A 57,671-nucleotide genomic window follows, 5' to 3' on the forward strand; every position below is an offset into this window, starting at 1 on the left:
ACCAGCAATTGTTAATACACTCATAAATGCTGTTACTAAATATAATATACGTTCTTTAGATGTACGTTCTATTAATAATTGTCCAATAAATACACTCATAAAAATCATCAGTGTCATGACAGTTAATAAATATACGTTACTAAGTAATACGGTTGCGCATAATGCCACTACAACTGTCACAAAAAACGACGGTTTTGATCGATACCAAAGTATTGTTCCAGGTATTGTAATGAACGGTAGTATTACAAATGCTAAAGGTGGTAAAAAGTTAATAATAACCATACTTAACATTAGTAAAACTATTGAAATAATTGTCGCTTTTATATCGACTTTAAAAGACAAAATTTTCACTTCCCAATCTATTTTAAACATCTTTCTCTATTTTACAGATTTTTATACTTTAAAACAATGTAGGTGACTTTTTTAACGACTTAACGTGCTTTAAATTTATGTAATTTTAAGAAATGATAAACATATGGTGCCCAATCTCCAAAGTTTAATAAAAATCCGTCATGCCCAACATTATCTGGCACGAAGAAATGTCTGTGGTACTTGAAGAATCGACCGAGTGATTTTACTTGGTCATCTGGATATAATAAGTCATCAGTGAACCCTAGTGTTAATACTTTTGTATCTATTTGTTTTAATCGTTCTTCAACATCATTTCGTCCTCTAAATATATCGTGGCTATCTAATACATCTAATAAAGTGAGATAACAATCTTTATTGAAGCTATTTTTAAACTTATTACCTTGATATTTTTGATAACTGACAACATCATCTGCTGAGAATCTTGCTTCATAATCTTTACTTGAACGATAAGTTAAAAAGCCTAATTGTCTTGCAATACTTAATCCGTCTTGACCATTCATTTGAATAACTTGTCTTGCAATTTCATTGAAAGCTCTGCTATAAGATGATGTCTTTTCAGTTGCCGCTAAAATAACGGCTTTCTTTACTTCAATTGACCCGTCATATAAAATTTCGAGAGACTGCATGCCACCTAATGAACCACCAATTAGAACATCAATTTTTTCATAACCAAAATGTTTCAAAGCCAATATATTAGCTTTAGTTACATCTCTCATCGTTAAAGTATCTGGAAAATGGGGTGTATTTAATTTTGAACTCGACCCAAATGGGCTACCTATAACGTTAAAAGTTATAAATTGATAATCATTTATAGACAGATAACCACCATCGATAATTTCTCTCCACCAACCTGGATGCTCATCATCTCCATACGTTAAATGGTTACCTGTTAATGCATGACAGATAACAACAAGCGGTTGCCCCTTATAACCGACATGCTCATATTGAAGCTTTAAGTTATCAATCACTTCTCCTGATTCTGTTTCAAATCGACCTAATTCTACTGAACCTGTTTCACGAGAAATCATCTTATCTAACCCCCTCTTATATAATAGAAAAACTTCTTACTCGTTAAAGAAGTAAGAAGTTCTCATCATTCTTATTATGCGAGTAGACTCGTTGGTCGTAGCACCGTATCTAAGGTGACCGGTTGCTGAAGTTTCATCGGGCCAAATCCCTCAACTTCTCTGAATAAGCTTTACTATGTAATTAATATTAAGAATACTAGAAAAGCAATGGTCTTTCAATAACTTATACTTTGTTATTAAAAGACAAATCTTACAATAGCCATAATCAACATCCCTGCTAAAACAGATATTGTTAAACTACGCGTGACAAATGCAATAACGACAGTTGGTACTGCAACAAAAACACTTTCTAAGTTAAGTTGATATCCTGTTGATCCTTCTTGATTTAACATGCCTTCTACAATAAGTGCTGTAAATAAACAAACCGGCACAAATTGTAACCATTTAATGATTCCAGCCGGTAATTCAAATCTTGATAATAGAACAAACGGCGCTACTCTTATAACCCATGTCATAATGAAACACCCAGCTGTAATGAGTAGTAAATACATTGATATCGTCATTTATCAAACACCACCCCTGTAATTGAAGCGACTAATGTTGCTAATATAATAGAAAGAAACGTTGGCATAAATAACGTAAATAACAACATACAAAAAATTGTTAAACATATGAGCCACAAATGATAAATTATTTTATTTTTTTGTATCGTTTCGAATTGAGCAACTAATAGAAAAATAAACATTGCTGACAATGCATAGTCTAATCCGAACATTTCTGGGTTTGGAATTAGATTACCTATTAAACCACCTAATATCGAAGTTGTAACCCATAATATATATGCTGAAATGTTAAGCCCGTGCATCCATGTAGCATTTAAAGATTTTTCTTTTGCATACTTTGTAATAGCTACACCAAATGATTCATCAGTTACAAGAGTTCCAATTCCAATATTTGACCACAAACTATTGTTTTTGAAGGGTGGTACTAAAGCTAAACTTTGTAAGAATAAACGAGAATTCACAAAGAATATTGTTAAGAAAATAGCAGATATAGGAGATTGGATAGCTACAAGCGCACAAATGATAAATTGAGCAGCACCTGCATAAACAAAAATGGATAACAATGCAATTTCTAAAATGGATAAACCTGATGACACACCAACTACTCCAAAAGCTATCGCAACACTAAAATAACCGAGCATTGTTGGTATACAATCTTTAACACCTTGTAAAAACAAGGATTTATGTATGCTTGCAGATTCCTGCACTTATAATACCTCCATTCTCAAGGAGATAGTTTCAAAGGTTAGTCTAACGTTTGTCTAACCTCAGTGTGACTTACCTCTTTTTTGTTTTTAATATGTATTAGTTTTATCATATCAAATTAAGTTTAGCAATATAATTTGACGAAATATTAAGACAATTAATAATCCTTATATAAATAAAAGAATGGCAGCTCAAAGAGCTACCATTCTTTTATTTATATTACTCTCCTAAGCTAAATTCAGCACTTGCTTCGAATTTAACATCTTTACCTATCATTACGCCACCAGTTTCTAATGCTTGGTTAAATGATACGCCATATTTTTCACGATCGATTTTACCATCCACTACAAATCCTGTAACTGTTTCTCCGTTTAATGGGTTTTTACTTACTCCATTAAATTCTAAATCGAATGTTTCTTCATGTGTTGTACCAGCAATTGTTAAATCGCCAGTTACTGAATATTCACTTATAGATTTAGATTCGAAAGTAATATTTGGATTTTCTTCTGCACTAAAGAAATCAGCTGATTTTAAGTGTGCGTCACGATCAGGGTTATTAGTATTAATTGAATGTGCTTTAATTGTTACTTTAGCTTTTAATGATGATAAATCATTTACGTCACCAGTAACTTCTACATCATAATCATCAAAAGTACCTTTAACTCGAGATACCATTAAGTGTTTTACTGTAAATTCTAAACTACTGTGTACTTTGTCGAAATTGAAATTAGTCATGTGTCATAACTCCCTTTATTTATTTTGTATACTAAGTATACCAGATATAAAAATTATATTCAAGTTAAATCTAAAAAAAGAGTAACCATTAATATGATTACCCTTTTTATACTGTTTCACACATTTATAATTCTATTACAGTTTGACCACCCATAAATGGTACTAATACTTCAGGAACAGTAATTGTACCCTCTTCATTTTGATAGTTCTCAACAATAGCAGCAAATGTACGTCCTACTGCTAACCCACTACCATTTAAAGTGTGTACAAATTCTGGTTTAGAATCTTTATCACGTTTAAATCTAATATTTGATCTTCTTGCTTGGAAATCTGTCATATTTGAACATGAACTAATTTCTTTATAATCATTGTAGCTTGGTAACCAAACTTCAATATCATATGTTTTTGCACTTCCAAAGCCAATATCTCCAGTACATAGGTTAACTGTACGATAAGGAAGTTCTAGAGCTTGAAGTACTTTTTCAGCATGGTTAGTTAATTCTTCTAATGCATTGTATGAATCTTCAGGACGCTCGTATCTCACCATTTCTACTTTATTAAATTGATGTAGACGAATGAGACCTCTTGTATCGCGGCCTGCAGAACCCGCTTCACTTCTAAAACAAGCTGATTGTCCTGTGAATTTGATAGGGAACTGTTCATTTTGAAGCACTTCATCACGATAGAAATTCGTTAAAGGAACTTCTGCTGTTGGAATTGTATAAAGTCCTTCTTTTTCAACTTTAAATAAGTCTTCTTCGAATTTAGGCAGTTGCCCTGTTCCAAACATTGAATCAGCATTTACTAATTGAGGAACCATCATTTCTGTATAACCATGTTGTGTCGTATGCATTGTAACCATAAAGTTCATTAATGCTCTTTCAAGTTGTGCTCCTTTACCAGTTAAGAAGACAAAACGTGCACCTGATACTTTAGCTGCTCTATCAAAATCAGCCATTTTTAAATTTTCTACTAAGTCCCAATGTGCTTTAGATTCAAAATCAAATGTTCTTGGTTCGCCCCATTTACGTACTTCAACATTATCATCTTCGTCTTTACCGACAGGTGTTTCATCACTAATTAAATTAGGAATTCTTACTAATTTGTAAGTTACATCATCATTTAATTTGTTTAATGATTGATCAATTTCTTTAATTTGATCTCCGACTTGACGCATTTCTAATATAACGTCGTCAGCATTTTCTTTATTGCGTTTCTTTTGAGCAATTTCTCCACTTACTCTATTACGTCGTGATTTAAGTTCTTCTGTTTTTACAATAAGTTCACGGCGTTCTTTATCTAATTCTAATATTTCATCTACTACTGATGGATCGTCGCCTCTTTTAGCGATTTTTTCTTTTACATATTCAGGTTCAGTTCTAATCATTTTAATATCTAACATAATGTTTCCTCCCTATTTTCTATATTGTTTAAGAAAAAAAGCACCACGTTCCTTGTTATTACACAAGGGACGTGGTGCTTACGCGTTGCCACCCTATTTAACAGTCTGTAATAGACTGCACTCTAAGTCATATAACGGTTTAAACCGATTGTTCTTCTTAAAAAGGATAGATTCATTTAAGTTTCATGTCTTGTTTGCACCAACCACAAGCTCTCTATACATACCCGCTTAAATTACTTATTCCTAAACAATATAGTTATTAAATTAACCTAAATATACCAAATGGCTATGACCTTTTCAAGGAATAATTAAGATTCGGTAATAAGTCCAGTGTTTTCATAGACTTTTTTACCATCAATAATAACTATTTGAGCATGGTTTACGCCATAATGATATGGTAAATATTCATGATTTGGAATATCCCATACAACTATATCAGCTTGATCACCAGCTTCAATTGTACCCGCTTCAGCATCAATTGCTTTTGCAGCATTGACGGTAACAGCATTCCAAATTTCGTTTGGTGTTAATTTTAATTTTAGTGCTGCGATGCTCATTACAAGTTGTAAATTATCGGTTACACAACTACCTGGGTTAAAATCAGTAGCAATAGCAATTGCACCATTATTATCTAGCATACCCCTTGCATCTGCGTATTGGTCTTTTCCTAAGTAGAATGTTGTGCCAGGTAATAACACAGCGATTGTTTGGCTATTATTTAATGATTGTTTATCTTCTTCACTTGAAGCAACTAAATGATCTGCAGAAATCGCACCTTCATCAATTGCTAAGCCTAGACCACCTAACGGATCAATTTCATCAGCGTGAATTTTAACTTTTAATCCTTTATCTTTAGCTGCTTGCATATAGCGTCTTGATTCTTCTACTGTAAATACGCCTGTTTCACAGAATATATCAGCAAAGTCAGCTTTATCTTTCACATCATCTAATAAATCAATCATTTCTTGTAAGAAAGTAGCATTATCTTTTGCATCTTTAGGTACTGCATGAGGTCCTAAGAAAGTATGTTTCATTCTAATTGGTGTATTTTCTTCTAAACGATGTGCAACATCAAGTTGCTTTAATTCAGTCTCTTTATCTAAACCGTAACCACTTTTAGCTTCAACTGTTGTAGTTCCAAATTGAATCATTCTAACAATTTCTTTTTTCGATTTATTATATAATGCTTCTTCTGAAGCGTTTCTTGTAGACTCAACTGTACTTAAGATTCCTCCACCTTGTTTAAGTATATCTAAGTAACTTACACCTTGTTGTTTTAGCGCCATTTCATGTTCTCTAGAGCCACCAAATACTAAATGCGTATGTGCGTCTACTAATCCAGGAGACACGACTTGGTTTGTCGCGTCTATCACTTCTTTCGCTTCATACTCTTCTGTATGTTCTCCTGCATATACGACTTTGCCATCTTTAACGACAACTGTTCCATTGTTAACAATTTTTAAATCATTCAATTCTTTGCCTTTTAGTGGGCCTTCTGTCTTCTTAGGTAAAATTAATTCACCTATGTTTTGAATTAAAATATCATTCATTGTTCTCTGTCTCCTTTAACATTGGAATATCTACGTTTTTATTTTTAGCTGTGTCTATCGCAGTTTCATAACCTGCGTCTGCATGTCTTACTACACCCATACCCGGATCTGTCGTAAGTACTCGTCCTAAACGTCTATCTGCACGTTCACTACCATCTGCTACAACAACCATACCGGCATGTAATGAATAACCCATACCTACTCCGCCGCCATGATGAACTGAAATCCATGAGCCACCTGCTGCTGTATTAACAAGAGCATTTAATATTGCCCAGTCACCTACTGCATCAGAACCATCTTTCATTGATTCAGTTTCTCTATTTGGTGAAGCTACAGAACCTGAGTCTAAATGATCTCGTCCAATTACGATTGGTGCAGATATTTCACCATTTCTAACCAACTCGTTTAATGCTAATCCCATTTTTGCACGTTCACCGTAACCTAACCACGCAATTCTTGAAGGTAATCCTTGGAATGCAATTTTTTCACTTGCCATATCTAACCAACGCATTAACTTTTTATCTTCAGGGAACAACTCTCTCATTAATTGATCTGCTCTTTCGATATCTTTAGGGTCCCCACTGAGCGCCGCAAATCTAAATGGTCCTTTACCTTCACAGAATAATGGTCGAATGTAAGCTGGCACGAAGCCTGGGAAGTTGAAGGCATTCTCTAAACCTTCATCGAAAGCAACTTGTCTAATGTTATTTCCATAATCAAATGCTATTGCACCTTTTTCTTGAAAAGCTAACATAGCTTCAACATGTTTTTTCATAGATGCAGAAGACAATTTAACATATTCTTTAGGATCATTTTCACGTAATTTATCAGCTTCTTCTAAAGAATAACCTTCTGGTACATAGCCATTTAGTGGATCATGTGCTGATGTTTGGTCAGTGACGATATCAATTTTAAATCCTCTATTTAATATTTCGTGATGAACTTCTGCAGCGTTACCTAATAAACCAATAGCTAATGGTTTTCCTGCATTTTTAGCTTCTTCTGCTTTTTCTAATGCTTCGTCTAAAGAATCTGTAATCATATCACAATAGCGTGTTTCAATACGTTTCTCAATTCTTGAAGGGTCTACATCTACACCAATTACAACACCTTCATTCATTGTTACGGCAAGTGGTTGAGCGCCACCCATTCCACCTAATCCAGCAGTTAAAGTAATCGTGCCTTTTAACGTACCTCCAAAGTGTTGATTAGCCAGCTCTGCAAAGGTTTCAAATGTACCTTGAACAATACCTTGTGAACCAATATATATCCAACTACCTGCAGTCATTTGACCATACATCATGAGACCTTTTTTATCTAATTCATGGAAATGTTCCCAATTTGCCCATTTAGGTACAAGTACTGAGTTAGATAAAAGCACACGTGGAGCTTCTTCATGCGTTTTAAATACTGCAACTGGTTTACCAGATTGAACGAGCATTGTTTCATCGCTTTCTAATCTTCTTAGCGTTTCTACAATTGCATCAAAGCTTTCCCAGTTACGTGCTGCTTTACCAATACCACCATATACAACCAATTTTTCAGGATGTTCTGCTACTTCTGGATCGAGATTATTATAAAGCATTCTCAAAACTGCTTCTTGCTCCCAACCTTTACATTCTATTTCTAAACCTTTTTTCGCTTTAATATTTCTAGACATAATTCATTTCCCCTTTATTAAAAGATTAGTAAACTTAATGGAATTGCTATTAATAATGTAAGTGCGACACGAATAAACCAAATCACCACAAGTTTCCAAATTGGAATTTTAATATCTGTAGCTAAAATACAAGGTATTAAAGCTGAGAAGAATATAATTGCTGAAATACTTGTAATAGCTACTACAAATTTCACTTCTATTGCTGCTTTCACCACTAACAATGATGGTAAGAACATCTCTATGATTGATATCATGGATGCTTTTGCTAATAAAGGCTTATCATCAATAGGAAAAATATAAATAAATGGATAGAAAATATAGCTTAACCAATCAATAATAGGTGTGAAATTAGCTAATATTAATCCTAAAAATCCAATCGATAATATAGATGGTAAGATAGCCATCGTCATCTCTACGCCATCTTTAAGATTAAGGCCTATATTTTTAAATAATGTTAATGATTGATATGATTGTTTCTTTGCTTCATCATAAGCAGCTTTCATATAATTCCCTTTAACTTTAGATTCTTTTTGTCCTTCTTGATTATTGTAATATGCCTCTGATTCTCTAGAAATCGGTGGCAAATGAGCAGAAATTGCTGTTACAACAAATGTGATTATTAATGTACTCCAGAAGAATAAATTCCAGTGACCCATTAAGTCTAACGTTCTCGCTACAATAACCATAAATGTAGCAGAAACTGTTGAGAATCCTGTTGCGATTATGACCGCTTCTTTCTTGTTATACATGCCATCTTTATATACTCTGTTTGTGATAAGTAATCCTAAAGAGTAGCTACCTACAAATGATGCCACAGCATCAACAGCAGACTTACCTGGTGTCTTAAATATGGGTCTCATAATCGGTTGCATCAATACCCCAATAAATTCTAGTAATCCATAACCTACTAAAAAGGAAAGTGCAATCGCTCCTACTGGAATTAAAACACTTAGTGGTAACATCAACTTATCAAATAAGAACGGTCCATAATCCTTATCAAATAATAATTTAGGTCCTATCTTAAATACGTACATAATGCCTATCACTGCACCAAGTAGCTTAAAAATAACAAGAACACAATCTGTAAAAGATTTTTTAAAATCCATTCTGATAACAGGTAAAATAGCGCCTATTATAATGATAATTAATGCATAATAAGCAGTTAAATCTCCTAACAATGACCGAATACCTAAGTGAATGTGGTCAACAAGTATCGTATTATCTTTACCTATTTGTATAGGAATAAAGAATAAAATAATACCTATAATGCTAAATACATAGAATTTCCACATATCTTTACCTTTGTCTTGAAACTGTTGATTAATCATCACAACACCCCTTTGTTTCAAAATTCACTATCTTAAATATTCACATACCCTTTCTATATCGTGATGAAAGACTCTATCTTCAGTTATCGAAGGTACAACTTCTCTTAACTCCATATATTTTTCTTTTGTTCTAGGTGAAAGCTTTTCTACCCCTTTAATTTCTACCGCTTGTAGAGCGATGATACATTCTATCGATAATACTCTTCTTACATTTTGGATAATTTGATAAGCATGTCTTGCTCCAATCGTACCCATCGAAACATGATCTTCTTGGTTAGCTGAAGAAGGTATTGAATCGACGCTAGCAGGATGTGCTAAAGTCTTATTTTCTGATACAAGCGAAGCGGCAGCATATTGCATAATCATTGCTCCACTTTGTAAACCTGGTTCAGGACTTAAAAATGCTGGTAATCCACCATTTAATTGTGGATTAACTAACCTTTCTAATCGACGTTCAGAAACATTCGCTAATTCTGCAACTCCGATTTTCAAGAAATCCACAGCAAATGCTATTGGTTGTCCATGGAAGTTTCCACCTGATATAACGAGTGTTTCATCATCTTTATCAAATATTAATGGATTATCGTTTGCAGCATTCATTTCTAATTCTAATTTTTCTTTCACATAATTTAGCACTTGAAAACTTGCTCCATGAATTTGTGGGATACATCTTAATGTATATGCATCTTGCACACGTACTTCCCCTTGACGTGTTGTAAGTTTTGAACCGGCTAACCAATTACGCATTCTTTCAGCCACTTCAATTTGTTCATTAAAGTTTCTTACGATATGCACATGCTCATCATATGCATCCACAATTCCATTTAAAGCTTGATGTGTTAATGAAGCAATCCACTCTGAATTATAAGCAATATTTTCCGCTTCTATATACGCAATAACGCCTTGAGCTGTCATTGCTTGAGTTCCATTTATTAATGCTAAACCTTCTTTAGCTTGTAATGAATGAGGCTCTAATTCCAGTTTGTGCAAGACTGCTTTAGCGTTTAGTGTTTCACCTTTATAATGCACATCGCCTTCCCCAATTAAAGCTAATGCTAGGTGTGATAATGGAGCTAAATCACCTGAAGCTCCTAAAGATCCTTGCTCTGGTATAACCGGTATAATTCTTCTGTTAATAAATTCGACTAACAAGTTTACTAAGTCTTCTGTTACACCTGAGTGGCCTTTTAACATTGTATTTAATCTTAAAATCATCATGACTAATGAAACATTGTCTGGAAAGGCTTTTCCTACGCCACAAGAATGTGAACGAATTAAATTAATTTGTAAGTCATTATATTTTTCTTGCTCAATCAATACATCACTGAATAATCCAAATCCAGTTGTTATGCCGTATACAGTTTCTTTATTATTTATGATTCGTTCAACTGTTTCTCTACTTTTTCTAACATTAATTAAAGCTTCCTCTGAAATAGATATTTGCCCATCTTCTTCTAAAAATGTTTTAATATCTTGAATCGTTAAATCTTTACCTTTTAATATTAAAGTCACAAATAACACTCCTTTGGACACAAAAAAATACAACAAAATTTTATTTGTTGCACCTTTCTCTTATCTAATGTCTAATAGGTGTTCTTATGTCTATATATGATTGATACCTAAACCGATTGTTTCATGTTCTTTTCCTTTAATAGGAGCTCCTATTGTGCCGTATAGACTAACGGCTATCCATTCTCCTTCTTGCTTATCAGAATATGGATATCCTCTCACAACAGAAAATTTTAAACCAACAGTTCTCATAATTTCACCTATAGATAATTCACCTCTCGTAATACCATTTACTGCTTCTAATATCGCATGATACAAAGCGTGTGTTTCTCTATACTGTGTTTCAGATATAAGGTTCTGTCTTCTAGCTGCTGTCTCTATTGAAGAGATAATCTTATTAAGCGACATCGTTCCAATCTTACCAACTATAAATTGCATTTGATCGCAGTCTGGATTCAATTGTTTCGCAGTTTGCTCATCAGTAAGTGTTAATAATGTTGCGTACTTACCAATTGATATTTGTTCAGTCATGTGAAAGCTCCTATCTTATCTAATAACTAATATCTATATTCACATTATATTTTTAGTATACGCTTTCATAATTTTTATGACAATACTTTTTAAGATATCCGTAACACAGTGATTGATTAATACATTAGCTTAGTAAAGTTTTTATTTTTAAGTTTAGTAGAATATACTGTTCATTTCATAATTAAAGTGGCATAATAAATCGTACAATTAATTGAAGGTGGGTTAATCATGAAGACAATTTCGTCTGTTACAATTCCAAAAAGAGAGCAGGAATCTCACAAAGGCGATTATGGTAGGATTTTATTAATCGGTGGAAATGCTAATTTAGGTGGCGCTATTATGTTAGCTGCAAGAGCTTGTGTATTTAGTGGAAGTGGTTTAATTACAGTTTCTACACATTCATCAAACTTTGCTGCTTTACATTCACGTTGTCCTGAAGCAATGGTTTCAGATATAACTGACTTGAAAAAACTCTCTAAATTAATAGAGCAATCAGATTGTATTTTGATTGGACCTGGACTCGGCTTAGATTTTAAAGGCAATAATACTTTAACGTTTTTATTCCAAAATATTCAGCCTCACCAAACGTTAATTATTGATGGTGATGCTATTACGATATTGAGTAAATTAAAGCATACTTTACCAGAATGTGAAATTATCTTTACGCCCCATCAAAAAGAATGGGAAAGACTCAGTAATATACCAATCGAAGAACAAACTTATGAGAGAAATAAAGAAGCAGTCAAAGCATTAAATGCTACTGTCGTCTTGAAACAACATGGTACGGAATTATACTTTAAAGATCATGAATATAAATTATCTATAGGTACACCTGCTATGGCAACTGGTGGTATGGGTGATACTTTAGCAGGGATGATAACAAGTTTTGTAGGACAGTTTGATTTAGAAGAAGCGGTTATCAATGCTACTTATATGCATAGCTATATAGGTGAAAAACTTTCTAAAGATATGTACATCGTCCCACCATCTAAACTTATAGATGAAATTCCTTATGCTATGAAATCATTTGAAACATAATAAAACATATAAAAATACTCCCTCCTAAAACTTCACTATAATAACAGTGACTATTAGGAGGGAGTATTTTATTTATTATTCTTCGTCGTCTTCATCGTCTTCTTTTTCAATATCTTCGTTTACACGATCCATGAAGTCTTCTCTTAGTTCTTCTTTTTCATTTGTATTCTCTGTTGCTGGCGTATCTAAAGTTTCTTCTAGTACACCTTCAATTGGAGATTCTGCTATTTCATTTTCATCTGGTTCAACTTTTGCAACTGTTGCAACTTGTTGGTTTTCACCTAGACGAATTAATCTAACACCTTGAGCGCTACGACCATTTTGAGAAATATCAGCGACATGTAACCTAATAATGACACCTGAATTTGTGACAATCATTAAGTCTTCGTCACCTGTTACAGTCGTAATACATACTAGACTACCGTTTTTCTCTGTTAAAGTGGCAGTCTTAATACCTTTACCACCTCTGTTAGAAATTCGATATTGGTCAGCAGCAGTACGTTTACCATAACCATTTTCAGTGACGATTAAAATCTCATCTTGTTCTTCTTCGTCGGTAACGTCTAATCCAATTACTTCATCATTTTCTCTTAATGAAATACCTCTAACGCCTGCAGCAGTTCTACCTAATGGGCGTAGTTTCGTTTCATCAAATCGGATTAATGAAGCATGTTTCGTTCCGATAATAATCTCTTTCGTACCATCCGTTAGTCTAACCGCAATCAACTCGTCGTCTTCTTTAAAGTTAATCGCAATCTTACCGTTTTTGTTAATACGAGAGAAATTCGATAGTTTAGAACGTTTTACAGTACCTTTTTTCGTAGCAAATACTAGGAAGTCTTCTTCACTAGATAGATCTTTAACTGCTATCATTGTACTGATTTTTTCATCTTTATCAATTTCTAAAGCATTGACAATTGGTAAGCCTTTAGACTGTCTAGACATTTCAGGAATTTCATAGCCTTTTAGCTTGTAGACACGACCTTTATTCGTAAAGAATAATACATTATCATGTGTACTTAAAGTTACTAACTGGCTAACGAAATCATCTTCGATTGTATTCATTCCTTGTACACCACGTCCACCTCTATTTTGAGAGCGATAAGTGGATACAGGTAATCGTTTAATATAGTTGTTATGACTTAATGAAATAACGATCTGTTCTTCAGGTATTAAGTCTTCATCTTCAATTTGATCAAGTCCTGCAGCAGTTATTTCAGTACGTCTTTCATCACCATATTTTTCTTTAATCTCAATGATTTCTTCTCTAATAATTTCTAGTAATTTTTCTTCGTCATTTAAGATTTCTTTAAGTTCTTCGATAAGTTTTAGTAAATCTTGATATTCACTTTCAATCTTACCGCGCTCTAATCCTGTTAATCGACGTAGACGCATATCTAGAATGGCTTGTGCTTGTCGTTCAGATAATTTGAATCGGTTTTGCAAGCCTTCCATTGCTTCTGCATCGCTTTGAGATTCACGAATCAATTTAATAATTTCATCAATATGATCTAATGCAATACGTAAACCTTCTAGAATATGCGCTCTATCTTGAGCTTTTTTCAAGTTATATTTCGTACGTCTAGTTACAACTTCTTTTTGGTGTTCTAAATAATGATATATTACAGAACGTAAGCCTAATAGTTTAGGTTTACCGTTAACAAGCGCAATCATGTTTACACCGAATGAAGTTTGTAATGGTGTTTGTTTATATAAGTTATTTAATATAACATTCGCATTAGCATCTTTTCTAACTTCAATAACAATACGAAGACCAACTTTTAAGCTTGTTTCATCTCTTAATTCTGTAATGCCTTCGATTTTTTTATCGCGTGCTAATTCTGCAATTTTTTCAATCAATCTTGCTTTATTTACTTGGTAAGGAACTTCTGTAACAATAATGCGTTCTTTACCGTTTTTCATTACATCAATTTCAGCACGAGCTCTCATTAAAACTGAGCCACGTCCTGTTTCGTAAGCACGTCTTATTCCGCTTCTACCCATAATTAAACCAGCAGTTGGGAAGTCAGGACCTTGAACGATGTCCATTAATTCATTTGTTGTAATTTCTGGATTATGACTTAGCGCAAGAACGCCGTCTATTACTTCGTTCAAGTTATGCGGTGGAATATTTGTAGCCATACCAACTGCAATACCTGATGTACCATTCACTAACAAGTTAGGGAATCTAGCTGGTAAGACTACCGGCTCTCTCTCATTACCATCATAGTTATCTTGGAAATCAATTGTATCTTTATTAATATCTCTTAATAATTCACTTGTTATTTTAGCCATACGTGCTTCTGTATAACGCATTGCAGCAGCACCGTCGCCGTCCATTGAACCAAAGTTACCTTGACCATCTACTAATGGATAACGATAACTGAAGTCTTGTGCCATACGTACCATCGCTTCATAAATAGATGAGTCACCGTGTGGGTGATATTTACCCATTACGTCACCAACGATACGTGCAGATTTTTTATATGGTTTGTCTGAGGTCATACCTTGATCGTTCATACCATATAATATACGTCTATGAACAGGTTTTAAGCCATCTCTAACATCAGGTAGTGCACGAGATACAATAACACTCATTGCATAATCTAAAAATGACTCTTTCATTTCTCTACTGATGTTACGTTCACTCACTCTTGATTGAGGTGTTTCAGCCATTAATTATATCCTCCTTAAATCGTAAATTGTGCTTTAAATATCTAACGTTGCGTATTCAGCATTTTCTTCAATAAATTGACGACGAAACTCAACAATATCTCCCATAAGCATTTCAAACGTTTCGTCAGCTTCTATCGCATCTGTTAGTGTTACTTGAAGCATTGAACGATTTTCAGGATTCATTGTTGTTTCCCACAATTGATCTGCATTCATTTCTCCAAGACCTTTATAACGTGCTATAGACAGTTTAGGTGTTGAGCTTAACTCTTCTTTTAATTTATCTAATTCTCTATCGTTAAATACGTAATATTTCTTTTTACCTTGTTCTACTTTATATAAAGGTGGTTGTGCAATATAAACATATCCCGCTTCAATTAACGGTCTCATAAATCTATAGAAGAACGTTAATAACAATGTTCTAATATGCGCACCATCTACGTCAGCATCAGTCATGATAACTAATTTATGATATCTAGCTTTACTAATATCAAATTCTCCACCAATACCAGTACCTAGTCCAGTAATCATAGAGCGTATTTCATTATTTCCAAGTATTTTATCAAGACGTGCTTTTTCAACGTTCAAGATTTTACCACGTAAAGGTAAAATAGCTTGTGTTCTAGAGTCACGACCTAATTTAGCAGACCCACCAGCAGAGTCACCCTCAACGATGTATAATTCACATTCATCTGGTTTTTTACTTGAACAGTCTGCAAGTTTACCTGGTAGACTTGAAACTTCTAATGCTGATTTACGTCTTGTTACTTCTCTTGCTTTTTTCGCTGCTAGACGAGCTCTTGACGCCATAGTACCTTTATCTACAATGATTCTAGCTACATTTGGGTTCTCAAGTAAAAATCTTTCAAATAGCTCTGAGAATAGTTTATCAACAATTTGACGCACTTCAGAGTTACCTAGTTTTGTTTTTGTTTGACCTTCGAATTGTGGGTCACTATGCTTGATAGAAACAACAGCAGTAAGACCTTCTCGTACGTCTTCACCCGAGAGTTTTTCTTCGCCATCTTTAAGAAGTTTATTCTTAGTACCATAACTATTAATCACTCTTGTTAATGCTCGTTTAAATCCATCTTCATGCGTACCACCTTCATAAGTGTGGATGTTGTTAGCATAAGTCAGTAAGTTAGTCGCAAAACCGCTATTATATTGAATTGAGATTTCAACTTCTACATCCTCTTTAGTATCATGAATGTAAATTGGATCATCAAATAAAACTTCTTTTGATTTATTTAATAATTCAACGTAAGACTTAATACCACCTTCGTAGTAATAAGAATCTTCGAGTATATTTTCATCGTCTCTTTCGTCTCTAAGCGAAATTTGTATACCTTTATTTAAAAAGGCTAACTCACGAATACGTTTTTGTAGAATGTCGTATTCGTATTCAGTTGTTTCTGTGAAAATTTCTTCATCTGCTTTAAAGCGAATTGCCGTACCAGTATAATCTGTTTCACCAATAACTTTTAAGTCGAATTGAGGAATACCTCTTTTATATGCTTGATGATATATTTTGTTATTAAGGTGTACGTAAACTTCTAGTTGAGAAGATAGTGCGTTTACGACAGATGAACCCACGCCGTGTAGTCCACCAGATACTTTGTATCCGCCACCGCCAAATTTACCACCAGCATGCAATACTGTTAATATAACTTCAACAGCAGGACGTCCCATTTTCTCTTGAATATCTACTGGAATACCTCTACCGTTATCTGTTACTTTAACCCAGTTATCCTTTTCTATTATAAGTTCTATATGATCAGCATAACCTGCTAAAGCTTCGTCGATACTGTTATCAACGATTTCCCATACAAGATGATGTAAACCTCTTGATGCTGTAGAACCAATATACATACCAGGGCGTTTACGGACTGCCTCTAAGCCTTCTAATACTTGTATCTGATCTGCACCATAACTTACTTCGTTATTTTGTTCTGACACGTATTTCCACCTTCACTTTCATCTACTCAATAATATTGCCTTTAGATACATTAAATACCTTGGCATCTTTCATGATTTCATGTTCTATACCATCTACGGACGTAGTCGTTACAAAAGTTTGGACTTTTTCTTGAATCGTACTTAATAAATGCGTTTGTCGTTTATCATCAAGTTCACTCAATACATCGTCTAATAATAAAATTGGATATTCACCAACTACTTGATTAATCAATTCTATTTCAGCTAGCTTGATAGATAATGCTGTCGTACGTTGTTGTCCTTGTGAGCCATAAGTTTGAACATTCATATCGTTAACATGAAAACTGATATCATCTCGATGTGGACCATATCTAGCACTTCCACGCTCTATTTCTTTATCCATAGATTCATTTAATAATTTACAAAAAGCATCTTTCAAATCTTGTTGATTATGATGCGTTTCAGCAAGTTTAATATTAGGTTCATATTGAACCTGTAGTTCTTCGTTTTGACTTGTAATTCCTTTGTGAATTACTGCAGCAATCTTCTCTAACTCACTTATAAAATGCGCCCGCTTCAATGTGACGTTTGCAGCTTCTTCTGAAAATTGTTCGTTAAATACTTCTAGCATTGTACGATCTTTCATTTTGCCAATTTGCAACTGTTTAAGGTAATGGTTTTTCTGTTTAAGTAATCTTTGATAATTTGATAAATGACTTAAATAAACCGCAGACATCTGACCGAGTTCCATATCTATAAAACGCCGTCTAATTTGCGGGCTACCTTTAACTATATTCAAATCTTCTGGTGCAAACAGTACCACATTTAAGTGACCAATATATTGCGTTAATCTACTTTGTTCTAGATGATTGACTTTCGCCTTTTTGCCTTTCTTTGTGATGATTAAAGAAATAGGCATTTTTCCATGACGATAACTAAGTTCACCTTCTATTTTACCATACTCTTCCCCAAACTGTATGAGTTCTTTATCATTCGATGTTCTATGGCTTTTTGCTAACGCTAAAGTATAGATTGATTCTAATAAATTTGTCTTACCTTGGGCATTTTCGCCAATCAAAATATTAACATTTGGATTAAATTGAAGTGTACACTTGTTATAATTTCTATAATGGGTTAAATTAAGTTCTCTTAATATCATATCTATTCACTTAGATGATTGATGCGAAATTGACCTTCAGAAGGAATTTCAATTAAGTCACCATCATGTAATTTCTTTCCACGACGTGTCTCACGTTCGCCATTAATCAGTACTTCTTCATCTTGGAGGAACCATTTAGCTTGACCACCCGTTCCAATGACGCCTTCATTTTTTAGGAATTGCCCTAAAGTAATTTCGTCTTCAACTGAGATATCTTGTACCATTATCTTCACTCCAATCTTAATTAGTCATCTCTATATTATACCTTTTTTTCACTAAAAAATCATGTTTTTAGGTACAATTCATTAAATCAAAAATAAATCTATAAAAAATTAAAATATAAAAGAAAAAACAATACGCTAATATTTAAAATAAAAAGGCTATCCACAAAGTCAAAAGACAATGGGACAGCCTTAGTATTATATTATTTTATCTTTTTTAGTAAAAATTAATATCAAACTAACCAATAAAAATGCAAGTCCTGCTAAAAATGGAATTGTAATAAATCCAAAGACATTTATATATTCAGATGAGCAAGGCACACCTTGGGTACATGGTTTGATTTCTGCAAAGCCAGGTACTTTTTGTTCTAAATAATGCCATGTCGAAATACATAGTCCAATTAAAGAAATTGGTAATGCAATTTTTTTAACAGAATAATCATTTTGAAATGAGCCAATACCTGTAATTAACACCAATGGGTACATGCATATACGTTGATACCAGCATAGCGTACAAGGTATAAAACCACGTATTTCACTGAAATATAAGCTACCTAAAGTTGCAACTAAAGCTATTACCCAGGAAATAAAAAGTCCGTATTGTTGTTTCAAATTGACCACCTAATTTGATTTATTTTTCTTTTCGATAGCTTTATCTATAGCTTCAGAAATTTTGTCATAATCCATTGGATCTGATAATACTTTACCATCAACAACAACTGTCGGTGTTATGTCGACATCATATTTTTTCGTTAAATCAGCATCGCTATTCATTTGTTTGTATGATTCTGAATTACGATCTTTAACTAATTTCATAATTTGTTCTTTTTTATCTTTATCAACATCTAATCCATTGACGGCTTTTTTCACTACAGATTGTGTTAACCATTCATCATCACCTTGCATATCGTGATCGTCAGGTTGCGCTTCAAATAAAGCTCTGTGGTAGTTCCAGTATGCATCAGGTGCAACTTTATTCACAGCATGTGCTGAAGCTGCGCCAAGTTCAGAACCTTCACCATGGAACGGTGCATTAACAAATCTATATTCTACTTCGCCTTTATCAATATAATCTTTTTCAATTTTATCCATGAAATTTGTTTCAAATGCTTTACATGCTGGACATTTGTAATCTCCAAACTCTACAATTTGCACTTTAGCATCACCCTTTTTATGGGTTGGATTATTCTTTGTATCTTTAGATAAATCTTTAGCTTTAACTGTTCTTTCGAAGAGACTATCTTTTTCTTTGTCATCTCCGCTTCCACCGAACACGACAAGCATAACAATACCCGCAACTATAATTAGAATTGCAATCATAAGAAATATAATATTGCTATTACTATTTTTGTTTGCCATTTTAATCCCTCAATCTCTTTAGTGATAATATAAATTTTATACTATCGCTTACATAAATTCTACACGCTTCTGTAAAAAAACATTAAGGTTTTGTGACAAATGTATAGCACTTTTTATAATGAATTAATTTTTAGTCATGTTTAATGCATTTTTAAAGTTTTTAATAAGTCCTTTATCATAAGTTAACACACTGCCTCGATAAGTTTTTGCAGCGAATATTAATAAAAGGATACAAGTTACAATTGAAATAAGAATACCTAATAATATATGCCACTCTGGCGTAGTGTCAGAAATTGTTCTAAGCAACATAACCATTGGCGATAACAGTGGTACGAAGCTTGTTATCTTAACAAGCATAGTATCTGGAGTTCCAATACTAAACATAGCAATATAGAAACCAGCTAAAGAAATAAATGTTACTGGCATCATCGATTGTGCTAAATCTTCTATACGGCTCGTTAAAGCCCCTAGAATAGCCGCTAAAGTAATATAGGTAATTACCCCTATAATTAAGAAAACAAGCCCATATATGATGATTCTTGTAGTCTCAGAACCAAATTCAACACCGACTGCATCAAATAAGCCTTTTAAATCAAAAGCAAATATGCTAATTACAATGGCTAAAATAATAAAGAATATTTGTGTAAAAGCTACTGCTATTACAGATAATATTTTAGCTGCGACATGAATAGATGGTTTAACGCTCGTCACAATCATCTCGATAACTCTAGTAGTCTTCTCAGTAGCAATTTCTGTACCGATTTGATTCGCATAATTCAACGTAATGAAAAATGATAAGAATAGGATGATGTAAACGATAGCTATATTTAAAGCTTGTACTTTCGGTTTAACATCACTTGATTGTTTTTCGTCATCTTTTGACTTAATTTCTTTAGTTTGTACATCACTTGGCGTATTAAGTGCCTGTAAGTCTTTCTCTGATAAATCTAATTTTTGAGCAGTTAACGATGATTGCATTTGACTTAATGTTGTTTGTAAAGTCATTTTCTCATTTTCATTAACTAAACCTTTTTCATAAATTGTGCCATTTAATTTTTCATTTTTTATTTCAACTTGAATAAGGCGGTCGTATTTATCATCTTCCACACCTTTTTTTCCTTTTTCCAGTGATACTTTTTCAACTTTTTCTACATCATCATCTTGTTTATATTGTTTTTCTAACCCTTTATAAATCATTTCGTTATCTGTTTGAATTGCAACTGTTTTGGAACTATTATCAAAGAAATCGACAATTTTATCCACATTACTTAATGCAAAGATTAATAGCATAAATAATGCAGTCATAATAATAAATGATTTACTTTTTACTTTTTGTAAGTACGTTAAATTAAATGTAGGCCAAAACTTATTCATGTTGATCACCAACCTTAGCTATAAAGATATCATTCAGAGATGGCTCAGCAACTTGGAATCGTTTAAGATAACCAAGTTTAATTGCTTGATTATATATTTCTTCAGCATATCTTTCATCAGTAATTCTGATTTTAACGCCTTTTTTCGTATTCTCAAATGCTTCAATTCCCTCGAAATCTTTTAAGAATGAAAAATCATGATTCCCCTCAATGTATATATCTTTTTTGCCAAAGTCATCTTTCACTTTATCAAGAGAACCAGAAACAACTGCTTTTCCTTTACTCATAATACATATATAATCACAAAGTTCTTCAACATGTTCCATTCTGTGTGAGCTGAATATAATCGTTGTGCCCCGTTCTTTTAATTCTTTAACAGCTGATTTTAATAATTCAACGTTTACTGGGTCTAAACCACTAAATGGTTCGTCTAATATAAGCAACTCAGGTTTATGTATGATAGCTGCTATAAGTTGTACTTTTTGTTGATTACCTTTAGATAGAGCATCTATTTTTTTATCTTTATTTTCAAATGCATCGAATCGTTTTAGCCAATAATCAAGTTCTTGATCAATGTCTTTTTTATTCATGCCTTTTAATTCTGCTAAATATCTAATTTCTTCAAATACTTTTAATTTTGGATGCAAGCCTCTTTCTTCTGGTAAATAGCCGATTTTATTAGTCATTTTGTAATCAATCGGTTTATCATTAAATTTCACAACGCCGGTTGTTTTAGGTAGTAAGCCTAAAATCATGCGGAAAGTAGTTGTTTTACCAGCACCATTCCCTCCTAAAAAGCCATACATTGTTCCTTTCGGTACTTCTAAACTGACATCTTTCACTGCATTAAAGTCATTAAACTTCTTAGATACATTTTCGATAATTAATGTCATAAGTTTACTCCTTTTTACTAGATTGAATATCCGCTTGTGAGATATTCTCGTCATCTTCAAAGATGAATAATTCATCAATCGTTACGTTAAACACTTGTGAAAGTTTATGTGCCAACACTAAAGTTGGATTGAATTTATAACGTTCAATTGAATTAATTGTTTGTCTCGACACATTGACTAATCGAGATAATTCACTTTGAGTCATTTTTCTTTCAGATCTAAATTCATAAACCCTGTTTTTCAATTAATCACTTCCTGTCAAGTTAACTTTACAATAAATCAATTTTTTTAGTGTGTCAAGTGCACTTGACATCTATTATAAAAAAAATGAGGAACCCCTATTAATAAAGGATTCCTCAAGCTATAACTAAATATAATTAATATGTTCTAATTGGTAAAATCAATTGAATAACTGACTCGTCATCTTTTGGTTTAAGTATGAATGGTCTCATTGTTCCAAAGAATTCTACGTGTACATCATCGTTATCAATTGCTTTTAATGCATCCATCATATATTTAGAGTTAAAGGAAATTTTTAAAGATTCCCCTTCAACTTCTTCAGTAGTAACTTCTTCTTTTACAGTACCAATTTCTGGAGATGTAGAAGATAATTCTAATTTGTTAACGTCTGTAGATAGTTTAATAACATTGTTTCCACCTTCACGTGCTAATAGTGATGCACGATCAATTGCATGATAGAATTCGCTATTATTCACACCTAATTTTGTTTCATAATTTTCAGGGAATAATCTTGTTGTATCAGGATAGTTACCTTCTAGTAATCTTGAAATAAAGTTAATGTGTCCAACTTTAAATAACACTTGGTTACTAGCAAAGAATATGTTGATATCATCTTCTGAATCCGAAACAATCTTGTTCAATTCAGATAATGCTTTACCTGGAATGATTACATTTTTATCTTCTATGTCTTCATCTTCTAGTTTAAGCTTTCTTAATGCAAGTCTGTGTGAATCTGTTGCAGTACAGATAAGTTCTTTGTCTTGTATCAACCAGTTTACACCTGTCAACACTGGACGTGTTTCTGACGTGGACACAGCAAAGTTTGTTTGAGCAATAATATTTTTTAGTACTTTAATTGGTAATTTAATAGCATCATCTTCTGATACTTGTGGTAATAACGGGTATTGATCTGGGTCTAATCCACTAACATTAAATTCAGAATGACCTGAAGTGATTAATGTTTTGAATTGATCATTTGTTGATAGATTTACTGTTTTACCTGGTAATTTCTTAACGATATCAACAAAGAAACGTCCTGGAAGTACTACAGAACCTTTTTCTTCTATGTCTACTATTTTTTCACCATCAATATTTTCTTGAATTGTAATTTCAATTGATATTTCAGAATCTGATCCTGTTAATATAATACCTTTATCTGTTGCATCAATTTTAATTCCTGTAAGTATTGGTAATGTAGTTCTTGGTGAAATGGCTTTTAATGTATCATTCAATTGATTAAGAAAGTAATCTCGTTGAATTGTAAATTTCATAACTTATAAACTCCTTCCAGTCGTTATATATTAATTATATATCTTTTAAATTCGTAGTAATAGTAATAGGGGCTGTGGATTGGTGGATAACCTGCTTTAAAATGCGATATAAAAGTTATTCACATGTTGATAAACTGTGTATGGATGTGCACAACTTATCCACATTATCCACGTATTTGTTTTTCTAGTTGTTCTAAATCAGTCTTTAGTTCTGGATTATTTTCTATATCATTTCTAATTTTTTCATGAGCATGAATCACTGTAGTGTGATCTCTTCCTCCGAATTCTTCACCAATTTTAGGTAATGAGAAATCAGTAAGCTCTCTTGAAAGATACATTGCAATTTGTCTAGGATATGCGATAGATTTAGTACGTTTTTTCGCTGAAAAGTCTTCGATACGCACGTTATACATTTTTCCGACAACTTGTTGAATATCTTGAATCGTAATCTTAGTAGATCTAGGTGTCGAGATGATGTCTTTTAGTGCTTCAGCAACTAAATCAGTATTAATCGGTTTGTTTCTTAATTTAGAATAAGCCAAGACTCTTGTTAAAGCACCTTCTAATTCACGAATGTTCGATTGAATAGAATTCGCTATATAAGTAAGAGCTTCAACTGGTAAATCAAGGTTTTCTTCTTCAATTTTCTTCTGTAAAATTGCCATTCTCGTTTCAAAGTCAGGCGGTGTGATATCTACAATTAAACCCCATTCAAATCGAGTTCTTAAGCGATCTTCTAATGTTGGAATTTCTTTTGGTGGTCTATCACTAGAAATAACAATTTGCTTTTTGTTTTGATGTAAATCATTAAAAGTATGGAAAAATTCTTCTTGTGTTTGTTCTTTCTTTTGAATGAATTGAATATCGTCTATTAATAGTACATCGATATTACGATATTTATCTCTGAAGCTTTCTGTATCATTTTTTCTGATAGATTTGATAAATTCATTTGTGAATTTTTCACTAGATGTATAAAGAACATTAGCGTTTGGATTTTGTTCTAATACATAGTGACCAATAGCGTGCATTAAATGCGTTTTGCCTAGGCCAACACCACCATATATAAATAGAGGGTTATAGGCGTTTGCAGGTTCCTCAGCTACAGCTAATGAAGCGGCGTGTGGAAATTGATTTCCTGGACCGATAACAAATGTATCAAAAGTGTTATTACTATTTAATTGGCTATTTGTTACTTCTTCATTTTCTTCAATTGTCTTACTTTTTGCAGGTTGTTCAGTAAAATCTTCACTTTCAAGATCGTCTTCTGATATAAATTTAACTTGAACTCTGTCGCCTATGACATTATAGATAAAATCTATGACATGTTCATGATATTTATTGGTTAACCACTCAGCTACAAAAGGACTTTGTGCTACAACTATTGCACGATTACTATCAATTTGATGTAGGTAAGTTCCTTTAAACCAAGTATTATAACCAGCAGAAGCGATTTGATCTTCGGCAATTGCTAATACCTGTTCCCAAATTTCTTCTTTTGAATTCATAAAAGTCCTCTTTCTAAAATTTTTATTGAGTTATACACATAAAATTGAATTGTTAATAAAGAAATACACAAGTTGTGAATAATTATCCACAACTTACTCACAAACGGTGGATAACTATTTATTCTAATTCCCTTGTCCACAATCTTTACATGCAAGAATCCAACTAAGAATGATAGTAATATCAACGGTTTGTATAACTTATCCACACAATTATACTTTTAAACAAAAGGAGTTGTCAAATGCCTGTGAATATGTGAGGAATTGTTAGATTATGTTGTGAATAAAAAATAAATTTAAATAATTATCCACAAAATGATTAATATTCACTGTGGATAAGTGGATAACTATTATTTTTCACATTCTAAAATTCTTCTTGATTTTTAAAAATCATTTTGTTATAGTTTAGTAGTTATTGAAATTGTGACATTTCACGTGTATGGTATAAATAATTTTGAAATTAATCTTCTGATATATATAAATGAATATCATACAAGCAATTAACTACTATTTAATTAGATGTTAAGAATAAATAATGGAGGTGTTCTTAAATGGTAAAACGTACGTATCAACCAAATAAACGTAAACACAGTAAAGTTCATGGCTTCCGCGCTCGCATGAGCTCAAAAAACGGCCGTAAAGTATTAGCTCGCCGTCGTCGTAAAGGTAGAAAAGTATTATCAGCTTAAGATCACTGAAGAGCAGTGGTCTTTTTTTTGTTTTAATTGATGAAATTGTTTTGTATAATAAACAATAATTAAGTGATGTATTGTGGAGTGGATGTTTGTGGAAAAGGCTTATCGTATAAAGAAAAATAGTGATTTTCAAAGAATATATAAAAAAGGTAAGTCAGTTGCTAATCGTCAGTTTGTTATTTATACTTCAGAAAATGATTGCGAACACTTTAGACTTGGCATCAGCGTCTCAAAAAAATTAGGTAATGCTGTTACTAGAAATAGAATAAAAAGGTCAATTAGAGAGTGTTTTAAAGTTCATAAAGAAAATATCATTCCGAAAGACATCATTGTTATTGCTCGTAACCAGGCAGTAGACTTGGAAGTACTCGAAACAAAGAAGAGTTTAGAGCACGTGTTGAAGATTGCTAAAGTTTTTAATAAACGTATTCCCTAAGTATTTTAATAATTACTAGGAGGTTGCAGTATGCTTAAATCAAACTATGAAGGACAATCAGTAGAACAAGCACTACAACAAGGTTTAAAAGATTTAAATGTTCAAGAGCAACAAGTAAGAATCGATGTAATAAATGAAGGTAAAAAAGGCATTTTTGGTTTTATGAAGCAAGATGCTCGTATTGAATTAACGATTATTGATCCAGAATTAAAAGAGTTTAATTCAATAGAAGATTTAAGAAATCGAAATCAACAAAATGAACAACAAACGCAAGATCTAGATGAAGATACAGAAAGCAACAATATAACAGAAGATAATGAAAATACCGTATCAGAAGATAATTCCAATCATTCTCAGAATGAGAAGAAAAACTCGTTAAATGACATCGCAGACCAAACATTAGAGTATATATTGAATATCATTAAAGAAATGAATATTAATGTAGAAGGGTCTTATAAAATTAAATCTAATACATTGTATATCGATATGTCGTCTGATCAAGCTTCCTATATAATAGGTAAAAGAGGGCAAGTGTTAAATGCCTTACAAACTGTCGGACAAAATTATATGCATCAATATATTAAAGGATATTACACGTTAATATTAGATATTGAATCTTATCGAGCGAAACGTAAAGAAACATTAGAGCAGCTAGCTATAAATATGGCTAAAAAAGCTAAACAAACGAAGAGACCAGTTAAGTTAGAACCAATGTATAACTTCGAAAGAAAGATAATGCATCAGGCATTAAGTAAAGTTGAAGATATCGAAACATACTCTGAAGGAAGAGAACCTCATCGATATTTAGTCATCAAGAATAAATGATAATGGTCGGAGTGAGTTATCTCGCTCCGCATTTTTTCGAACAATATATTCGAAAATTGTTACAAAACCATTTACAATCAAAAGAATGAATAGCATGAATGGTGGAGGAGAAAAATAATGGAACTAGATACAATTACAAGTATCTCTACGCCTATGGGTGAAGGCGCAATCGCAATTGTACGTTTAAGTGGTCCGGATGCGATAAGTATCGCTGATAGTATATATAAAGGGAAAAAACAATTATCAGAAGTCGATTCACATACGATTAATTACGGACATATTTTGGATCCTGACAGTGGCGAAATTGTTGAAGAAGTAATGGCGGCTGTTATGAGAGCGCCTAAGACTTTTACAAGAGAAGATATCGTAGAAATTAATTGTCACGGTGGTCTAGTAACTGTTAATCGTGTACTTGAATTAACGTTATCAAATGGAGCAAGAATGGCGGATCCGGGTGAATTTACAAAGAGAGCTTTCTTACATGGTCGTATTGACTTATCACAAGCAGAAGCAGTGATGGATTTCATACGTTCTAAGACGGAACGCGCATCCAAGGTAGCCTTAGGGCAGATGGAAGGGCGTCTAAGTGAACTCATAAAAGGGCTAAGGCAATCTATACTAGAAATACTAGCACAAGTTGAAGTTAATATAGACTACCCTGAGTATGATGACGTAGAAGAAGCAACATCTCAATTTCTATTAAAAGAAGCTGCTAACATAGAGCAAGAAATCGATAAATTATTGAAGACAGGTCAACAAGGGAAAATTATGAGAGAAGGCTTGTCTACAGTAATAGTAGGTAAACCAAACGTTGGTAAGAGTTCAATGCTTAATAATTTAATTCAAGATAATAAAGCAATCGTTACAGAAGTAGCAGGGACGACTAGAGACGTATTAGAAGAATATGTTAATGTTCGTGGTGTGCCTTTACGATTAGTGGATACAGCAGGTATTAGAGAAACAGAAGATATCGTAGAAAAAATTGGTGTTGAAAGATCAAGGAAAGCTTTGTCAGAAGCAGATTTAATATTGTTCGTATTAAATTATAATGAATCACTGACAGAAAGTGATTACCAATTGTTTGAAGCTATTAAAAATGAAGACTTCATAGTTATTATAAATAAAACAGATTTAGAACAGCACCTTGATATGGATGAGCTGAAAGAGATGATAGGTGACCATCCTATCGTACAGACATCGATGGTAGAACAACAAGGTATTGAAGAGTTAGAACAAAAGATATCAGAATTATTCTTTGGTGGACAAGTTCAGTCACAAGACATGACTTATGTATCTAATTCAAGACATATTGCACTGTTAAAAGACGCGAAGTCTTCAATTAAAGACGCAATTCATTCAGCTGAAGAAGGCATTCCAATAGATATAGTACAAATTGATTTAATCAAAACTTGGGAATTGCTAGGTGAAGTTATAGGTGAAGAAGCAAGTGAATCACTTATTGACCAATTGTTTAGCCAATTCTGTTTAGGAAAATAAAAGGAGGAAAAATTTTGACACAAAAATATGATGTTATTGTTGTCGGAGCAGGGCACGCTGGTGTAGAAGCAGGATTAGCTTCAGCGAGACGTGGCGCAAAAACTTTAATGCTTACAATTAACTTAGATAGTGTAGCGTTTATGCCATGTAACCCATCAGTTGGTGGTCCAGCAAAAGGTATAGTTGTAAGAGAAATTGATGCACTTGGTGGACAAATGGCTAAGACAATTGATAAAACACACATCCAAATGCGTATGTTAAACACTGGTAAAGGTCCAGCAGTACGCGCATTACGTGCTCAAGCAGATAAAGTATTATACCAAGAAGAAATGAAACGTGTATTAGAAGATGAGCCTAACCTTGATATTATGCAAGGTATGGTAGAACGTTTAATTATAGAAGATGATGTAGTAAAAGGCGTGGAAATGGTTATCGGCACTCAATATCTAGCTGATTCTGTTGTATTAACAACTGGTACATTTTTACGTGGTGAAATTATTTTAGGTAACTTAAAATATTCAAGTGGTCCAAACCATCAAATGCCTTCAATCACATTAGCAGACCATTTAAGAGATTTAGGTTTCGACATAGTTCGTTTCAAAACTGGAACACCACCTCGTGTTAATGGTGGCACAATTGATTACAGTAAGACTGAAATTCAACCAGGTGATGATGTAGGTAGAGCATTTAGTTATGAAACGACAGAATATATTTTAGACCAATTACCATGTTGGTTAACTTATACGAACGAACAAACACATAAAGTGATTGATGACAATTTACATCTATCAGCAATGTATTCAGGCATGATAAAAGGTACTGGTCCAAGATATTGTCCTTCAATTGAAGATAAATTCGTAAGATTTAACGATAAACCAAGACACCAATTGTTCTTAGAGCCTGAAGGTCGTAAAACTCAAGAAGTTTATGTACAAGGTTTATCTACAAGCTTACCTGAAGAAGTACAACGTAAAATGTTAGAAACAATACCGGGACTTGAAAAAGCAGATATGATGAGAGTCGGTTATGCTATTGAATATGATGCAATTGTACCTACACAATTGTGGCCGACATTAGAAACTAAATTAGTTAAAAACTTATTTACTGCAGGTCAAATTAACGGAACTTCTGGTTATGAAGAAGCGGCTGGTCAAGGTTTAATGGCTGGTATTAATGCGGCAGGAAAAGTATTAGGTAAAGAAGATGTTGTATTACGTCGTTCTGATGCTTATATCGGTGTATTAATTGATGACTTAATAACAAAAGGCACAAATGAACCATATCGTCTATTAACATCACGTGCTGAACACCGTTTATTATTAAGACATGATAATGCCGATTTAAGATTAACAGATATCGGTTACGAAATTGGTATGATTTCAGAAGAACGTTATGCTAAATTCAATCAAAAACGTGAAAGTATCAAAGCTGAACAAGAGAGATTACAATCTATTCGTATTAAGCCGAATGAACATACACAAAGTGTTATTGAAAGCCGTGGAGGTTCAGCACTTAAAGATGGTATATTAGCTTTAGATTTATTACGTAGACCAGAAATGGATTACAATGCTATCATGGAAATCTTACAAGAAACTTCTCCAGTTAATGAAGACATCCAAGAACAAGTTGAAATTCAAACGAAATATGAAGGTTACATTCAAAAATCATTAGCTCAAGTTGAGAAAGTTAAACGTATGGAAGACAAAAAAATACCTCTGAATATAGACTATGATGCAATCAATAGTTTAGCTTCTGAAGCGAGAGAAAAACTTAAAGAAGTTAACCCGTTAGATATTGCACAAGCATCTCGTATATCAGGTGTTAACCCAGCAGATATATCTATCTTACTTGTTTATATTGAACAAGGTAAAATCCAGAAGGTGGACTAAAATGAACGAACAAACTTTTATCAACTCATTAAAAGATTCAGGTATTACACTTACTAATCAACAATTAAAACAATTTGAGACATATTTTGAAATGTTAGTTGAGTGGAATGAAAAAATTAACTTAACAGCAGTAACAGAAAAAGAAGAAGTGTATTTAAAGCACTTCTTTGATTCTGTGACACCTGCTTTTTATGTAGATTTTAATGAAATCGAATCTATTTGTGATGTAGGAGCTGGAGCCGGTTTTCCAAGTATTCCACTTAAAATTATATATCCACACTTACAAATAACGATTGTAGACAGCTTAAATAAACGTATTAAGTTTTTAAATGAATTAGCTAATAAACTTGAAATAGATAAAGTGAATTTTGTACATGATAGAGCAGAAACGTTTGGCAAAGGACAATACCGTGAAAGCTTTGATTTAGTAACGGCACGCGCTGTAGCAAGATTATCTGTATTGAGTGAGTTGTGTTTACCACTAGTTAAAAAAGGCGGGCAGTTTGTTGCATTAAAAGGTTCTCAAGGCGATGAAGAATTAGATGATGCACAGTTTGCAATTTCAGTGTTAGGTGGAAAATTAAATAAAGTTTATGAATTTAAACTTCCATTAGAAGAAAGCACAAGACAAATAATTGCGATTGATAAATTTAAACAAACACCTAAGAAATATCCAAGAAAACCAGGAACACCTAATAAAGAACCTTTAACAAAATAATTTCCTGGGAAATACGTAAGAATGAAAGTGGGTAGATTGAAATGAAAAAACCTTTTTCTAAATTATTTGGACTTAAAGACAAAGAATTAGAACACATAGAAGAAGCAAGAAATGAAGGCAACGTCGCGATAATTTCAACAGAAAAAATTGTGCCTAACCGTTATCAACCGAGAAAAGTTTTTGATGAATCAAAGATAAAGGAATTAGCGCAGTCTATTAAAGAACATGGATTGTTACAACCAATTGTAGTTCGTCCAATAGAAGAAGGTATGTATGAAATTATTGCAGGTGAACGCAGATTTCGCGCAATTAAACATAACGATCTACCTGAAACTGAAGCCATCATAAAGCCCTTAAATGATAAAGAAACTGCAGCTGTGGCACTTATAGAGAATATTCAACGTGAAAATCTTTCAGCTATAGAAGAAGCAGAGGCTTATAGAAAATTACTTGATTTAGAAGGAATAACACAACAAGACTTAGCTGTAAGCATGGGGAAAAGCCAATCATTCATAGCGAACAAATTAAGATTGTTAAAACTATCAGAGCCCATCGTCATATCATTACAAAAAGGTGAAATTACTGAAAGACATGCAAGAGCTTTGTTGGGATTAGAAGATGAAGAACAACAAGATGTCTTAACGGCTATTCAGTCACAAAATTTAAATGTTAAGCAAACTGAAGATCGTGTGAAAAAAATACGAGGATCTGAAAAAGTAAAAGCTAAACAATTTCAATTTGAACAAGATATAACAGAAGCAATTGATGCACTTGGACAAAGTATTAAAAATGTTGAAAAAGAAGGCATCAAAGTAAAACGTATAGATGAAGAACATAAAGACTTTTATGAAATTACGATTAAAGTTTATAAAAGGAATTCTTAAATATAATATATGAATTATGACTACCACCAAATTATTTATTATTTTGGTGGTAGTTTTTTATTATTACTTATCCAATCGTATAAGTAGTGATTAATTATTTTTAAGTATTGTTTTTTACTAATATATAATTTATACTTTGATTTGAAAGCGTTTGCAAACAAAAGGGGGATTTTGCATGATAACATTTTTAGTATCAATTGCTTTGTTAATTATAGGGTATTTTACATATGGTAAATATATTGAAAAAATGTTTGGTGTTAAAGAGGAGCGTCCGACTCCTGCTCATGACCAACGTGATAATATTGATTATGTTCCTATGTCGACGAATAAGAACTCATTAATACAATTGTTGAATATAGCAGGTGTTGGACCGATATTTGGACCTATTATGGGTGCTTTATATGGTCCAGTTGCGTTTTTATGGATTGTTCTTGGATCAATTTTTGCAGGAGCAGTGCATGATTATTTAACAGGTATGATTTCTATACGTAATAAAGGGGCTCATTTACCTGAACTGGCGGGTAAATTTTTAGGTAATGTTATGAAACACCTTGTAAACGTGTTTACATTGTTATTGTTATTACTTACAGGGACAGTTTTTGTTACGAGTCCGGCGTTACTTTTACATTCGTTAATGGACGGTAGAATAGCTTTAGGTATTATTATATTTGTGATTTTCTTATATTATTTCTTATCAACAGTTTTACCGATTGATAAAATTATTGGTAAAGTTTATCCGATATTTGGTTTTATTCTAATGATTTCAGCTGTTGGTATTTTCATTAGATTGTTGATGACTGGTGCAGAAATTCCTGAATTAACGTTGAAGAATATGCATCCTGATTCAGCGCCTATATTCCCATTATTATTCTTTACGATTACTTGTGGGGCTTTATCAGGTTTCCATGCTACTCAATCTCCAATCATTTCTAGAACGACAAATCGTGAGAAAAATGGTCGTATGATATTTTATGGCATGATGATTGCAGAAGGAATTATCGCTATGATTTGGGCTGCTGCTGCTATGAGTTTATTCGGTGGTTATGGTGGACTTCAAGAAGTACTAGCAAAAGGGGAAGCGGCGCTTGTAGTGAGTGAAGCATCTACTATGTTACTAGGCTCAGTATTTGGCACGCTTGCAATATTAGGGGTTATTGTATTGCCAATTACGAGTGGTGATACGTCGTTTAGAAGTGCAAGAATGATTCTTGCTGATTATTTCAACTTCGGTCAAAAGCAAGTTTGGAAACGATTCGCAATAGCAATTCCAATGTTTGTGATTAGTTTTATTCTAACTACAGTAGATTTCACAATATTATGGAGATACTTCTCGTGGGCTAACCAAACAACTGCAACAGTGGCGTTATGGATTGGTACGATGTATCTATTGTTATCTAATAAGAACTTCTATGTAGCTTTAATACCGGCACTCTTTATGACGTGGAATATATTCACATATATTTTAAGTCAGCCAATTGGTTTAGGTATAGATTTATCACTTAGTTATTGGTTATCAGCTGGCTTAACGATACTATGGACGATGTATTTCTATTATATATATCGTAAAAATAGTGAAACAGAATTTGAAATTGATCATCAAATTTTATCACCAACAGCACCTAAATATTAATATAAAAGCAGAACCTTTCGATCTCCACCGAAAGGTTCTGCTTTTTTGTTACGTATTTATTTAATATAGGTAAGGGGCTGCCATATAATACTCGCTCAAAAATACTATATGGCAGTGTGCTATTAACTTGGGCTAATAGCAAATGCTCGGACAGGGAATCCGGGTGCATTTTTAGGTTTTGGACTAATGGCTAAAATGACTGAACCACGTGTTGGTAGTTCATCTAATCCGGTTAACAGTTCTATCTGGAATGTATCTAAACCGAGCACATAACGTTCACCTACGATGTCGTTATGTTTACGGATATCAATAGAAGCATCTGTATCGAACGTTTCATGTCCTATTGATTTTATTTTTCTTTCTTCGAATAAATATTTCAAGGCATCTAATGACCAACCTGGTAGATGCTCATTTCCATCTGCATCTCTATTTTCAAATTGTTCTTTATCTGGCCAACGTTTAGACCAATCACTTCTAAAAGCGACAAATGTATCTTGTTCAATTTGACCATTCTCAGCTTCCCATTTAAGGATATGTTCTTTTGTTAATCTAAAGTCTGCATCTTGTTCAACTTCTTTTGAGAAGTCTAGTACTATTAAAGGTAAGACCGTTTCTTGTAAACCTAATTCATGTAGATAACGTTTATGTTCTACAAAATGAATAGGGGCATCTATATGTGTGCCATATTGTGTTGCAAATTGCCAAGATTGAGCAAAGAATCCATCATCTTTCACTTGATATAAAGTTTTCGTTTCAGCATTTTTAAATGATGAAAAATGTGGAGATTCAGAATCAAAAGTATGCGTTAAATCGACCCATTTATATTTTTTTAGATGGCTCAGTGATTCCCACAATGGATATGACATAACATCACCTCTTATTTTGATTAATTTGGTTGTTTGACTGTGTTATCTTGACGTAGCTTTTCAACTGAACGAACAAGTACATTTAAAGCTTCTTTAACTTCGTCTTCTTTTCTTGTTTTTAGACCACAATCTGGGTTAACCCAGAATAATGAACGATCAATTTCTTTCAGTGCTCTATTGATAGCAACAGTAATTTCTTCTTCTGTTGGAATACGCGGGCTATGAATATCATAAACGCCTAAACCAATACCTAAATCATATGTGATGTCTTCGAAATCTTGAATTAAATCACCGTGACTTCTAGAAGTTTCTATTGAAATAACATCCGCATCTAGTGATTTAATAGCATGAATGATTTGTCCGAACTGAGAATAGCACATATGCGTATGAATTTGCGTTGAGTCTTGGACAGATGATGTTGATAATTTAAATGAATGTACTGCTTTATCTAAATAATCTTCATGATATTCTGAACGAAGCGGTAAGCCTTCTCGTAATGCTGGTTCATCAACTTGTATAATTTTAATACCTGCGTCTTCAAGTGCTAGCACTTCCTCGTTAATAGCAAGCGCGATTTGGTCTTGTACTTCACGTCTTGGAATATCAACACGCTCAAATGACCAGTTTAAAATTGTAACAGGTCCAGTAAGCATACCTTTAACTGGTTTATCCGTTAAACTTTGTGCATATAATGTTTCATCAACTGTTAATGGAGCTGTCCATTTAACATCACCGTAAATGATTGGTGGTTTTACAGCACGTGATCCATAAGATTGAACCCATCCAAACTTAGTTACTAAGAAGCCATTTAATTTTTCACCAAAGAATTCAACCATATCATTACGTTCGAATTCACCATGAACAAGTACGTCTAAGCCAATGTCTTCTTGAATTTCAATCCAACGTTTAATTTCATTTTCAAGGAACTCTTGATACTGTGCATCAGTAATTCTATTGTTCTTCCAGTCAGCACGATATTTTCTTACTTCCCTAGATTGTGGGAAAGAACCAATCGTAGTTGTAGGTAGGTCAGGTAAATTTAATAATTGATCTTGTAATACTTTTCTCTCTTTAAATGGTGTTGCACGCTCTGATTTAACAGCTTCATAATCATATTCTAATTGTTTGAATGATTGACCTTCAAAACGTTCAAATTGTTCTTTTAATTGATTATATAAAGTATCATCTTGTTCATTAAATAATTGTTTTAATGCGTATAATTCATCTAATTTTTCTGTAGCGAAACTTAAACCATCACGTATTGAATCATCTAAAGTTTCTTCTTCTAAAGTAACTGGTACGTGTAATAAAGAAGATGAAGGTTGAATAACAAGTTCATCTGTATAAGATTGTAAAGTTTCAATCAATGATTTCTTTTCCTCAATATTAGCTGACCAAACGTTTCGACCGTCCACAATTCCAGCAAATAAAGCTTTTTCTTTAGGGAATAGTCCGTCTTGGATTTGTTTTAAGTTATAACCATTATCATGAACGAAGTCTAACCCAAATCCGTATACAGGTAATTTACCAACGAAATTCAAATCAACGCGTTCAAAGTATGTTTGTAATACGATATTAGTTGAAGCAGCTTCTTTATTAAAGAAGGCATATGCTTCTTCTGTGATTTCTTGTAATTCATTAGCTTTATCTGTAACAAGAATAGGTTCATCTACTTGTATATATTCAGCACCAGCTTCTGTTAACGTTTGGAATACTTCTTTATATAAAGGTAGTAATGTTCTGACTTTCTCATCAAAAGTTTGGTTTCCGCCTTTTGAAAGTGCAACGTAAGTGATAGGTCCTAAAATAACTGGATGAGTATTTACACCTAATTCTTTTGAAAAATTAAATTTATCTAGTAATACATTACGATTTAATTGAGGTGTTACATTATCCCATTCAGGAACGATGTAGTGATAGTTAGTATTAAACCATTTAATTAAAGCACTAGCTACATGCTCTTTGTTACCTCTAGCAATATCAAATAGTAAATCATCATCTACTTCGCGACCTTGAAAACGTTCTGGAATGATATTAAATAATAATGATGTATCTAAAACATGGTCGTAAAGTGAAAAGTCACCAACAGGTATTTGATCAACATGATGATTTTGTTGGATTGTTAAAATTTCTTTGTGTAAATCTTGTAATGTTTGATCAAGTTCAGTTTTGTCTATTTTATTTGACCAATAACTTTCAATTGCCTTTTTCCATTCTCTTTTCTTACCTAGTCTTGGGAATCCTAAATTTGCTGTTTTAATTGTCATAATATTGCCTCCTTAGATTGTGTACCAGTTATGGATTTTGAATACTGTGCAAGTTCAACTGTAATATCATATTTTAAAAATGGTGTGACTAAATACAGACCATTAAAATATTGGTGAATCGTGTCGATTAATTCTTTACTTAAACTTATGCTAAGTGCTCTAGTTGCCTCTTTATCATGTTTGACTTTTTCAAAGGCATTAAGAACACCTTCAGATAATTTGATACCGGGTACTTCGTTGTGTAAAAACAGTGCGTTATTATAGTTGGTTATTGGCATCACTCCTATAAATATTGGTGCATCTAGATGTTTAGTTGCTTCGTATATTTCTTTTATTTTTTCAGGTTCATAAACAGGTTGAGTAATAAAATATTCAATGCCTGAATCTAGTTTTTTCTCTAGTCGTTTCACTGCTGGTTCTAATCTTCGAACGTTTGGATTAAATGCTCCAGCTACTGAGAAATTTGAATTCCTTCTTAGCGATGCTCCGTCTGCGTTAATACCTTGATTAAACTGTTGTATAATTTCTGCTAAACCATTTGAATTAACATCGAACACGCTTGTTGCACCTGGGAAATTCCCTACTTTAGAAGGGTCTCCTGTGATTGCTAAAATATCATTAATTCCTAAAAGCGATAGCCCCATTAAATGAGATTGTAGACCGATTAAGTTTCTATCTCGACAAGCTAAGTGTACGAGGGGTCTAATTTTATAGTTTTGTTTAATAATACTTGCTGCAGCAATGTTAGAAATTCTAACGCTAGCTAAAGAATTATCAGCAAGTGTTATCGCTTCTACTTCAGCATCTTCTAAAGCTTTAACACCTTTGAAAAACTTGTCTGTATCTAAATGCTTTGGTGTATCTAATTCAACGATAACGGTAGGTTTGTGGCTAACGAGTTCGGTAATGCTAGGTTCTTGTTTATCTTGTTTTTGATATTTCTTTGTTTCTATCGGTATAACATTTTTATGATGTACAGGCTTTAAATCTTTTACGACTTCTTTGATTTTCTTAATGTGTTCTGGCGTAGTACCACAGCAACCACCGATAAGGCGGACGCCTTGATTTACAAGTTCTTTAGCAGATTTTGAAAAGTATTCAGCGTTATTGCTGTACTTAAGTTCATTCTCTTCTAAATCAAGTAAGCTTGCGTTTGGATAACATGAAAGATATGCATCTTTAGGAATATCAATATGTTTATAAGTTTGAATCATATGATAAGGTCCATGGTGACAATTCAGTCCAACAATATCTGCTCCTGCATCGAGTAAAGACTGCAAAGCATCCGGTATAGGTGTACTATTTCTTAAGAAATTCGTGTTGCTTGCTGTTAATTGAGCTATAATCGGTAAGTCATATTTTGCTCTAGTATCTTTTAATACAGCGAGTAATTCTTCTAAGTCGTAATATGTTTCAAAAAGTATGCCATCCACACCTTCATTTACTAAAGTCTCAATTTGTATTTCTGTATGGTATTGAATGGATTCAATGGATAAGTCACTTTTTCTTATGTTTCGAAAACCACCGACAGTTCCTAGTATGAATGTGTCTTCATTGCTTGCTCTTTTAGCGATGCGTACTGCTTCTTTGTGTATATCTTTGACGCGGTGCTCTAAATTATATATTTGCAATTTTTCAAAGTTAGCACCGTATGTGTTGGTTTGAATAACATCAGCTCCTGCTTCTATATAGGAGCGATGTATTTTTTCTATCTTTTTTGGATGTGTTAAGTTATAGCTTTCTGGACAAGTATCTAATCCTTCTGAATAAAGGATTGTACCCATTGCTCCGTCAGCTATTAAGATACGGTTCTTCAACGCCTCTTTCATCTTCATATATAGCCTCCTTTAATGCCCAATCGATATCTGTAATCAATTCTTTGACATCTTCTAATCCGACTGAGAGTCTGAACAAACCGTTAGTAATACCACGCTCTGCTCTAATTTCTTCTGGTATTGCAGCGTGACTCATTGTAGCAGGATGAGAAAGTATCGTTTCGACACCACCTAAACTAACTGAAACAAGTGGAATATTGAGATGATCTACAAATGACTGTGCTTTTGACTCGTCTTTAAGTCTAAATCCAATAACAGCACCACCATTTTTAGCTTGTCTTAAGTGTGTGTCATTAGTAATTGGATAATAAACAGTTTCAATCGCTTCATTTGTTATTAAATATCTATATATTTGTTCAGCATTATGAACACTTTGTTTAAATCGAATTGGTAATGTTTTTAAATGCTTCGCAAGTGTCCATGAATCGTACACACTTAGACCTGATCCTGTTCCATTTTGAATGAGATAAATATCTTCTTTTAATTTAGGATCATTCACGACAACTGCTCCTGCAATCAAATCACTATGGCCGCCTAAAAACTTAGTAGCAGAGTGAACAACGATGTCAGCGCCTAATTTAAGAGGTGACTGTCCAAGTGGTGTCATAAATGTGTTATCAACTGCCAATAGTGCATCGTTATGTCGTGCTATCTGTCCAACTCCATCAATATCTGTCACTTTAAATAGTGGATTGGAAGGTGTTTCAACGTAGATGAGCTTTGTATTAGGTTGAACTGCGTTTTCAACTTGGTTTAAATCAGTCTGGTCAACTGTTGTAAATTCGATTTTAAATTTTTTAAGAATTTGTTCGGTTAGTCTAAAAGTACCGCCGTATACATCATCCGGCAAAATAACATGGTCTCCAGGTTCTAATGTGAGAAACACTGCAGTGATAGCTGCAATTCCTGAACTAAAAGCAAATCCATACTGACCGTCTTCTAATTTAGCTAATTTTTCTTCTAGCAACTTTCTATTTGGATTTCCACTTCTTGCATAATCAAATTCTTGATTTTCACCTAGTGTATGTTGGTGAAATGTTGATGAATAATATAATGGTTGGTTACTTGATAAATGTTCATGTCCGCGAGTTGAGTCTAAAATTAATGAAGTTTCTTTTGAATAGCTCATAATGACACTCCTTCTTTTTTTGATTTTTTCAGAGCTTGAAGTATGTCTTGGTAGATGTCTTCGTAATCTTCAATTCCTATTGATAGACGAAGTAAGTATTCATCAATGCCACGTTTGTCTTTTTCTTCATCAGCCATATCAACATGCGTTTGCGTATACGGGAAAGTGATGAACGTTTCTGTACCACCTAGGCTTTCAGCAAAAATACATAAATCTATATTTTGTAAAAATCGATCTACGCTATAGTCTTGTTTCAATCTGATGCTTAACATGCCTGTTCTTCCTGAATAAAGAACTTCTTCTATGCTGTTTACTGATTGAAGTGACTTAGCTAATTTTCGGGCGTTTTCTGTAGCACGGTCTAATCTTAGATGTAAGGTTTTCAAACCACGTACTAGTAAATAACTATCGAACGGTGAAAGTGTAGCGCCGATCATATTGTGAAATTGTCCGAGTAATTCACCTAAGTTATCATCTGCTACTGTTACAACACCTGCTAATACATCATTGTGTCCGCTTATATATTTAGTAGCAGAATGTAAAACGATATCTGCACCATCTTTTAATGGAGTTGATAGATACGGTGTTAAAAATGTATTATCAATGATTGTTAAAATGTTATGTTCTTGGGCTATTGCATACAATGGATCTAAATCAACCGAGAACATTAACGGGTTTGATATTGGTTCGATAAAGAATGCTCTAGTATTTTCAGTTAAAGAAGCATTTACTTCATCAATATTTGAAAAATCAATGTATTTAAATTTAATATTGTATTGTTTCTCATAAAATTCAAAAAGTCTAAATGTGCCACCATATAAATCAAAAGAAACAAGTATTTCATCATTTGGTTTAAATAAGTTACAAATCAATTGAATGCTAGCCATACCACTTGAAGTTGCAAATGAGTATTTTCCACCTTCAAGTTTTGCAAAAGCTTCTTCAAATTGTGAGCGAGTTGGGTTTTTAGTTCTTGTATAATCAAATCCAGTAGAACAACCTAATTTTTCGTGTTGATAAGCTGTAGAAAGATAAATTGGATTTGTTGTTGCTCCCGTTCGATCTTTTGTTAATGAAATTTGAGCGAGTTGAGTAGATTTCATAATTGCCTTCCTCCCTAATTAAATATAAAAATAAAAAAAGCTTCCGTCCTTTAAACCCGAAATGATTCGGATGTAAAGGACGAAAGCTTAGCTCGCGGTACCACCTTTGTTTGTAATGACATTGCTGACATCACCTCTATAAGTACGCCATCTCTTAATAAAATATACAGTGGCAGAAAAGGAATAGTACAAAAAATTTCCAGTACGCCATCAATATAAGAGATTTTAATACTGTATCGCTATAACGGGCGATCCCGTTGACACCTCAATATCGATGTCACCACTCCAAGGCCATTTTCAATCTTTCTTTCAATATTCCCTTTCAGCAAATAGGAACTCTCTGTTAATTGCAGTGCTAAGATTTACTTTCCTTTTTATCGTGCTTTTAATTATTATTTCGTTGTTGATATATTACACATTACTATGCGCTTATTTTTTTGTCAACAACTTTTCTGAATATTTTAATTTATCCGTTAATTTTTCTTTTGTGCATAAGATGTTTAAAATTGTTATAATTTAGTGTGCATGTTTTACGTGAAACAAATTAAAGGATAGACGCGGTGATGAAATGAAAGAAAGAAATTATGAATTAACTCAAAAAATTTCTTATAACCATAGTAGTGATCAAATTATTGAAATTCCATTAGATAAATTAAGAAGAAATCCTTATCAACCACGACAGTTTTTTGATGAAGTAGCATTACAAGATTTAACCCAATCCATTTCACAGCATGGTGTGTTACAACCTATCGTCGTCAGAGAAACGATTAAAGGGTACGATATTGTTGTAGGAGAAAGGCGTTTTCGTGCCAGTCAATTAGCCGGTAAGCAGACTGTCCCAGCAATTATTAAAGACTTAACAGATGAAGAAATGCTAGAATTAGCCATTATCGAAAATCTACAACGAGAAAATTTAAAACCTTTAGAAGAAGCGAAAAGTTATGCGACGATGATGGAAGAATTAAACTTGAGACAACAGCAAGTTGCTGATAGATTAGGTAAGTCACGATCATACATCGCAAATGTCTTAAGGCTACTTAATCTACCACCAAGTGTTAAAAATATGATTAATGAAGATCAGTTATCTAGTGCACATGGAAGAACGCTACTAGGTTTAGAAAAAGAACATAACATTGTTGAAGTGGCCAAAAAAGTCATCAAAGAACATATGAGTGTTAGGGCGTTGGAAGAGCATGTGAAGCTCTTAAATGAAAAAGGAAAACCAAAAAGTAAAGCTCATCAAAATAAGCCGCAATTTATTATGAAACATGAGTATCAATTAAAAGAAAAATTTGGAACTAATATTGATATTCATAAAACGAAAAAGTCTGGCAAGATATCACTTGAATTCAATTCAGAATCTGAGTATAAAAGAATAATAGAATTATTGTTAGAACAGTAAAGAGGTGCAAAATTGAAAAAAATAAACAACATCATCCATAAATTAATTGATCCATTTATGAACCCTGACAATTGGCAGAAATGGATAGAACAGATATTTATTGGCTTATTTTATATTATACTCGCGTTTATAATCATTAAAATATTGCATAAATTAATAGAAAAATTCTTCACTACTAAATATGGAACGAAGCGGGTAGGGAAGTCTAACAAACGTGCAAAAACAATGGTAAACTTATTACAGAATGTAGTTTCATACGTAGTTTGGTTTATTGTTGCTACAACTATCTTAAGTAATTTAGGGATTAGAGTAGAAAGTATCATTGCCGGAGCTGGAGTAGTCGGTTTAGCAATCGGTTTTGGTGCACAAGCATTAGTAAAAGATGTCATAACAGGATTCTTTATTATATTTGAAAATCAATTTGACGTCGGAGATTATGTAAAAATTAATACGACTGGGACAACAGTAGCAGAAGGTACTGTACAATCTATCGGTATGCGATCAACAAGAATCTTATCCTTTGAAGGAGATTTAACAATCTTACCAAATGGAACTATGAACGAAATAGTAAACTTCTCAATTCACAATGGTATGGCTATTGTAGAAATACCTGTTTCTATTAAAGAAGATCTAGATAAAGTAGAACAAAAATTAGAAGTGTTTTTACCAACTATAAAAGAAAAATATGCAATTTTTGTTAATGAACCTGAAATATTAGGAGTAGAAACTGTAACAGCAGGTGAAGCTACTATAAAAATTGCAGGAGAAACAGAACCAAACGCACATGGTACAGGTGCACGCATTTTAAGAAGAGAAATAAAATCATTCTTCGATAAAGAAGGCATACAATCACCAATACCAACGATGGTTTCATATAATCCAAATAATATTCAATAAATATCTAAAATGGAGGCTGTTTCATGATAAAATCATATGACTTAAATGATATTGTAGAAATGAAAAAACAACATGCATGTGGCGTCAATAGATTTAAAATCATAAGGTTGGGAGCAGACGTTAGAATAAAATGTGAAGGTTGTTCACGTAGTATAATGTTACCAAGGCAAGAATTTGATAAAAAAATCAAAAAAATATTAGAAAAAGGACAAGGTGAATAAAATGGCATTAACAGCTGGTATCGTAGGTTTACCAAACGTTGGGAAATCTACATTATTTAACGCAATAACAAAGGCGGGAGCATTAGCGGCAAACTATCCTTTCGCTACAATTGATCCAAACGTTGGTATCGTAGAGGTGCCGGATCATCGTTTACAAGAATTAACTAAATTAGTTAAACCAAAGAAAACAGTACCAACTGCTTTTGAATTTACAGATATAGCAGGTATCGTTAAAGGTGCTTCTAAAGGTGAAGGATTAGGGAATAAATTCTTATCACACATCCGTGAAGTAGATGCTGTATGTCAAGTTGTACGTGCATTTGAAGATGAAAATGTTACGCACGTTTCAGGTAAAGTAGACCCAATCGATGACATAGAAGTTATTAATATGGAATTAGTGTTAGCTGACTTAGAGTCAGTAGAAAAACGCTATGAAAGAGTCGCGAAAATGGCGAAACAAAAAGATAAAGAAGCTGTTGCCGAAGAAAAAATATTAGCAAAAATTAAAGAAACATTAGAAAATAATGAACCAGTAAGAAGCATAGAGTTTACAGCCGAAGAAAAAACTATTTTAAAACACTTAAGCTTATTAACAGCAAAACCTATGTTATATGTAGCAAACGTAGCTGAAGATGAAGTAGCAAATCCTGAAGACAATGAATATGTGAAACAAATCAAAGAATACGCAGATAATGAAGGGTCAGAAGTTATTGTTATTTCAGCGAAAATAGAAGAAGAACTTGCAACATTAGATGATGAAGACCGTGAAATGTTCTTAGAAGATTTAGGTGTAGAAGAAGCAGGTCTAGATAAATTAATACGAGCTTCATATAACTTATTAGGATTAGCAACATACTTTACAGCAGGTGAACAAGAAGTAAGAGCTTGGACATTTATAGAAGGTATGACAGCCCCACAATGTGCTGGAATTATTCATACAGACTTCGAAAGAGGATTTATTAGGGCAGAAACAGTAAGTTATGATGACTTATTAAGTAATAATGGCATGGTTGGAGCTAAAGAAGCGGGCAAAGTTAGACTTGAAGGTAAAGACTATTTAATGAAAGACGGAGACGTCGTTCACTTCAGATTTAACGTGTAAAAAATGATTGTAAAAAGTAATGCTGTGTGCTATAATTCTTGATTGTGAGTAATGAAAATTATTCCTTGCTTAATACAAAAGATATTAAGCCGCATAGACCACAAGGAGGTGTAAATTGATGAGAACATATGAAGTAATGTACGTAGTACGTCCAAATATCGAAGACGAAGCTAGAAAAGCTTTAGTTGAGCGTTTCAAAGGCGTTTTATCTTCAAACGGTTCAGAAATCATCGAAGAAAAGGATTGGGGTAAACGTCGTTTAGCTTATGAAATCCAAGACTTCGCAGAAGGTTTCTACAATATCGTTAGAATTAAGGCTGAAAATGATGAAGCAATCAATGAATTTGATCGTTTATCAAAAATCACTGGCGATATCATTCGTCACATTGTCGTACGCGAAGATGAAAAATAATTTTAATTTTTAAGATATGGGGGAGATTAAATGATTAATCGTGTTGTATTAGTCGGTCGGTTAACTAAAGATCCGGAATACAGAGTAACACCCTCAGGCGTTCAAGTTGCTACTTTTACTTTAGCTATTAATCGTACTTTTACGAATCAGCAAGGTGAAAGAGAAGCTGACTTTATCAACTGTGTCGTTTTTAGACGTCCCGCAGAGAATGTAAACAATTACTTATCTAAAGGTAGTCTTGCAGGTGTTGAAGGTCGTTTACAGTCTCGTAGCTACGAGAACCAAGAAGGTCGTCGTGTTTATGTAACTGAAGTTGTTTGTGATAGCGTTCAATTCCTTGAACCTAAAGGCGCAAACCAACGTCAATCAGGTAATGATAACCAATCATACAACCAGAAAAATAATAACGAATTCCAAAACTATGGACAAGACTTTGGCGGTAACCAACAAGGCCAAAAAGCACCTTCAAATCAACAACAGTCAAATAATAATCAACAATTAAGTAACCCGTTTGCAAATGCTAATGGACCAATTGATATCAGTGATGATGATTTGCCGTTCTAAACAGTTGATTTAAACGTTTATATATAAACTTAACGAGAAGGGAGGAACACAATCATGGCAGGTGGACCAAGAAGAGGTGGTCGTCGTCGTAAAAAAGTTTGCTATTTCACAGCAAATGGTATTACACATATCGACTACAAAGATACAGATTTACTTAAGAAATTTATCTCAGAAAGAGGTAAAATCTTACCACGTCGTGTAACAGGTACTTCAGCGAAATACCAACGTATGCTTACAATAGCTATTAAACGTTCACGTCACATGGCTTTATTACCATACGTTAAAGAAGAACAATAATCTATAATGTATGATAAAACCCTCTAGCAATCAGGCTAGAGGGTTTTAATATGTTCGGATTTATGAAAAGTATGACGCTATATTTCTAATTCACTAATAATAGTCGAATTTAGAATATAGTTGGTTTGGTATTTTTCGCTTAAAAGCTTTATGAAATGAAGTAATTCTTTTGGTTCTATATTGCCGTTAAGAAATTGATCTTTTAATAATAAATACGTTGTTTTTTCTTCTTTATCTGAGATTTTCTTGAAGTATCCCCACATATGGTCATACGTGTTTATTATAGAACCTTTAGTTGGCGTAATCTGTTTAGCATTATTTATTTCACTTTCTATTGCATCTAAAGTGACAGGTGATTTCAACATTTCTCGAATGCTTAAATAGTATTTTTGACTGTGCCACATGACTTCATATTTATGCTTAGCCCATAATAATTCACTGTTTTTATTATTTTTCATAATGATTAACCACACCTCTTCTACCTGTAATTAAATCATTCATAATAATTCTCCTAAATATTAATCAAACAGTTGCATCTTGCCGGTATCTTGTCATTTTGCCATTTATAATATAATAATTTAATATATTCTTCGTAAGCTGTATCTCCGTATATTTTATCATTACCATAGACGTAAAAAGGAGGTAAGTTTTTATCAGAGAAATGACTACGATTTTTATCAATGATTAGTGCTAAATTTGATAAATCTTGTTTAAATGACTCTGATCTTTTTCCACCTCTTCGAATATGTTCTTTATTCATCTCTTTCAACAATTGGAAGGTATCTATAATATAAGGATTACCATCATTATAAACATGTTGAACAATTGGATGGTGTATATACTTTGTGTTTCCTTCAATTAGTTCCATATGAGCCAGGCATACTCTAATAATTTGATATAGCTCCAGTATCTGTTTAGATAAACGTCTATTGTCTAGATATTTTGCACTGACTTCATGATTCGAACTTACTCTAAATATTTGCATATTAATCACCTAATCTATAAATATAAATACCATTTTGAGACTTCTATTTTTTGGTATTTTTAAACTAATACCAAAAAATTATAACTATTCGATACCCTATAATAATGGGAAAGAAACTTAATAGTGAATTCCATAGCTATTACACAAAAATATATAAGACGGAAGGACCTCTTGAGAAAGTTGGTAAATAGGTATTTAAATAGATATCAAACCCCTCTAGTTTGGATACTAGAGGGGTTTGATATCTAAAATTTATTAAATCTCAAGTTTTCAATTACATGATTTTCACTCTTATACAATACGAGATCTGATCTGTTTTTAGTTGGTAAAATATTTTTTATTAAGTTCACTTCGTTTATATCTTCCCAAATTTCTGTAGCAATTTTGATTGCTTCTTCTTTAGGTAAATCACGGTATCTGTAGAAATGAGAATCTGGTTTTTGGAAGGCTTCTTCTTGTAGTAATAAGAAGCGATTGAGATACCATTTTTTCATGTTATCTATTGTTGAGTCTAAATAGATTTTATAGTCGATATAGTCGCTTACAAGTTCTTCTTCGTGTGGATTCACTTGGAATATGTTTACGCCTTCGATTATAAGGATATCTGGACAATCAACGTAATGATATTGTTCTTTAAGTCTGTCATATGTGATATGTGAATATGTGTATGTTGGTATATTTGGTTCATTTTCTTTTATTTGTTTTAAGTGATCAATAAGTATTTTTGTATCATAACTTTCAGGGAATCCTTTTTTAGAAAGTAAGTCTTTATCAATCAGTTCTTGTTTGGGCATAATATACCCATCTGTTGTGATAAGGTCGACTTTCCAATCAGGATTATATTCTTGGAGTAGGTGTAAGAGTAGTCTTGAAACGGTACTTTTACCTACTGATACGCCACCTGAGACACCAATTATAAATGGTGGTGTATTATTTTTGTTGAGTAATTTTGTATTGATGTTCTGTGAGTAGTCTTTGTGAAATTTAACTTTGTTTGTCAAAAAGTTAATTAACGGCAAATATACTTCGTCTATTTCTGTAGTAGTTAAATTATCATTTAAGCTGATGATTTCATCTAAGTTTAAATGACTGACATCCATGTTTAATTTGAAATCTGTGTTACGCCATTCTTCTTTTGTGAATTTCATAATTTTTTCCTCTACTTTAAGAATTTATCGATTTTTTACAGTACTCGTATAGGTTAACATAAAATTTACAAAAATTAACCTATTTATTTTTTAAATATGCATATATAAAAAATTGAGCAATCTTCATTGCGTGTATATGCTTTTGTAATCGTTTGTATGTCGAGCTTTCTTTATTGTGTTTGATTTGTGCTTTAGATGATTTGTTGATAATAGATTCTATCGGCGGTAAAGCTTCTTCTAGCTTGATTTTATCGTAATACTCAGTTGATGTTATAACACCTTTAGAAGTTTTCAAAGCTTGTATTCTGTTAATTAAAAGCGAGTGTTGAGATGTATTTTCATCAAATTTACCGAGCGTCTTTTCGCAATTTGTAATAGTAGCGTTTATTGTATTTAAGGCTTCAGAGATTTCGGAAGTTGAGTAAGCCATCATAGATATCCTCGCTTTCCTTTATAGTAATTATATTTAGGATAAACGACATAGAATAAAAATCAAGTTAAAAAGACATGAAAACAGGCTAGGACATAAATATATATCCTAGCCTGATTCTTTATATTGGCAGTAGCTAATTAGAATACAAATGCGCTTATATTAAGCTTTTTCATCTCTAGTCTTACGTCATTTGATTTCCTTCAATTATTCGATTTACAAGCGTTATTGTTCCGGCTCGTTGAAGGGGAGCGTGACCTGATTTTAAATTGTTGTAGAGGATAAATTTTATATTAGTACTATCTATATCATATCTGTCCAACATATTACAAAAAGGATTAAACTGATTTTTCATATCTGATGAGCATAACCTATTTTGTACATAATAGATTTCTGGAACATAGTTTTTTTGTCTAAACAAACTAGTAATAGATAACCTAATAGCATATTTCTTCTTGATTTCTTCTGTTGAATAGTCAGGAAATATAGATGTATAAAGCTTATTTACATTGGTTTGATCATATTTATCAACATAACATTGAGGATTGTTAACAATGGCTTTAGTACCTTTATGTAACGTGGCAAGATACATGGACATAAAACCTCCTGCTGATGAACCATAATAATAGGTGTTTTCAGGTTGGATACTTAGCATATTTGCAATCATTTGGGCAATATCACTATAATCCATTAAATAATGTCTATCTTCGCTGCCAACACCCCAACCGATTCTCAAGTTATTATTATGAACAGTTCTATCATCAATAAAAATACAACTTGCATTAAAGTCTTCGTGCCATGAATGTCTCATAAAAACTGGTGGCTTACTTTTATTAGGATCGATAGCACCATTAGAAAAAATAATTAATTGTTCGTTGTTTTCTTTTAAATTCAAATGAATATAGAAGTCGATATTGTCTTTAAGAATTTTAACAGTTTGATTATTGTTTATTATCAAGTCATTGTACTTTATGTTTTCAAAATATAATGTTTCCACTTAACGGAGCACCCCTAATCGTATTTATCTGTGTATGATTAGCTTTTAATATATCAAAGTGGAAATTTGATTTACAATAAAAGCTCATAAATTTACAAAAACTTAACATAAGTCAAAATGATTTAGTAAATTTTGGAACAAAAAACCCAGAAGACACATATCTTCTGGGTTCTTAAAATATTATATATTGAATAATCTTTGGAAGAAACCTTTTTTCTTTGGTTCTTCTTTTGGAGATTCTTCTGATTGATTGCTTTCTGCTGTAAGTGGTACAACTGTTTCATCGTTTGAAGTTTCAGAAGTAGTAGACTCTTCTTTGTCATCTTTAGCTTCTTCTTTAACTTCTTCTTTTTTTGAAGACTCTTTAGCAGTTTCTGTAGTTTCTGCTTTAACTTCTTCAGCTTGCTCAGATTTAGTTTCTGCTGAAGCTTGCTTATTATCGTCATCTTGTTCGTTGTTTTCTTTTGATGCTTCTGCAGAAGCTACAGTTACTTTAGAAGGTGTCTCATCTATATCTTCAGTTTTAACAGATTGAGTTGTAGTCGCTTTAACTTTTTCTTTAGGAGAAGTTTCAGTTTGAGTAGTTTCTTTCTCCGCTACGTTAGTATTCTCAGTTGGCTCACTATTTTGAGTTTCTTGTGGCGCTTGTAAAGCTAAAGTTTGTTCTAATTTTTGTTGTGTAATATGTACTTGTTGTAGCATTTCTCCTAACATTTGTCTTTCTCTACGCATATGTTGTACTTCAGTTCTTAATTCATCAATTAATTGTTGAAGTTCAGGCGTTTGTTGAGTAGGTTCATCTTTCACAAGAACTTGTAAGAAATCTTTTTCTTTTTCTAAAGTTTCAAAAGCTTGATCATAACTGTTAGTTTCTTTCACTTTTTCAGCAATTTCTTGGAATAATTCAATATCTTCTTCTTGGAAATCTGTAGCTTCTCTTCCACGATATTCCGTCTTAGAAAGCTGATAACCTCTATCTTCTAAGTGCTGTACAATTTTTCTAACTTGCTTTTCGCTAAGACCAACCTTAGCTGAGAATTCTTTTGTTAACATTTTTATGCCTCATCCTTTATATAACAGTGTTTTCTATAGGTCGGGTTGTCTGCCGACAGACAACCGTCACGCTTCCCTTAATACATTACATGTATTTGTGATAAAGTTCAAGTATTAGTTAAATAATTCGTTATATCTCAATAAGAAATATGTTACTATTTAGGAAAATAGAATAATAAACAATAAATTGGAGCTGTTGTCGATGTCAAAAAATGCAGAGAAAAAAGCTTTTAAACCAATTTGGATTATCATTAGTTTTATTGTACTAATCACAATATTATTATTACCAACACCTAACGATTTACCTATTATGGCTAAGTGCGCACTGGCAATATTAGCTTTTGCCGTCATTATGTGGGTTACAGAAGCAGTTACATATCCAGTATCAGCTGTAATGATTGTTGGTCTTATTGTATTATTAACTGGTTTTAGTCCAGTTCAAGATTTAGCTGATTCATTAGGTAATCCCGCGGTGGATGGTAAAGCTGTTGAAGGAAATGCTTTATTAGGAACGAGTAATGCTTTAAAAATGGCCTTAAGCGGATTTTCAGGATCTGCAGTTGCGCTTGTTGCTGCAGCGCTTTTTCTCGCAACAGCCATGCAAGTGACAAACTTGCATAAACGTTTAGCATTGCAAGTTCTGTCAGTTGTAGGAAATAAGACTAATAGAATTGTTATTGGAGCTATAGTTGTTTCAATAATATTGGCATTCTTTGTTCCTTCAGCTACAGCACGAGCAGGCGCAGTCGTACCTATACTATTAGGTATGATTGCAGCATTCAATACGTCTAAAAACAGTAAGCTAGCTGCTTTACTGATTATAACGGCAGTCCATTCTGTATCAATATGGAATATTGGTATAAAGACGGCAGCAGCACAGAATATAGTCGCAATCGGATTTATTAATAAATCTATGGGACAAGATATATCATGGGGCGAATGGTTCTTATATGCAGCACCATGGTCTATTATAATGTCAGTTGTCTTATACTTTGTGATGATTACAATTATTAAACCTGAAGAAAAGGAAATCGAAGGCGGGACAGAATTAGTTAAAAAACAATTAAAAGAACTAGGTCCTATTTCAGCAAGAGAATGGCGACTCATCACTATTTCCGTTTTATTACTATTATTCTGGTCTACAGAAAAATTACTGCATCCTATAGACTCATCTTCCATTACAATCATCGCTTTAGCAATAATGCTTACACCTAAAATAGGAGTATTTACTTGGGAAGATGTCGAAAAGAAAATCCCTTGGGGAACTATTATTGTATTTGGTATAGGAATATCTTTAGGAACTGTTTTATTAGAAACAACAGCAGCACAATGGTTAAGTGATAAAACATTCGGTTTAATGGGATTAAATCATATGCCTTTAATTGCAATCATTGCTTTAATATCACTATTTAATATTCTTATACATCTAGGGTTTGCGAGTGCAACGAGTCTTTCTTCAGCACTGATTCCTGTATTTATCGCTTTAACACAAACGCTAGATTTAGGAGATCAGTCGATTGGTTTCGTATTAATCCAACAATTTGTTATTAGTTTTGGTTTCTTATTACCAGTGAGTTCACCACAAAATATGCTCGCATATGGTACAGAGACATTCACAGTAAAAGATTTTATCAAAACAGGTGTACCAATTACCGTCATCGGTTATATATTAATAGTTATAATGAGCATGACTTATTGGAAATGGATAGGAATACTTTAAAATAAAAAGAGATAGAGTTATCTGTAGAGAAGCTAAAAGAATATTGAAATATTTCTGAAGAAATCTAATTAAAAATAATAGAACCATTAAAAGATGTTGCGAATGAATTTAATACAAAAATATATAACAATTATTTAATTACGAGGTGTTTGTATATGAAAGTAATCATCATATTAATGATTATTCTATTATTTTGGTGTGTACTGTCTTATCTCTTTAAAATTAGAAATATAGTTTTATATTGGACTTATCATTTATGGAAAACAAATAAAGATTATATATTTAAGAAATTTAAAAACAATTTCAAATATATCATAGGTATTACGACAATAATCGCTATATTATTAGGTTTTATAAATGAAGAATTAGGAGTGTATGGACTTTTTATAATCATAGGTATGGTTTACTATTTTGTGTGTTATAAAGTGATGTTTGAAGATAAAAAAGATAAATATATAGAGAAAAACTTTTTGAAACATACTTATAAATTTCATAAAGATATTGATAATGGAGTATTTTCTATATCAATAATTTTCTTGCTATACTCAATAATTTTTATTGTAATCGCAAGTGTCGTAAATGTTTTTTTACCTTTTAAAATAGCGATGTCTATTGTTTCGGGCGATATAAATAACCTATTGGCTTATTTGTGTTTTCTAATATTTTTAAACTTCCTTATATTGCCCCCTGTATTAATGAAATTTTTTACCTGGAAAAAAAGAAAGAGAGAGTTATGTATAAATATTATAAAGTCATCCTTAACTATTCTTTATGGTTTTGTAGTGGTATATATTTCACTTATTACTTTTGATATAAATGATAATTTAAAAGTAATATCGGTAATACTATATATGGTTTTACTGTTTGCCAATAGTGTTTTCATATTAGTTGATATAATTGACTATTATCGAGAAAAATTTAAATCATCAAATCTTTAAACAGTACTATTTAAAATCTAAAACGCTTGTTTCCGATTCAAGCGTAGGTCGGACTTGAAGTTTCTCGCAATGTCTGCGCTTCAGACTTTAAAGTCATTACGTAAAGAAACATACGTAGTGGAAGGATATGGATAAAGACATATTCCAGGTATGCGTGAATATAAATAAACAATCAAAATGAAATAATGTAAATCAAAGAAGCGGATAACCCGCTTCTTTTTTGTATTTTAAAAAGTGTCATAACAATAAAACAGACAACTGAATCTATAGTAGAAAAGTCTTAAAATAGATTTTGCCTTAGAACGGAGTATATATAAGTAGAGGTGTGAATATGCTAAAAATTATCATACAATTAATTCTAATTGGAATTGTATTGGAGTTTCTATTTTCTATTGATATTGAAACTGAGTTGATAAGTGGTTTTATTATAAGATTAATTCTAGCTATAGTATGTATTGTCGTTATTATAATGGCAGTTTATATAAAGACGATTATATAAATAAGTTTCCTTTAAAGAAGCGAGGGAGGGGCATAAGTTCTCTCGCTTTTTAACGTGATTATATAAATGTATAAAAGTATACAATTTAGAATAATAATGACTATCATAAGTGAATTAAAAATACTATGCGTAGCAACATAGATTCATTAAGTATATTCCTGATTATTATAAATAAAAAAAGAGCCTTATGGCCCTTTTTTATTTATAATAATTGACCAATAAATACTGCGATAATAATAATTGGTAAAACAAATCTAACTAAGAAATACCAAGTGTTAACGAAGAGTCGTCCTTTTTTACTATCTTGCATATTCAACTCTTTCATAATAGTAGTTTTATCAAAAATGTGACCAACAAATATTGTGACACCGAAAGCTCCGATAGGCATTAAAATGTTAGCTACTAAATAATCCATGTTATCAAAGAATGTACCGACACCAAATGTAAAGTTTTGCAACAATCCATTTGATAAAGCGGAAGGTATCCCAAAAATAAACACAAGCCCACCAATAATATAAGCCCATTTCTTTCTATAATCATTATTGTTTTTTGTGATGTTTGATATATTTAATTCGAGCAATGATATTGATGATGTAATTGCTGCGAACAAGAACAATAATAAGAATAATAAATAGAATAATGAACCTAAAAACATTTGATCAAAAACTTGTGGTAATATGATGAACAATAATCCAGGACCTTGGTTGGGTTCTAGACCAAAAGCAAAAATAGCTGGGAATATTGCTAGTCCTGCTGCTATTGATACACCGATGTTCATCCATACAATTGCATTAGCACTTTTAACGATATTCGTTTTTCTGTCTAAGTATGAAGCGTATGTCATCATTCCGCATGTACCTAGTGATAAGGCAAAGAAGGATTGACCAAGAGCATATAACACACCTTCAGAGCTTAAATCAGCTATTTTAGGAGTAAGGAAATATTGGATACCCTCTAAAGCGCCGTCTAAAGTTACAGATCGAATGATAATGATTAAAAATGATAAAAACAATAGTGGCATCATAATTTTTGATGCTTTTTCTATGCCTTTTTCTACGCCTTTACTAACAATAATAACGGTGATAAATATAAACGCAAATTGACTTGCTAATGCGAAGAGTGGATTTGAAATATAATTATTAAAGATATTTCCGTATTCATTGGAATGCGTTAAACCAACGCTATCCAATAACGTCCTAATAATATATAAAATAATCCAACCGCCGATAACACTATAGAAAGAAAATAATACAAACACGGTTAAATTACCAAGCCAACCGATTAAATTGAAAGAAGACTTACCAGAAACTTTCTTGAATATATTTGTTGAGTAAGTCTTTCCGTATCGTCCTAATATAAACTCACTTAATAGTAGTGGTAAACCAACTAGTAGTGTAAATATGATGAAGATGAATAAAAATGCACCCCCGCCATAAGTTCCAGCCATGTATGGGAATTTCCATACAGCACCTAATCCAATAGCTGATCCCGCACTTGCTAATATAAATCCAATATTAGAAGACCATTGTGATAAATTTTTCATAATAAACCTTCCTTTATATATAAAATACTTTAAAGCGTTAAAGCGTTCGTGTAAAAAAGTCTTAGCGCAATAAATTCTACACTCTATTAAGTAATAAAGCAATATAAAAAATACCCTAAAAATTAGAATTTTATCTAACTTTTAGGGTTTGATTTGAATTAATATCTCATTAATGATGTTTTTATTTACGAAGACTAGTCCATATTTAAATAATTTAACAATTATTTCCCAACTGTACCATCACTTTCGTCGTTCCATGCTATGATGCTTTCTACTGGTAATCTACTTGACTCATGCGGAGCTTTAGCGCCTTTACCGATAGCAAGTAAATGAGCAGGTACATATCGTGAAGTATCGATATTTAAAGCTTCAAGTAAAGCCGTTTTGTCGAAACCACCAATTGGGTTAGTATCATAACCATGATCAGTAGCAATAAGCATAAGTTGCATAGAAGCTAGGTTTACATCCATTAAACCTTGTTCTTTGAAGTAGCTTTCATCTGCACCGCTTATTAAATTAGAAATTGTTTCAATGAAATAATCTTTAGAGTTTTCATCCATGTATCCAAGTTCTACGTTTTTCTCATAAATTTCACTAACGTAATCAGCATGTTTTAAGTCAGCTAATATGAGAATAATAGCACTTGAAGAGTGAAGTTGTCTTTGGTTGAATTGTACAAGGCTATCTAATTTTTGTTTAGTTTCTTCTGAATCTATAATAACAAATCTCCAAGGTTGTAAATTGATTGATGAAGGTGCTTCTGTAGCAAGCTCAATCATTTCTTCAATTTCTTCTCTAGGTATTTTAAAGTTAGGGTCGAATTCCTTAACTGATTTTCTTTTTTTTATAATTTCTGTCAATGTAAGTTTTGATTGTGACATTTTGATACTCCTTTTAGTAAGATGACATTATAATGAACTAAATAATGACAAAAATAAAGCAATCAGCTTATGGTTATTTTGAAAGGGGTAATGATATGAATAGAACTATGCTATTGAATGAATTAGGCGTGTCAGAACCAATATTTCTAGCAGGAATGGCTGGTGGTGTAACGACACCTAAGCTGGTTTCTGAAGTTTGTAACGCAGGAGGATTAGGTCAAATAGGGGCGGGTTATATGAATCCAGAATCATTATCAGGCGATATTGATAAGATACGAAAAATGACTGATAAACCGTTTGGCGTGAATTTATTTATCCCAGAATTTCCTGAAATTAATCCAGACAAAGTTGATCGAATGAATGCAATATTGAAACCAATAGAAGAAGAACTTCAATATGAACCAATTAAAGAAGTAAAGATTACAAATCAATTCGACGAAATGATAGATGTCATTATTGATAAAGAAGTAAAAGTTGCGAGTTTTACATTTGGTAAACCAACAGAAGCGCTTGTCAGCAAGTTGCACAGGCATAAAATATTAGTATTAGGAACAGCCACTGAGTTGGAGGAAGCGCTAGATTTAGTGAGGGTTGGTGTAGATGGAATTGTTTTACAAGGAAAGGAAGCAGGCGGGCATAGAGGCTCCTTTAAACAGTCATTACCAGATGACCTACTTACAACAGAGCAATTATTTAATCTTGCAAATGAATCTATAGATTTACCTCTAATAGTAGCAGGTGGAATAACAAACCCTGAACGTTCACAATTTTTCCTTCAAAAAGGCGCTACGGCTGTACAGTTAGGTACAGCATTTTTAACAACAGAAGAAAGTGGAGTGCCTAACATTCATAAAGAGAGTATATTGCGAGCGACTACTAAAGATATTGTTTTAACAAATACATTTAGTGGTCGCTATGCTAATGGTATAAGAAATGCTTATATTGTCTATGCTGAAGCATTTGAAAGAGCGATTTGTCCTTATCCAATTCAAAATATATTAACACAGCCTATGAGAGGGAAGTCTAAAAAAGAAGGCAATCCTGATTATATGAATTTGTGGTGTGGTACAAATCCTGAGGGAGCTAAGAGAGAAAAAGCTCAAGACCTTATAAAGAGATATACAGAAAAATAAAAATTAGGGAATGGGACAGGCATCTCATTTTGTTAAAAAGATTTCGTAGTCCCGTCCCGGCAAGGATGACTAGGTATGAAAAAAGCTTGATATAATCATGTTTTCATACCATTCAGCTACTGCCAATATGATAAAACAGGCTGAGACATTTATTTATGTCGCAGCCTGTAATTTTATAACCCCATTGAATCTAATAGTTCATATACAAATTCTCTGTCATTTTCGTTACCGTGTATATATTTATTAATATAACATGAACGTATACTTGGCATAATAACGTCTTTTTGAAGCGGTAAGTATTGTTTAACAAATAAATTAATTGGTGAAGGTGGTAAAGATTTTTGAGGATTTGGTTGAATATATGATATGTTTTGCAAAATTTCATAACCGTGTCTATTGAAAAAGTTTTTGCGCATAATAGCTTGTTCTTTTCCTTCTTCAGAATCATATGATTCTACACCGAATGACTCAAGCATAATCATGTTAGCATCTCTACCATGTACTTCTTGGCCACACTTGTGTAATTCTTCTTCGATTTTTTCTAAAGTTTGTGTACCTACACGTCGATTTCGGTATTCTGGGTGGGTCATTAAATAATTAATGAATGCAGAGTTAGTAGTTGGTT

Annotated in this window: 56 protein-coding genes, 1 riboswitch and 2 other annotated features (2 of these 59 cut by a window edge); of the genes, 20 read left to right on the forward strand and 36 right to left on the reverse strand. The window is 32.8% G+C overall.

The genetic code is table 11. From position 1 onward, the window contains the following. The 11 genes from ACO6VN_RS11840 to hutP all read right to left on the reverse strand — a co-directional run. Positions 1-351: the 5' end (the start) of a DUF2232 domain-containing protein gene (locus ACO6VN_RS11840; protein WP_231051118.1), read on the reverse strand. 567 nt of this gene lie to the left of the window's left edge; 351 of the gene's 918 nt are visible here — the first part of the coding sequence; its start codon is at positions 349-351; the stop codon falls past the left edge of the window. 80 nt (positions 352-431) lie between these two features. Beyond that, entirely contained in the window at positions 432-1,400 is a 969-nt protein-coding gene (gene metX / locus ACO6VN_RS11845; RefSeq protein WP_016999164.1) for a homoserine O-acetyltransferase MetX, read from the reverse strand. Positions 1,401-1,468: 68 nt separating this feature from the next. Then, positions 1,469-1,570, reverse strand: a riboswitch (SAM riboswitch). A 66-nt stretch (positions 1,571-1,636) separates the two neighbouring features. Beyond that, positions 1,637-1,963 (reverse strand): AzlD domain-containing protein, encoded by a 327-nt coding sequence (locus ACO6VN_RS11850; protein WP_016999165.1) that lies wholly within the window; start codon positions 1,961-1,963, stop codon positions 1,637-1,639. Beyond that, positions 1,960-2,670, reverse strand: a complete 711-nt coding sequence (locus ACO6VN_RS11855) for an AzlC family ABC transporter permease (RefSeq protein ID WP_082894572.1) — start codon at positions 2,668-2,670, stop codon at positions 1,960-1,962. Before ACO6VN_RS11855 ends, ACO6VN_RS11850 begins: the two co-directional genes overlap by 4 nt. A gap of 217 nt (positions 2,671-2,887) precedes the next feature. Next, positions 2,888-3,403: a YceI family protein gene (locus ACO6VN_RS11860; protein ID WP_422404729.1), complete on the reverse strand. Its 516-nt coding sequence runs from the start codon at positions 3,401-3,403 to the stop codon at positions 2,888-2,890. A 124-nt stretch (positions 3,404-3,527) separates the two neighbouring features. Continuing rightward, complete coding sequence (gene serS / locus ACO6VN_RS11865) at positions 3,528-4,805, reverse strand: serine--tRNA ligase (RefSeq protein WP_422404730.1); 1,278 nt, start codon at positions 4,803-4,805, stop codon at positions 3,528-3,530. 62 nt (positions 4,806-4,867) lie between these two features. After that, positions 4,868-5,065 (reverse strand) — a binding site (T-box leader). Between the two features lie 48 nt (positions 5,066-5,113). Further along, the gene (gene hutI, locus ACO6VN_RS11870) at positions 5,114-6,355 is read right to left on the reverse strand and encodes an imidazolonepropionase (protein ID WP_064204306.1); all 1,242 of its coding nucleotides are present in this window, start codon (positions 6,353-6,355) and stop codon (positions 5,114-5,116) included. Beyond that, positions 6,348-8,015 (reverse strand): urocanate hydratase, encoded by a 1,668-nt coding sequence (gene hutU / locus ACO6VN_RS11875; RefSeq protein ID WP_422404731.1) that lies wholly within the window; start codon positions 8,013-8,015, stop codon positions 6,348-6,350. The genes hutI and hutU overlap by 8 nt, the downstream gene beginning before the upstream one ends. Before the next feature lie 17 nt (positions 8,016-8,032). Beyond that, positions 8,033-9,343 (reverse strand): YjiH family protein, encoded by a 1,311-nt coding sequence (locus tag ACO6VN_RS11880; RefSeq protein ID WP_016999171.1) that lies wholly within the window; start codon positions 9,341-9,343, stop codon positions 8,033-8,035. A 27-nt stretch (positions 9,344-9,370) separates the two neighbouring features. Continuing rightward, entirely contained in the window at positions 9,371-10,855 is a 1,485-nt protein-coding gene (hutH, locus tag ACO6VN_RS11885) for a histidine ammonia-lyase (RefSeq protein ID WP_194200252.1), read from the reverse strand. A 90-nt stretch (positions 10,856-10,945) separates the two neighbouring features. After that, a complete protein-coding gene (gene hutP, locus ACO6VN_RS11890; protein WP_016999173.1) occupies positions 10,946-11,383 on the reverse strand; it encodes a hut operon transcriptional regulator HutP in 438 nt (145 codons plus the stop codon). Between the two features lie 228 nt (positions 11,384-11,611). Between hutP and ACO6VN_RS11895 the strand changes: the two genes are divergently transcribed. Further along, positions 11,612-12,421, forward strand: coding sequence for an NAD(P)H-hydrate dehydratase (locus ACO6VN_RS11895; RefSeq protein WP_194200251.1), 810 nt, complete (start codon positions 11,612-11,614; stop codon positions 12,419-12,421). 75 nt (positions 12,422-12,496) lie between these two features. On the opposite strand, the gene gyrA is transcribed toward ACO6VN_RS11895, so the two are convergent. The 11 genes from gyrA to dnaA all read right to left on the reverse strand — a co-directional run bounded on the left by gyrA (position 12,497) and on the right by dnaA (position 25,053). After that, positions 12,497-15,097 carry a DNA gyrase subunit A gene (gene gyrA / locus ACO6VN_RS11900; protein ID WP_194200250.1) on the reverse strand — a complete coding sequence of 867 codons (2,601 nt, stop codon included), beginning with the start codon at positions 15,095-15,097 and terminating at the stop codon, positions 12,497-12,499. A gap of 33 nt (positions 15,098-15,130) precedes the next feature. After that, positions 15,131-17,053, reverse strand: a complete 1,923-nt coding sequence (gene gyrB, locus ACO6VN_RS11905; RefSeq protein ID WP_194200249.1) for a DNA topoisomerase (ATP-hydrolyzing) subunit B — start codon at positions 17,051-17,053, stop codon at positions 15,131-15,133. Between the two features lie 22 nt (positions 17,054-17,075). Beyond that, positions 17,076-18,191 carry a DNA replication/repair protein RecF gene (gene recF, locus ACO6VN_RS11910; RefSeq protein WP_210619620.1) on the reverse strand — a complete coding sequence of 372 codons (1,116 nt, stop codon included), beginning with the start codon at positions 18,189-18,191 and terminating at the stop codon, positions 17,076-17,078. Between the two features lie 2 nt (positions 18,192-18,193). Beyond that, positions 18,194-18,415, reverse strand: a complete 222-nt coding sequence (gene yaaA, locus ACO6VN_RS11915) for a S4 domain-containing protein YaaA (RefSeq protein ID WP_016999178.1) — start codon at positions 18,413-18,415, stop codon at positions 18,194-18,196. A 195-nt stretch (positions 18,416-18,610) separates the two neighbouring features. Continuing rightward, positions 18,611-19,024, reverse strand: a complete 414-nt coding sequence (locus ACO6VN_RS11920; RefSeq protein ID WP_194200247.1) for a disulfide oxidoreductase — start codon at positions 19,022-19,024, stop codon at positions 18,611-18,613. 9 nt (positions 19,025-19,033) lie between these two features. Continuing rightward, positions 19,034-19,771 carry a DsbA family protein gene (locus tag ACO6VN_RS11925; protein ID WP_194200246.1) on the reverse strand — a complete coding sequence of 246 codons (738 nt, stop codon included), beginning with the start codon at positions 19,769-19,771 and terminating at the stop codon, positions 19,034-19,036. 123 nt (positions 19,772-19,894) lie between these two features. Next, entirely contained in the window at positions 19,895-21,145 is a 1,251-nt protein-coding gene (locus ACO6VN_RS11930; protein ID WP_422404732.1) for an ABC transporter permease, read from the reverse strand. Next, positions 21,138-22,037: an ABC transporter ATP-binding protein gene (locus ACO6VN_RS11935; RefSeq protein ID WP_422404733.1), complete on the reverse strand. Its 900-nt coding sequence runs from the start codon at positions 22,035-22,037 to the stop codon at positions 21,138-21,140. The genes ACO6VN_RS11930 and ACO6VN_RS11935 overlap by 8 nt, the downstream gene beginning before the upstream one ends. A gap of 4 nt (positions 22,038-22,041) precedes the next feature. Further along, positions 22,042-22,281 carry a helix-turn-helix transcriptional regulator gene (locus tag ACO6VN_RS11940; RefSeq protein ID WP_016999183.1) on the reverse strand — a complete coding sequence of 80 codons (240 nt, stop codon included), beginning with the start codon at positions 22,279-22,281 and terminating at the stop codon, positions 22,042-22,044. Positions 22,282-22,414: 133 nt separating this feature from the next. Further along, entirely contained in the window at positions 22,415-23,548 is a 1,134-nt protein-coding gene (gene dnaN / locus ACO6VN_RS11945) for a DNA polymerase III subunit beta (RefSeq protein ID WP_016999184.1), read from the reverse strand. Positions 23,549-23,712: 164 nt separating this feature from the next. Then, a complete protein-coding gene (gene dnaA, locus ACO6VN_RS11950) occupies positions 23,713-25,053 on the reverse strand; it encodes a chromosomal replication initiator protein DnaA (protein WP_016999185.1) in 1,341 nt (446 codons plus the stop codon). A gap of 548 nt (positions 25,054-25,601) precedes the next feature. On the opposite strand from dnaA, the gene rpmH reads away from it, so the two are divergent. The 8 genes from rpmH (at position 25,602) to ACO6VN_RS11990 (ending at position 33,624) form a co-directional block, all read left to right on the forward strand. Next, a complete protein-coding gene (gene rpmH, locus ACO6VN_RS11955; RefSeq protein ID WP_016999186.1) occupies positions 25,602-25,739 on the forward strand; it encodes a 50S ribosomal protein L34 in 138 nt (45 codons plus the stop codon). A gap of 97 nt (positions 25,740-25,836) precedes the next feature. Beyond that, positions 25,837-26,181 carry a ribonuclease P protein component gene (rnpA, locus tag ACO6VN_RS11960; RefSeq protein ID WP_016999187.1) on the forward strand — a complete coding sequence of 115 codons (345 nt, stop codon included), beginning with the start codon at positions 25,837-25,839 and terminating at the stop codon, positions 26,179-26,181. Positions 26,182-26,211: 30 nt separating this feature from the next. Beyond that, positions 26,212-27,006: an RNA-binding cell elongation regulator Jag/EloR gene (jag, locus tag ACO6VN_RS11965; protein WP_216683542.1), complete on the forward strand. Its 795-nt coding sequence runs from the start codon at positions 26,212-26,214 to the stop codon at positions 27,004-27,006. A 117-nt stretch (positions 27,007-27,123) separates the two neighbouring features. Then, on the forward strand, positions 27,124-28,503 hold the full coding sequence (mnmE, locus tag ACO6VN_RS11970; RefSeq protein WP_194200243.1) for a tRNA uridine-5-carboxymethylaminomethyl(34) synthesis GTPase MnmE: 1,380 nt from the start codon (positions 27,124-27,126) through the stop codon (positions 28,501-28,503). A 14-nt stretch (positions 28,504-28,517) separates the two neighbouring features. Then, entirely contained in the window at positions 28,518-30,392 is a 1,875-nt protein-coding gene (mnmG, locus tag ACO6VN_RS11975; RefSeq protein WP_422404734.1) for a tRNA uridine-5-carboxymethylaminomethyl(34) synthesis enzyme MnmG, read from the forward strand. A 1-nt stretch (position 30,393) separates the two neighbouring features. Next, the gene (gene rsmG / locus ACO6VN_RS11980; protein WP_194200242.1) at positions 30,394-31,110 is read left to right on the forward strand and encodes a 16S rRNA (guanine(527)-N(7))-methyltransferase RsmG; all 717 of its coding nucleotides are present in this window, start codon (positions 30,394-30,396) and stop codon (positions 31,108-31,110) included. 41 nt (positions 31,111-31,151) lie between these two features. Then, positions 31,152-31,994 carry a nucleoid occlusion protein gene (gene noc, locus ACO6VN_RS11985; RefSeq protein ID WP_064204293.1) on the forward strand — a complete coding sequence of 281 codons (843 nt, stop codon included), beginning with the start codon at positions 31,152-31,154 and terminating at the stop codon, positions 31,992-31,994. A gap of 175 nt (positions 31,995-32,169) precedes the next feature. Continuing rightward, positions 32,170-33,624, forward strand: a complete 1,455-nt coding sequence (locus tag ACO6VN_RS11990; RefSeq protein ID WP_064211265.1) for a carbon starvation protein A — start codon at positions 32,170-32,172, stop codon at positions 33,622-33,624. Positions 33,625-33,746: 122 nt separating this feature from the next. Here ACO6VN_RS11990 and ACO6VN_RS11995 read toward each other — a convergent pair whose 3' ends face one another. Genes ACO6VN_RS11995 through ACO6VN_RS12015 form a run of 5 tightly spaced genes read right to left on the reverse strand, consistent with a single transcriptional unit; the run spans position 33,747 to position 40,824 of the window. After that, positions 33,747-34,490 carry a cyclase family protein gene (locus ACO6VN_RS11995; RefSeq protein ID WP_194200241.1) on the reverse strand — a complete coding sequence of 248 codons (744 nt, stop codon included), beginning with the start codon at positions 34,488-34,490 and terminating at the stop codon, positions 33,747-33,749. Between the two features lie 20 nt (positions 34,491-34,510). Next, the gene (gene metE, locus ACO6VN_RS12000; protein ID WP_026023621.1) at positions 34,511-36,760 is read right to left on the reverse strand and encodes a 5-methyltetrahydropteroyltriglutamate--homocysteine S-methyltransferase; all 2,250 of its coding nucleotides are present in this window, start codon (positions 36,758-36,760) and stop codon (positions 34,511-34,513) included. After that, positions 36,754-38,592, reverse strand: a complete 1,839-nt coding sequence (locus tag ACO6VN_RS12005) for a bifunctional homocysteine S-methyltransferase/methylenetetrahydrofolate reductase (protein ID WP_323710779.1) — start codon at positions 38,590-38,592, stop codon at positions 36,754-36,756. The genes metE and ACO6VN_RS12005 overlap by 7 nt, the downstream gene beginning before the upstream one ends. Beyond that, positions 38,549-39,721 (reverse strand): cystathionine beta-lyase MetC, encoded by a 1,173-nt coding sequence (metC, locus tag ACO6VN_RS12010; protein WP_194200239.1) that lies wholly within the window; start codon positions 39,719-39,721, stop codon positions 38,549-38,551. Before metC ends, ACO6VN_RS12005 begins: the two co-directional genes overlap by 44 nt. Beyond that, entirely contained in the window at positions 39,718-40,824 is a 1,107-nt protein-coding gene (locus ACO6VN_RS12015) for a PLP-dependent transferase (protein ID WP_422404735.1), read from the reverse strand. Before ACO6VN_RS12015 ends, metC begins: the two co-directional genes overlap by 4 nt. Before the next feature lie 72 nt (positions 40,825-40,896). After that, positions 40,897-41,211: a binding site (T-box leader), on the reverse strand. Positions 41,212-41,392: 181 nt separating this feature from the next. On the opposite strand from ACO6VN_RS12015, the gene ACO6VN_RS12020 reads away from it, so the two are divergent. The 7 genes from ACO6VN_RS12020 (at position 41,393) to rpsR (ending at position 45,719) form a co-directional block, all read left to right on the forward strand. Next, positions 41,393-42,226: a ParB/RepB/Spo0J family partition protein gene (locus tag ACO6VN_RS12020; RefSeq protein ID WP_070044817.1), complete on the forward strand. Its 834-nt coding sequence runs from the start codon at positions 41,393-41,395 to the stop codon at positions 42,224-42,226. A 12-nt stretch (positions 42,227-42,238) separates the two neighbouring features. Then, positions 42,239-43,123, forward strand: coding sequence for a mechanosensitive ion channel family protein (locus ACO6VN_RS12025; protein ID WP_016999200.1), 885 nt, complete (start codon positions 42,239-42,241; stop codon positions 43,121-43,123). Positions 43,124-43,146: 23 nt separating this feature from the next. Then, positions 43,147-43,344 (forward strand): DUF951 domain-containing protein, encoded by a 198-nt coding sequence (locus ACO6VN_RS12030; protein ID WP_016999201.1) that lies wholly within the window; start codon positions 43,147-43,149, stop codon positions 43,342-43,344. Between the two features lies 1 nt (position 43,345). Continuing rightward, a complete protein-coding gene (gene ychF, locus ACO6VN_RS12035; protein WP_016999202.1) occupies positions 43,346-44,446 on the forward strand; it encodes a redox-regulated ATPase YchF in 1,101 nt (366 codons plus the stop codon). Between the two features lie 118 nt (positions 44,447-44,564). Further along, positions 44,565-44,858, forward strand: coding sequence for a 30S ribosomal protein S6 (gene rpsF, locus ACO6VN_RS12040; RefSeq protein ID WP_016999203.1), 294 nt, complete (start codon positions 44,565-44,567; stop codon positions 44,856-44,858). A gap of 30 nt (positions 44,859-44,888) precedes the next feature. Next, a complete protein-coding gene (gene ssb, locus ACO6VN_RS12045; protein WP_422404736.1) occupies positions 44,889-45,422 on the forward strand; it encodes a single-stranded DNA-binding protein in 534 nt (177 codons plus the stop codon). A 54-nt stretch (positions 45,423-45,476) separates the two neighbouring features. Further along, positions 45,477-45,719, forward strand: coding sequence for a 30S ribosomal protein S18 (gene rpsR, locus ACO6VN_RS12050; RefSeq protein WP_016999205.1), 243 nt, complete (start codon positions 45,477-45,479; stop codon positions 45,717-45,719). A gap of 77 nt (positions 45,720-45,796) precedes the next feature. Here the strand turns inward: rpsR and ACO6VN_RS12055 are convergent, their stop codons facing one another. The 6 genes from ACO6VN_RS12055 to ACO6VN_RS12080 all read right to left on the reverse strand — a co-directional run bounded on the left by ACO6VN_RS12055 (position 45,797) and on the right by ACO6VN_RS12080 (position 50,332). Then, a complete protein-coding gene (locus tag ACO6VN_RS12055; RefSeq protein ID WP_422404737.1) occupies positions 45,797-46,177 on the reverse strand; it encodes a DUF1722 domain-containing protein in 381 nt (126 codons plus the stop codon). A gap of 53 nt (positions 46,178-46,230) precedes the next feature. Beyond that, positions 46,231-46,704: a pyrimidine dimer DNA glycosylase/endonuclease V gene (locus ACO6VN_RS12060; RefSeq protein WP_422404738.1), complete on the reverse strand. Its 474-nt coding sequence runs from the start codon at positions 46,702-46,704 to the stop codon at positions 46,231-46,233. 245 nt (positions 46,705-46,949) lie between these two features. Then, positions 46,950-47,852 carry a type I pantothenate kinase gene (coaA, locus tag ACO6VN_RS12065; RefSeq protein WP_016999210.1) on the reverse strand — a complete coding sequence of 301 codons (903 nt, stop codon included), beginning with the start codon at positions 47,850-47,852 and terminating at the stop codon, positions 46,950-46,952. Between the two features lie 79 nt (positions 47,853-47,931). After that, positions 47,932-48,282, reverse strand: a complete 351-nt coding sequence (locus ACO6VN_RS12070; RefSeq protein WP_369964755.1) for a hypothetical protein — start codon at positions 48,280-48,282, stop codon at positions 47,932-47,934. A gap of 184 nt (positions 48,283-48,466) precedes the next feature. Next, positions 48,467-49,279, reverse strand: coding sequence for a glycosyl transferase (locus ACO6VN_RS12075; RefSeq protein ID WP_216683548.1), 813 nt, complete (start codon positions 49,277-49,279; stop codon positions 48,467-48,469). A 180-nt stretch (positions 49,280-49,459) separates the two neighbouring features. Beyond that, a complete protein-coding gene (locus ACO6VN_RS12080; RefSeq protein WP_422404739.1) occupies positions 49,460-50,332 on the reverse strand; it encodes a hypothetical protein in 873 nt (290 codons plus the stop codon). Positions 50,333-50,534: 202 nt separating this feature from the next. On the opposite strand from ACO6VN_RS12080, the gene ACO6VN_RS12085 reads away from it, so the two are divergent. From ACO6VN_RS12085 to ACO6VN_RS12095, 3 genes are all read left to right on the forward strand, one after another. Next, a complete protein-coding gene (locus ACO6VN_RS12085; protein WP_422404740.1) occupies positions 50,535-52,052 on the forward strand; it encodes a DASS family sodium-coupled anion symporter in 1,518 nt (505 codons plus the stop codon). Positions 52,053-52,207: 155 nt separating this feature from the next. Beyond that, complete coding sequence (locus tag ACO6VN_RS12090; protein ID WP_422404741.1) at positions 52,208-52,990, forward strand: hypothetical protein; 783 nt, start codon at positions 52,208-52,210, stop codon at positions 52,988-52,990. Positions 52,991-53,321: 331 nt separating this feature from the next. Further along, positions 53,322-53,489: a hypothetical protein gene (locus ACO6VN_RS12095; protein ID WP_422404742.1), complete on the forward strand. Its 168-nt coding sequence runs from the start codon at positions 53,322-53,324 to the stop codon at positions 53,487-53,489. 202 nt (positions 53,490-53,691) lie between these two features. Here ACO6VN_RS12095 and ACO6VN_RS12100 read toward each other — a convergent pair whose 3' ends face one another. Both ACO6VN_RS12100 and ACO6VN_RS12105 read right to left on the reverse strand, forming a co-directional pair. Beyond that, the gene (locus ACO6VN_RS12100) at positions 53,692-55,032 is read right to left on the reverse strand and encodes a sodium-dependent transporter (protein ID WP_194200231.1); all 1,341 of its coding nucleotides are present in this window, start codon (positions 55,030-55,032) and stop codon (positions 53,692-53,694) included. Positions 55,033-55,253: 221 nt separating this feature from the next. Then, positions 55,254-55,913: a nitroreductase family protein gene (locus tag ACO6VN_RS12105; RefSeq protein ID WP_070044836.1), complete on the reverse strand. Its 660-nt coding sequence runs from the start codon at positions 55,911-55,913 to the stop codon at positions 55,254-55,256. 95 nt (positions 55,914-56,008) lie between these two features. On the opposite strand from ACO6VN_RS12105, the gene ACO6VN_RS12110 reads away from it, so the two are divergent. Then, positions 56,009-57,046, forward strand: coding sequence for an NAD(P)H-dependent flavin oxidoreductase (locus ACO6VN_RS12110; RefSeq protein WP_422404743.1), 1,038 nt, complete (start codon positions 56,009-56,011; stop codon positions 57,044-57,046). Between the two features lie 173 nt (positions 57,047-57,219). Here ACO6VN_RS12110 and ACO6VN_RS12115 read toward each other — a convergent pair whose 3' ends face one another. Then, positions 57,220-57,671: the 3' portion of a GNAT family N-acetyltransferase gene (locus ACO6VN_RS12115; protein ID WP_194200229.1), read on the reverse strand. Its footprint extends 205 nt past the window's final position; only the last 452 of its 657 coding nucleotides appear in the window; its start codon lies beyond the right edge, outside the window — the gene reads right to left on this strand; its stop codon occupies positions 57,220-57,222.

Source organism: Mammaliicoccus sp. JADD-157 (assembly GCF_049310805.1).
Taxonomy (GTDB): domain Bacteria; phylum Bacillota; class Bacilli; order Staphylococcales; family Staphylococcaceae; genus Mammaliicoccus; species Mammaliicoccus lentus.

Excerpts from the sequence above, each read along its gene's own strand:
- metC (WP_194200239.1), bottom strand. The coding sequence starts at position 39,721 with ATGAGCTATTCAAAAGAAACTTCATTAATTTTAGACTCAACTCGCGGA.
- ACO6VN_RS11850 (WP_016999165.1), bottom strand. The coding sequence starts at position 1,963 with ATGACGATATCAATGTATTTACTACTCATTACAGCTGGGTGTTTCATT.
- ACO6VN_RS11990 (WP_064211265.1), top strand. The coding sequence starts at position 32,170 with ATGATAACATTTTTAGTATCAATTGCTTTGTTAATTATAGGGTATTTT.
- ACO6VN_RS12095 (WP_422404742.1), top strand. The coding sequence starts at position 53,322 with ATGCTAAAAATTATCATACAATTAATTCTAATTGGAATTGTATTGGAG.
- ACO6VN_RS11895 (WP_194200251.1), top strand. The coding sequence starts at position 11,612 with ATGAAGACAATTTCGTCTGTTACAATTCCAAAAAGAGAGCAGGAATCT.
- ychF (WP_016999202.1), top strand. The coding sequence starts at position 43,346 with ATGGCATTAACAGCTGGTATCGTAGGTTTACCAAACGTTGGGAAATCT.
- ACO6VN_RS12005 (WP_323710779.1), bottom strand. The coding sequence starts at position 38,592 with ATGAAGATGAAAGAGGCGTTGAAGAACCGTATCTTAATAGCTGACGGA.
- hutI (WP_064204306.1), bottom strand. The coding sequence starts at position 6,355 with ATGAATGATATTTTAATTCAAAACATAGGTGAATTAATTTTACCTAAG.
- coaA (WP_016999210.1), bottom strand. The coding sequence starts at position 47,852 with ATGAAATTCACAAAAGAAGAATGGCGTAACACAGATTTCAAATTAAAC.
- yaaA (WP_016999178.1), bottom strand. The coding sequence starts at position 18,415 with ATGGTACAAGATATCTCAGTTGAAGACGAAATTACTTTAGGGCAATTC.
- ACO6VN_RS12100 (WP_194200231.1), bottom strand. The coding sequence starts at position 55,032 with ATGAAAAATTTATCACAATGGTCTTCTAATATTGGATTTATATTAGCA.
- ACO6VN_RS12070 (WP_369964755.1), bottom strand. The coding sequence starts at position 48,282 with ATGGCTTACTCAACTTCCGAAATCTCTGAAGCCTTAAATACAATAAAC.
- dnaN (WP_016999184.1), bottom strand. The coding sequence starts at position 23,548 with ATGAAATTTACAATTCAACGAGATTACTTTCTTAATCAATTGAATGAT.
- ACO6VN_RS12090 (WP_422404741.1), top strand. The coding sequence starts at position 52,208 with ATGAAAGTAATCATCATATTAATGATTATTCTATTATTTTGGTGTGTA.
- ACO6VN_RS11860 (WP_422404729.1), bottom strand. The coding sequence starts at position 3,403 with ATGACTAATTTCAATTTCGACAAAGTACACAGTAGTTTAGAATTTACA.
- hutU (WP_422404731.1), bottom strand. The coding sequence starts at position 8,015 with ATGTCTAGAAATATTAAAGCGAAAAAAGGTTTAGAAATAGAATGTAAA.
- ACO6VN_RS12110 (WP_422404743.1), top strand. The coding sequence starts at position 56,009 with ATGAATAGAACTATGCTATTGAATGAATTAGGCGTGTCAGAACCAATA.
- ACO6VN_RS12060 (WP_422404738.1), bottom strand. The coding sequence starts at position 46,704 with ATGCAAATATTTAGAGTAAGTTCGAATCATGAAGTCAGTGCAAAATAT.
- rpmH (WP_016999186.1), top strand. The coding sequence starts at position 25,602 with ATGGTAAAACGTACGTATCAACCAAATAAACGTAAACACAGTAAAGTT.
- rpsF (WP_016999203.1), top strand. The coding sequence starts at position 44,565 with ATGAGAACATATGAAGTAATGTACGTAGTACGTCCAAATATCGAAGAC.
- ACO6VN_RS12080 (WP_422404739.1), bottom strand. The coding sequence starts at position 50,332 with ATGTTAACAAAAGAATTCTCAGCTAAGGTTGGTCTTAGCGAAAAGCAA.
- ssb (WP_422404736.1), top strand. The coding sequence starts at position 44,889 with ATGATTAATCGTGTTGTATTAGTCGGTCGGTTAACTAAAGATCCGGAA.
- ACO6VN_RS11925 (WP_194200246.1), bottom strand. The coding sequence starts at position 19,771 with ATGGCAAACAAAAATAGTAATAGCAATATTATATTTCTTATGATTGCA.
- ACO6VN_RS11930 (WP_422404732.1), bottom strand. The coding sequence starts at position 21,145 with ATGAATAAGTTTTGGCCTACATTTAATTTAACGTACTTACAAAAAGTA.
- rsmG (WP_194200242.1), top strand. The coding sequence starts at position 30,394 with ATGAACGAACAAACTTTTATCAACTCATTAAAAGATTCAGGTATTACA.
- ACO6VN_RS12055 (WP_422404737.1), bottom strand. The coding sequence starts at position 46,177 with ATGAAAAATAATAAAAACAGTGAATTATTATGGGCTAAGCATAAATAT.
- dnaA (WP_016999185.1), bottom strand. The coding sequence starts at position 25,053 with ATGAATTCAAAAGAAGAAATTTGGGAACAGGTATTAGCAATTGCCGAA.
- gyrA (WP_194200250.1), bottom strand. The coding sequence starts at position 15,097 with ATGGCTGAAACACCTCAATCAAGAGTGAGTGAACGTAACATCAGTAGA.
- serS (WP_422404730.1), bottom strand. The coding sequence starts at position 4,805 with ATGTTAGATATTAAAATGATTAGAACTGAACCTGAATATGTAAAAGAA.
- ACO6VN_RS12030 (WP_016999201.1), top strand. The coding sequence starts at position 43,147 with ATGATAAAATCATATGACTTAAATGATATTGTAGAAATGAAAAAACAA.
- ACO6VN_RS12085 (WP_422404740.1), top strand. The coding sequence starts at position 50,535 with ATGTCAAAAAATGCAGAGAAAAAAGCTTTTAAACCAATTTGGATTATC.
- noc (WP_064204293.1), top strand. The coding sequence starts at position 31,152 with ATGAAAAAACCTTTTTCTAAATTATTTGGACTTAAAGACAAAGAATTA.
- ACO6VN_RS11995 (WP_194200241.1), bottom strand. The coding sequence starts at position 34,490 with ATGTCATATCCATTGTGGGAATCACTGAGCCATCTAAAAAAATATAAA.
- hutP (WP_016999173.1), bottom strand. The coding sequence starts at position 11,383 with ATGACTGAACAAATATCAATTGGTAAGTACGCAACATTATTAACACTT.
- ACO6VN_RS12020 (WP_070044817.1), top strand. The coding sequence starts at position 41,393 with ATGAAAGAAAGAAATTATGAATTAACTCAAAAAATTTCTTATAACCAT.
- ACO6VN_RS11935 (WP_422404733.1), bottom strand. The coding sequence starts at position 22,037 with ATGACATTAATTATCGAAAATGTATCTAAGAAGTTTAATGACTTTAAT.
- recF (WP_210619620.1), bottom strand. The coding sequence starts at position 18,191 with ATGATATTAAGAGAACTTAATTTAACCCATTATAGAAATTATAACAAG.
- jag (WP_216683542.1), top strand. The coding sequence starts at position 26,212 with ATGCTTAAATCAAACTATGAAGGACAATCAGTAGAACAAGCACTACAA.
- metX (WP_016999164.1), bottom strand. The coding sequence starts at position 1,400 with ATGATTTCTCGTGAAACAGGTTCAGTAGAATTAGGTCGATTTGAAACA.
- rpsR (WP_016999205.1), top strand. The coding sequence starts at position 45,477 with ATGGCAGGTGGACCAAGAAGAGGTGGTCGTCGTCGTAAAAAAGTTTGC.
- ACO6VN_RS11880 (WP_016999171.1), bottom strand. The coding sequence starts at position 9,343 with ATGATTAATCAACAGTTTCAAGACAAAGGTAAAGATATGTGGAAATTC.
- mnmE (WP_194200243.1), top strand. The coding sequence starts at position 27,124 with ATGGAACTAGATACAATTACAAGTATCTCTACGCCTATGGGTGAAGGC.
- ACO6VN_RS12105 (WP_070044836.1), bottom strand. The coding sequence starts at position 55,913 with ATGTCACAATCAAAACTTACATTGACAGAAATTATAAAAAAAAGAAAA.
- ACO6VN_RS12015 (WP_422404735.1), bottom strand. The coding sequence starts at position 40,824 with ATGAAATCTACTCAACTCGCTCAAATTTCATTAACAAAAGATCGAACG.